The sequence below is a fragment of the Rhizobium sp. No.120 genome (assembly GCF_054558365.1).
In genome coordinates, this window is the sequence record NZ_BAAJNQ010000003.1 from 274,908 (window position 1) to 328,549 (window position 53,642).

At 59.4% G+C, this 53,642-nt stretch carries 62 protein-coding genes and 1 tRNA gene (2 of these 63 cut by a window edge); 23 read left to right on the forward strand and 40 right to left on the reverse strand.

The genetic code is table 11. The features are described from left to right. Positions 1-348 carry the beginning of an endonuclease/exonuclease/phosphatase family protein gene (locus tag ACYJRZ_RS12030; RefSeq protein ID WP_459459163.1) on the reverse strand. Its footprint begins 456 nt before the window's first position, so the window shows 348 of its 804 coding nt (coding positions 1-348); it begins with the start codon at positions 346-348; its stop codon lies beyond the left edge, outside the window. Positions 349-507: 159 nt separating this feature from the next. Between ACYJRZ_RS12030 and ACYJRZ_RS12035 the strand changes: the two genes are divergently transcribed. Further along, positions 508-867: a PilZ domain-containing protein gene (locus tag ACYJRZ_RS12035; protein WP_459459164.1), complete on the forward strand. Its 360-nt coding sequence runs from the start codon at positions 508-510 to the stop codon at positions 865-867. A 137-nt stretch (positions 868-1,004) separates the two neighbouring features. Further along, positions 1,005-2,993: a bifunctional 2',3'-cyclic-nucleotide 2'-phosphodiesterase/3'-nucleotidase gene (locus ACYJRZ_RS12040; RefSeq protein WP_459459165.1), complete on the forward strand. Its 1,989-nt coding sequence runs from the start codon at positions 1,005-1,007 to the stop codon at positions 2,991-2,993. Between the two features lie 46 nt (positions 2,994-3,039). On the opposite strand, the gene ACYJRZ_RS12045 is transcribed toward ACYJRZ_RS12040, so the two are convergent. Continuing rightward, the gene (locus ACYJRZ_RS12045; protein WP_459459166.1) at positions 3,040-4,008 is read right to left on the reverse strand and encodes a LysR family transcriptional regulator; all 969 of its coding nucleotides are present in this window, start codon (positions 4,006-4,008) and stop codon (positions 3,040-3,042) included. A 136-nt stretch (positions 4,009-4,144) separates the two neighbouring features. On the opposite strand from ACYJRZ_RS12045, the gene ACYJRZ_RS12050 reads away from it, so the two are divergent. Next, positions 4,145-4,759, forward strand: coding sequence for an FMN-dependent NADH-azoreductase (locus tag ACYJRZ_RS12050; RefSeq protein ID WP_459459167.1), 615 nt, complete (start codon positions 4,145-4,147; stop codon positions 4,757-4,759). A gap of 53 nt (positions 4,760-4,812) precedes the next feature. On the opposite strand, the gene ACYJRZ_RS12055 is transcribed toward ACYJRZ_RS12050, so the two are convergent. Beyond that, complete coding sequence (locus ACYJRZ_RS12055; protein WP_459459168.1) at positions 4,813-5,394, reverse strand: TetR/AcrR family transcriptional regulator; 582 nt, start codon at positions 5,392-5,394, stop codon at positions 4,813-4,815. A 105-nt stretch (positions 5,395-5,499) separates the two neighbouring features. On the opposite strand from ACYJRZ_RS12055, the gene ACYJRZ_RS12060 reads away from it, so the two are divergent. Together ACYJRZ_RS12060 and ACYJRZ_RS12065 are read left to right on the forward strand one after the other, a co-directional pair. Then, on the forward strand, positions 5,500-6,276 hold the full coding sequence (locus tag ACYJRZ_RS12060) for an SDR family NAD(P)-dependent oxidoreductase (protein WP_459459169.1): 777 nt from the start codon (positions 5,500-5,502) through the stop codon (positions 6,274-6,276). A 203-nt stretch (positions 6,277-6,479) separates the two neighbouring features. Further along, complete coding sequence (locus ACYJRZ_RS12065; protein WP_459459170.1) at positions 6,480-6,944, forward strand: hypothetical protein; 465 nt, start codon at positions 6,480-6,482, stop codon at positions 6,942-6,944. A 32-nt stretch (positions 6,945-6,976) separates the two neighbouring features. On the opposite strand, the gene ACYJRZ_RS12070 is transcribed toward ACYJRZ_RS12065, so the two are convergent. Both ACYJRZ_RS12070 and ilvA read right to left on the reverse strand, forming a co-directional pair. Further along, positions 6,977-7,315 (reverse strand): HlyU family transcriptional regulator, encoded by a 339-nt coding sequence (locus tag ACYJRZ_RS12070; RefSeq protein ID WP_459459171.1) that lies wholly within the window; start codon positions 7,313-7,315, stop codon positions 6,977-6,979. A gap of 37 nt (positions 7,316-7,352) precedes the next feature. Then, positions 7,353-8,603 carry a threonine ammonia-lyase gene (ilvA, locus tag ACYJRZ_RS12075; RefSeq protein WP_459459172.1) on the reverse strand — a complete coding sequence of 417 codons (1,251 nt, stop codon included), beginning with the start codon at positions 8,601-8,603 and terminating at the stop codon, positions 7,353-7,355. Between the two features lie 356 nt (positions 8,604-8,959). On the opposite strand from ilvA, the gene ACYJRZ_RS12080 reads away from it, so the two are divergent. Further along, positions 8,960-9,301, forward strand: coding sequence for a hypothetical protein (locus tag ACYJRZ_RS12080; RefSeq protein ID WP_459459173.1), 342 nt, complete (start codon positions 8,960-8,962; stop codon positions 9,299-9,301). 88 nt (positions 9,302-9,389) lie between these two features. Further along, positions 9,390-9,475, forward strand: a tRNA-Leu gene (locus tag ACYJRZ_RS12085). 79 nt (positions 9,476-9,554) lie between these two features. Here ACYJRZ_RS12085 and wrbA read toward each other — a convergent pair. Then, positions 9,555-10,154 (reverse strand): NAD(P)H:quinone oxidoreductase type IV, encoded by a 600-nt coding sequence (wrbA, locus tag ACYJRZ_RS12090; RefSeq protein ID WP_459459174.1) that lies wholly within the window; start codon positions 10,152-10,154, stop codon positions 9,555-9,557. A 242-nt stretch (positions 10,155-10,396) separates the two neighbouring features. Between wrbA and ACYJRZ_RS12095 the strand changes: the two genes are divergently transcribed. From ACYJRZ_RS12095 to ACYJRZ_RS12115, 5 genes are all read left to right on the forward strand, one after another. After that, positions 10,397-11,170, forward strand: a complete 774-nt coding sequence (locus ACYJRZ_RS12095; RefSeq protein ID WP_459459175.1) for a competence/damage-inducible protein A — start codon at positions 10,397-10,399, stop codon at positions 11,168-11,170. A gap of 115 nt (positions 11,171-11,285) precedes the next feature. Next, positions 11,286-12,131, forward strand: a complete 846-nt coding sequence (locus tag ACYJRZ_RS12100; protein ID WP_459459176.1) for a universal stress protein — start codon at positions 11,286-11,288, stop codon at positions 12,129-12,131. Positions 12,132-12,446: 315 nt separating this feature from the next. Next, positions 12,447-12,944 carry a xanthine phosphoribosyltransferase gene (gene gpt / locus ACYJRZ_RS12105; protein ID WP_015339639.1) on the forward strand — a complete coding sequence of 166 codons (498 nt, stop codon included), beginning with the start codon at positions 12,447-12,449 and terminating at the stop codon, positions 12,942-12,944. Positions 12,945-13,715: 771 nt separating this feature from the next. Continuing rightward, positions 13,716-17,513, forward strand: coding sequence for a vitamin B12-dependent ribonucleotide reductase (locus ACYJRZ_RS12110; RefSeq protein WP_459459177.1), 3,798 nt, complete (start codon positions 13,716-13,718; stop codon positions 17,511-17,513). Between the two features lie 217 nt (positions 17,514-17,730). After that, positions 17,731-18,465, forward strand: a complete 735-nt coding sequence (locus ACYJRZ_RS12115) for a phosphotransferase enzyme family protein (RefSeq protein WP_459459178.1) — start codon at positions 17,731-17,733, stop codon at positions 18,463-18,465. Positions 18,466-18,580: 115 nt separating this feature from the next. On the opposite strand, the gene ACYJRZ_RS12120 is transcribed toward ACYJRZ_RS12115, so the two are convergent. Next, entirely contained in the window at positions 18,581-18,805 is a 225-nt protein-coding gene (locus ACYJRZ_RS12120; protein WP_459459179.1) for a hypothetical protein, read from the reverse strand. Here ACYJRZ_RS12120 and ACYJRZ_RS12125 point away from each other — a divergent pair, their 5' ends adjacent. Continuing rightward, the gene (locus ACYJRZ_RS12125) at positions 18,806-19,735 is read left to right on the forward strand and encodes an acyltransferase family protein (protein ID WP_459459180.1); all 930 of its coding nucleotides are present in this window, start codon (positions 18,806-18,808) and stop codon (positions 19,733-19,735) included. It abuts the gene before it with no gap. Between the two features lie 113 nt (positions 19,736-19,848). Here ACYJRZ_RS12125 and ACYJRZ_RS12130 read toward each other — a convergent pair whose 3' ends face one another. Further along, the gene (locus ACYJRZ_RS12130) at positions 19,849-20,904 is read right to left on the reverse strand and encodes an alpha/beta hydrolase (protein ID WP_459459181.1); all 1,056 of its coding nucleotides are present in this window, start codon (positions 20,902-20,904) and stop codon (positions 19,849-19,851) included. 375 nt (positions 20,905-21,279) lie between these two features. Here ACYJRZ_RS12130 and ACYJRZ_RS12135 point away from each other — a divergent pair, with 375 nt between their 5' ends. Continuing rightward, positions 21,280-22,902 (forward strand): ABC-F family ATP-binding cassette domain-containing protein, encoded by a 1,623-nt coding sequence (locus tag ACYJRZ_RS12135; RefSeq protein ID WP_459459182.1) that lies wholly within the window; start codon positions 21,280-21,282, stop codon positions 22,900-22,902. A 17-nt stretch (positions 22,903-22,919) separates the two neighbouring features. Here ACYJRZ_RS12135 and ACYJRZ_RS12140 read toward each other — a convergent pair whose 3' ends face one another. From ACYJRZ_RS12140 to ACYJRZ_RS12155, 4 genes are read right to left on the reverse strand one after another with little or no spacing between them, the layout of a single operon-like run. Continuing rightward, the gene (locus ACYJRZ_RS12140; protein ID WP_459459595.1) at positions 22,920-23,933 is read right to left on the reverse strand and encodes an OmpA family protein; all 1,014 of its coding nucleotides are present in this window, start codon (positions 23,931-23,933) and stop codon (positions 22,920-22,922) included. Then, a complete protein-coding gene (locus ACYJRZ_RS12145; RefSeq protein ID WP_459459183.1) occupies positions 23,927-24,859 on the reverse strand; it encodes a hypothetical protein in 933 nt (310 codons plus the stop codon). The genes ACYJRZ_RS12140 and ACYJRZ_RS12145 overlap by 7 nt, the downstream gene beginning before the upstream one ends. Continuing rightward, positions 24,859-25,677 (reverse strand): hypothetical protein, encoded by an 819-nt coding sequence (locus ACYJRZ_RS12150; protein ID WP_459459184.1) that lies wholly within the window; start codon positions 25,675-25,677, stop codon positions 24,859-24,861. The genes ACYJRZ_RS12145 and ACYJRZ_RS12150 overlap by 1 nt, the downstream gene beginning before the upstream one ends. Next, positions 25,655-27,103, reverse strand: coding sequence for a hypothetical protein (locus ACYJRZ_RS12155; RefSeq protein WP_459459185.1), 1,449 nt, complete (start codon positions 27,101-27,103; stop codon positions 25,655-25,657). Before ACYJRZ_RS12155 ends, ACYJRZ_RS12150 begins: the two co-directional genes overlap by 23 nt. Positions 27,104-27,412: 309 nt before the next feature. Here ACYJRZ_RS12155 and ACYJRZ_RS12160 point away from each other — a divergent pair, with 309 nt between their 5' ends. The 6 genes from ACYJRZ_RS12160 to ACYJRZ_RS12185 all read left to right on the forward strand — a co-directional run bounded on the left by ACYJRZ_RS12160 (position 27,413) and on the right by ACYJRZ_RS12185 (position 30,834). After that, on the forward strand, positions 27,413-28,429 hold the full coding sequence (locus tag ACYJRZ_RS12160) for a ketopantoate reductase family protein (protein WP_459459186.1): 1,017 nt from the start codon (positions 27,413-27,415) through the stop codon (positions 28,427-28,429). 177 nt (positions 28,430-28,606) lie between these two features. After that, entirely contained in the window at positions 28,607-28,834 is a 228-nt protein-coding gene (locus ACYJRZ_RS12165) for a hypothetical protein (protein ID WP_459459187.1), read from the forward strand. 12 nt (positions 28,835-28,846) lie between these two features. Further along, the gene (gene dapA, locus ACYJRZ_RS12170) at positions 28,847-29,788 is read left to right on the forward strand and encodes a 4-hydroxy-tetrahydrodipicolinate synthase (RefSeq protein WP_459459188.1); all 942 of its coding nucleotides are present in this window, start codon (positions 28,847-28,849) and stop codon (positions 29,786-29,788) included. Positions 29,789-29,929: 141 nt separating this feature from the next. Next, on the forward strand, positions 29,930-30,127 hold the full coding sequence (locus ACYJRZ_RS12175) for a hypothetical protein (protein WP_459459189.1): 198 nt from the start codon (positions 29,930-29,932) through the stop codon (positions 30,125-30,127). Positions 30,128-30,159: 32 nt separating this feature from the next. Beyond that, the gene (locus ACYJRZ_RS12180) at positions 30,160-30,429 is read left to right on the forward strand and encodes a hypothetical protein (RefSeq protein WP_459459190.1); all 270 of its coding nucleotides are present in this window, start codon (positions 30,160-30,162) and stop codon (positions 30,427-30,429) included. Positions 30,430-30,525: 96 nt separating this feature from the next. After that, entirely contained in the window at positions 30,526-30,834 is a 309-nt protein-coding gene (locus tag ACYJRZ_RS12185; RefSeq protein WP_459459191.1) for a DUF1883 domain-containing protein, read from the forward strand. Positions 30,835-30,866: 32 nt separating this feature from the next. Here the strand turns inward: ACYJRZ_RS12185 and ACYJRZ_RS12190 are convergent, their stop codons facing one another. Continuing rightward, positions 30,867-32,183 (reverse strand): replication-associated recombination protein A, encoded by a 1,317-nt coding sequence (locus tag ACYJRZ_RS12190; RefSeq protein ID WP_459459192.1) that lies wholly within the window; start codon positions 32,181-32,183, stop codon positions 30,867-30,869. Continuing rightward, positions 32,180-33,583 carry a DegQ family serine endoprotease gene (locus ACYJRZ_RS12195; RefSeq protein WP_459459193.1) on the reverse strand — a complete coding sequence of 468 codons (1,404 nt, stop codon included), beginning with the start codon at positions 33,581-33,583 and terminating at the stop codon, positions 32,180-32,182. The genes ACYJRZ_RS12190 and ACYJRZ_RS12195 overlap by 4 nt, the downstream gene beginning before the upstream one ends. Before the next feature lie 173 nt (positions 33,584-33,756). On the opposite strand from ACYJRZ_RS12195, the gene ACYJRZ_RS12200 reads away from it, so the two are divergent. After that, positions 33,757-34,104 carry a lysozyme inhibitor LprI family protein gene (locus tag ACYJRZ_RS12200; RefSeq protein ID WP_459459194.1) on the forward strand — a complete coding sequence of 116 codons (348 nt, stop codon included), beginning with the start codon at positions 33,757-33,759 and terminating at the stop codon, positions 34,102-34,104. 213 nt (positions 34,105-34,317) lie between these two features. Here ACYJRZ_RS12200 and ilvD read toward each other — a convergent pair whose 3' ends face one another. Further along, on the reverse strand, positions 34,318-36,156 hold the full coding sequence (gene ilvD, locus ACYJRZ_RS12205; RefSeq protein WP_459459195.1) for a dihydroxy-acid dehydratase: 1,839 nt from the start codon (positions 36,154-36,156) through the stop codon (positions 34,318-34,320). Between the two features lie 338 nt (positions 36,157-36,494). Here ilvD and msrP point away from each other — a divergent pair, with 338 nt between their 5' ends. Further along, positions 36,495-37,445, forward strand: a complete 951-nt coding sequence (gene msrP, locus ACYJRZ_RS12210) for a protein-methionine-sulfoxide reductase catalytic subunit MsrP (protein WP_459459196.1) — start codon at positions 36,495-36,497, stop codon at positions 37,443-37,445. After that, on the forward strand, positions 37,442-38,098 hold the full coding sequence (gene msrQ / locus ACYJRZ_RS12215) for a protein-methionine-sulfoxide reductase heme-binding subunit MsrQ (protein WP_459459597.1): 657 nt from the start codon (positions 37,442-37,444) through the stop codon (positions 38,096-38,098). Before msrP ends, msrQ begins: the two co-directional genes overlap by 4 nt. A 29-nt stretch (positions 38,099-38,127) precedes the next feature. Here msrQ and ACYJRZ_RS12220 read toward each other — a convergent pair whose 3' ends face one another. The 25 genes from ACYJRZ_RS12220 to rpsC form a co-directional block, all read right to left on the reverse strand. Further along, a complete protein-coding gene (locus ACYJRZ_RS12220) occupies positions 38,128-39,018 on the reverse strand; it encodes an efflux RND transporter periplasmic adaptor subunit (RefSeq protein WP_459459197.1) in 891 nt (296 codons plus the stop codon). Continuing rightward, the gene (locus ACYJRZ_RS12225; RefSeq protein ID WP_015339618.1) at positions 39,015-39,224 is read right to left on the reverse strand and encodes a DUF1656 domain-containing protein; all 210 of its coding nucleotides are present in this window, start codon (positions 39,222-39,224) and stop codon (positions 39,015-39,017) included. Before ACYJRZ_RS12225 ends, ACYJRZ_RS12220 begins: the two co-directional genes overlap by 4 nt. Positions 39,225-39,228: 4 nt before the next feature. Then, positions 39,229-41,301, reverse strand: coding sequence for an FUSC family protein (locus tag ACYJRZ_RS12230; protein ID WP_459459198.1), 2,073 nt, complete (start codon positions 41,299-41,301; stop codon positions 39,229-39,231). Beyond that, the gene (locus ACYJRZ_RS12235) at positions 41,298-41,768 is read right to left on the reverse strand and encodes a MarR family winged helix-turn-helix transcriptional regulator (RefSeq protein ID WP_459459199.1); all 471 of its coding nucleotides are present in this window, start codon (positions 41,766-41,768) and stop codon (positions 41,298-41,300) included. The genes ACYJRZ_RS12230 and ACYJRZ_RS12235 overlap by 4 nt, the downstream gene beginning before the upstream one ends. 185 nt (positions 41,769-41,953) lie before the next feature. After that, a complete protein-coding gene (locus ACYJRZ_RS12240) occupies positions 41,954-42,364 on the reverse strand; it encodes a ribosomal maturation YjgA family protein (protein ID WP_459459200.1) in 411 nt (136 codons plus the stop codon). 170 nt (positions 42,365-42,534) lie between these two features. Next, the gene (rplQ, locus tag ACYJRZ_RS12245; protein WP_015339614.1) at positions 42,535-42,957 is read right to left on the reverse strand and encodes a 50S ribosomal protein L17; all 423 of its coding nucleotides are present in this window, start codon (positions 42,955-42,957) and stop codon (positions 42,535-42,537) included. Positions 42,958-43,004: 47 nt separating this feature from the next. After that, positions 43,005-44,015 (reverse strand): DNA-directed RNA polymerase subunit alpha, encoded by a 1,011-nt coding sequence (locus ACYJRZ_RS12250; RefSeq protein ID WP_047634789.1) that lies wholly within the window; start codon positions 44,013-44,015, stop codon positions 43,005-43,007. 103 nt (positions 44,016-44,118) lie between these two features. Beyond that, complete coding sequence (rpsK, locus tag ACYJRZ_RS12255; RefSeq protein ID WP_004118426.1) at positions 44,119-44,508, reverse strand: 30S ribosomal protein S11; 390 nt, start codon at positions 44,506-44,508, stop codon at positions 44,119-44,121. 131 nt (positions 44,509-44,639) lie between these two features. Then, positions 44,640-45,008, reverse strand: a complete 369-nt coding sequence (gene rpsM, locus ACYJRZ_RS12260; protein WP_004118424.1) for a 30S ribosomal protein S13 — start codon at positions 45,006-45,008, stop codon at positions 44,640-44,642. A 217-nt stretch (positions 45,009-45,225) separates the two neighbouring features. Beyond that, the gene (locus ACYJRZ_RS12265; protein WP_459459201.1) at positions 45,226-45,876 is read right to left on the reverse strand and encodes an adenylate kinase; all 651 of its coding nucleotides are present in this window, start codon (positions 45,874-45,876) and stop codon (positions 45,226-45,228) included. Further along, positions 45,873-47,213, reverse strand: coding sequence for a preprotein translocase subunit SecY (gene secY / locus ACYJRZ_RS12270; protein ID WP_459459202.1), 1,341 nt, complete (start codon positions 47,211-47,213; stop codon positions 45,873-45,875). The genes ACYJRZ_RS12265 and secY overlap by 4 nt, the downstream gene beginning before the upstream one ends. 226 nt (positions 47,214-47,439) lie before the next feature. Further along, complete coding sequence (rplO, locus tag ACYJRZ_RS12275) at positions 47,440-47,910, reverse strand: 50S ribosomal protein L15 (protein WP_459459203.1); 471 nt, start codon at positions 47,908-47,910, stop codon at positions 47,440-47,442. A gap of 17 nt (positions 47,911-47,927) precedes the next feature. Further along, positions 47,928-48,140, reverse strand: coding sequence for a 50S ribosomal protein L30 (gene rpmD / locus ACYJRZ_RS12280; protein ID WP_007690786.1), 213 nt, complete (start codon positions 48,138-48,140; stop codon positions 47,928-47,930). 13 nt (positions 48,141-48,153) lie between these two features. Then, positions 48,154-48,723, reverse strand: a complete 570-nt coding sequence (gene rpsE / locus ACYJRZ_RS12285) for a 30S ribosomal protein S5 (RefSeq protein WP_004118414.1) — start codon at positions 48,721-48,723, stop codon at positions 48,154-48,156. A 130-nt stretch (positions 48,724-48,853) separates the two neighbouring features. Further along, positions 48,854-49,216, reverse strand: coding sequence for a 50S ribosomal protein L18 (rplR, locus tag ACYJRZ_RS12290; protein ID WP_004118412.1), 363 nt, complete (start codon positions 49,214-49,216; stop codon positions 48,854-48,856). Between the two features lie 12 nt (positions 49,217-49,228). Then, positions 49,229-49,762 carry a 50S ribosomal protein L6 gene (rplF, locus tag ACYJRZ_RS12295; RefSeq protein ID WP_092715850.1) on the reverse strand — a complete coding sequence of 178 codons (534 nt, stop codon included), beginning with the start codon at positions 49,760-49,762 and terminating at the stop codon, positions 49,229-49,231. Positions 49,763-49,805: 43 nt separating this feature from the next. Then, positions 49,806-50,204: a 30S ribosomal protein S8 gene (gene rpsH / locus ACYJRZ_RS12300; protein ID WP_015339607.1), complete on the reverse strand. Its 399-nt coding sequence runs from the start codon at positions 50,202-50,204 to the stop codon at positions 49,806-49,808. Positions 50,205-50,216: 12 nt separating this feature from the next. Next, positions 50,217-50,522: a 30S ribosomal protein S14 gene (rpsN, locus tag ACYJRZ_RS12305; protein WP_004118406.1), complete on the reverse strand. Its 306-nt coding sequence runs from the start codon at positions 50,520-50,522 to the stop codon at positions 50,217-50,219. 33 nt (positions 50,523-50,555) lie between these two features. Beyond that, entirely contained in the window at positions 50,556-51,113 is a 558-nt protein-coding gene (gene rplE / locus ACYJRZ_RS12310; RefSeq protein ID WP_069611901.1) for a 50S ribosomal protein L5, read from the reverse strand. Then, positions 51,106-51,414, reverse strand: a complete 309-nt coding sequence (gene rplX / locus ACYJRZ_RS12315; protein ID WP_069611900.1) for a 50S ribosomal protein L24 — start codon at positions 51,412-51,414, stop codon at positions 51,106-51,108. The genes rplE and rplX overlap by 8 nt, the downstream gene beginning before the upstream one ends. 11 nt (positions 51,415-51,425) lie before the next feature. Continuing rightward, on the reverse strand, positions 51,426-51,794 hold the full coding sequence (gene rplN, locus ACYJRZ_RS12320) for a 50S ribosomal protein L14 (protein ID WP_003573790.1): 369 nt from the start codon (positions 51,792-51,794) through the stop codon (positions 51,426-51,428). Between the two features lie 227 nt (positions 51,795-52,021). After that, positions 52,022-52,261 carry a 30S ribosomal protein S17 gene (gene rpsQ, locus ACYJRZ_RS12325; RefSeq protein WP_069611899.1) on the reverse strand — a complete coding sequence of 80 codons (240 nt, stop codon included), beginning with the start codon at positions 52,259-52,261 and terminating at the stop codon, positions 52,022-52,024. Positions 52,262-52,273: 12 nt separating this feature from the next. After that, positions 52,274-52,474 carry a 50S ribosomal protein L29 gene (gene rpmC / locus ACYJRZ_RS12330; RefSeq protein WP_007690763.1) on the reverse strand — a complete coding sequence of 67 codons (201 nt, stop codon included), beginning with the start codon at positions 52,472-52,474 and terminating at the stop codon, positions 52,274-52,276. A gap of 11 nt (positions 52,475-52,485) precedes the next feature. Beyond that, positions 52,486-52,899, reverse strand: a complete 414-nt coding sequence (gene rplP / locus ACYJRZ_RS12335; protein WP_004118395.1) for a 50S ribosomal protein L16 — start codon at positions 52,897-52,899, stop codon at positions 52,486-52,488. A 36-nt stretch (positions 52,900-52,935) separates the two neighbouring features. Then, positions 52,936-53,642, reverse strand: partial view of a 30S ribosomal protein S3 gene (gene rpsC, locus ACYJRZ_RS12340; protein WP_004118393.1) — the 3' portion only. 19 nt of this gene lie beyond the right edge of the window; the window shows 707 of its 726 coding nt (coding positions 20-726); its start codon lies off the right edge, out of view; its stop codon occupies positions 52,936-52,938.

A 53,642-nucleotide genomic window follows, 5' to 3' on the forward strand; every position in this document is an offset into this window, starting at 1 on the left:
GCCGTGGACGAAGCCGGCTGCCTGGCCGATGATCGGATAGGTCCTGCGGACGAAAGTTGCCAGTCCGAACTCAGAGTCCAATCGCGTGTCACCGTCGAAGAGATCGCCTCGCGCGACGGGGAGGAAAAAAGCATCGTAAGCCGGCAAAGCAGCCTTCAGCTCCTCGAAGAGATTGGCGCGCTGCGGGAGCTCGATTCCGTGATCGCGATAAACCAGCCATTCGGATTGTGCGTTGTGCGTGCGGACCACTTCCTGCAGACACAGAACATCCGCCTCCACATCGACGAGATAGGGCATCAACGGCTCATGCAGCCGGCCGCCCCATGCATTCAAAGAAACGATACGCATATCCCGCACCTCTCATAGTCACATGGCCGATCGCAGCGGCCATCTCGATGCGGTACCGATTCGGGACGCCCGGCTACAATTTTAGCGATTATGCTAAACATCCCGCAAGGCACATCTGATATCCAAACCGAGAAAAGACGGATGAGCCGGGATAATATCATGCAGTTCTCTTCGAAATCTCCCATTCAGGGCAATCTGAAAATCAGGACGCGCGGCTCGCCGCGCCACCATGCCCGGCTCATGGGCCAGGTTCGATATTTCACCAAGCTCGTCTCCGGCCGTGTCGTCGATATTTCCACAAGCGGCATCGCGCTCGACCTGCAGGCGCCGCTTTATGCCGCCGCAGGTAGCAAGGTTCGCGTCGAATGCGACGATATCGGCCTGCTGGATGGTTTCGTACGCTGGGCTCACAACGGCCGCATCGGCATCGAATTCGACCGCTCGTCCAATGCCTCGGCAAAAGTCGCCTCCTATTTCCGCTTTTTCCACAAGGACATAAAGCCAGTTCTCAAGCGTTAATGGCATGCAGGCGAAAGCCGGCTACGATCCACAATAAGCCTGTCACATTCCTGGTGCACACCTTCAAAAATCGTCCTAATCTCCCTCGCCCGAGAGATGATCGACGGACCATAGCCCCATCGTTGAAGGAGTGCCTTATGTCTTCCATTCTGGATTTGCCCAGCATGTCGCGCCGTTCCCTGCTGCAAGGCCTCAGCGCCACAGCGGCGCTGATCGTGCTGCATCCTTTCGCAGCCCGCGCTGCGAGCAATCAGGCGCATCTGCGCCTCATGGAAACGACCGACATTCACGTCAATGTCTTCCCCTATGATTACTATGCCGACAAGCCGAACGACACGATGGGCCTGACGCGTACGGCAACGATCATCGATAATATCCGAGCGGAAGCTACCAACTCGCTCCTGATCGACAATGGCGACGTGCTGCAGGGTAACCCGATGGGCGATTACATGGCTTATCAGCACGGCATGAAGGACGGCGACGTCCATCCGGTCATCAAAGCGATGAACACGCTCGGCTACTCCGTGGGTACGCTCGGCAATCACGAATTCAACTATGGCCTCGATTTCATGTTCAAGGTGCTGGCCGGCGCGAACTTCCCCTTCGTCTGCGCCAACCTGACCAAGGGCCAGCTTGCTTCCGACCCGACAAAGGACGACCTGTTCTTCAAGCCCTATCTGATCCTCGAAAAGAAGATCAAGGACGGCGCCGGCAATGAAAGCCCGATCAAGATCGGCTTCATCGGCTTCGTGCCGCCGCAGATTATGCTCTGGGACATCAAGAACCTCGAGGGCAAGGCGCAGACCCGCGATATCGTGGAAGCCGCCAAGGCCTGGGTTCCGGTCATGAAGGCGGAAGGCGCCGATATCATCATCGCCCTCTCGCATTCCGGCATCGACGGCAGCGGCCAGAGCGAGAAGATGGAAAATGCTTCGCTCTACGTCGCTGCGGTCGATGGTATCGACGCTATCTTCACCGGCCACCAGCATCTTGTCTTCCCCGGCCCGAAGACCTGGGATGGCATCAAGGATGCCGATCCGGTCAAGGGCACGCTGCACGGCAAGCCTGCCGTCATGGCCGGCTTCTGGGGCTCGCATCTCGGCCTCATCGATCTGTTGCTCGAAAAGGATGGCAAGAGCTGGAAGATCGTCGACTTCACTTCCGAGGCACGCCCGATCTACCATCGCGACGACAAGAAGAAGGTCATCGCTGACGTCGCCGACAAGAAGGAAGTCGTCGAAGCCGCCAAGGCCGAGCATGAGGCGACGCTGACCTACGTCCGCACGCCCGTCGGCAAGACGTCTGCGCCGCTCTATTCCTACTTCGCGCTGGTCGCCGACGATCCCTCTGTGCAGGTCGTCAGCCAGGCGCAGATCTGGTACATCAAGAACATATTGAAGGAGACGCAGTACAAGGACCTGCCGGTTCTTTCGGCGGCGGCCCCCTTCAAATGCGGCGGGCGCAACGGCGCCGACTATTATACGGACGTTCCCGCCGGCAATGTCGCCATCAAGAACGTCGCCGACCTCTACCTTTATCCGAATACGGTTCAGGCGGTCGTCATCAATGGCGCGCAGGTCAAGAACTGGCTGGAAATGTCGGCCGCTATGTTCAACCAGGTTCAGCCGGGTGCCAAGGATGCGGACCTGATCAACAGCAGCTTCCCATCCTACAACTTCGACGTCATCGACGGCGTCACCTACCAGATCGATGTCTCGCAGCCACGCCGCTTCGGCGATGACGGCAAGGTTCTGAATGCCGATGCAAACCGCATCCAGAACCTACAGTTCAATGGCAAGCCGATCGACCCCGCGCAGAAGTTCCTGGTCGTCACTAACAACTATCGCGCCGGCGGCGGCGGCAATTTCCCGGAAATCGCAGCGGATAAGGTCGTCTATCAGGCACCGGACACCAACCGCGACGTCATCGTGCGCTATGTCCACGAGCAGGGCACGATCAACCCGACCGCCGACGGCAATTGGACCTTCAAGCCACTGGCGGACACGACCGTACGGTTCCAGAGCTCGCCGAAGGCCAAGGATTTCCTCGATCAGATCAAGAGCGTGAAGATCGAAGACGCTGGCGAAGGTGCTGACGGCTTCCGCAGCTATCGGCTGGTGCTGTAAGCACGAATGCCATCGTCCTCTCCTCTCATTTGGGGAGAGGACTTTCTCACTCCGCCGCCAGACGCTTGTCTCCCGGATGGAACATCTCGACGGCGGACTTGAAGTCCTCGTGATTCGGGCATCGCGACAGACGATCACGGAAAGCTTCGATCATCCAGGCAGCCGCAGGGCCAGGGGGATTGTCCACCTTGCGTATGGCATAGAGTGGATATTCGCTCTGGTCATAGGCATCGAGAGCCAAAGGCACCAGCCGTCCCTTCTGCAGATCCTCCATGATGAACGAAGCCGGAAGGCCACCCCATCCCAAACCACCGCGGATCAGCTGATGCTTGGTGGCGATATCGCTGAGATGCCAGATCTTGTAGGACAGGACGTTGAAATCCTTGCCATTGGTAAGGTTTGACGCGTCGGTGACGACCAGTTGCACCTCTTCGCGCACGTCGGCAAGCGTCAGCGGCCGTCCCAGCAGAGCGAGCGGATGCGTCGGAGCTGCGACCGGCATCATGAAGGAATGTCCGATGCGCTCGATGACCAGGGCATCATCCTGCTTCAACACCGAGCCGCCGATACCAATCGTCGACTTGCCGCTGGCAACCAGCTCCAGCATCGAACCAAGTTCACCGGTGTCGAGGCGCAGGGAAACATAAGGGAAGCGATCGCGGAATTCCCGCAGCACATCGACGGTCGCGTGCACCGGCACCATGACGCTGATGGCGACAGCCACCTCCGCCTCAAGGCCGCTCTTCAAGCCCTTCACGCGTGCGCGCATTACCTGCAGATCGGAAAGGATGCGGCGAGCATCCTCCAGCATCACCCTGCCCGCATCCGTCAGCCTCGGCTGGCGCGAGCCGGAGCGCTCGAACAGCGGCATTTCGAGCTGGGCCTCCAGATTGGCAATCGTGTAGCTGATCACCGACTGCGCGCGGTTGAGCGTGCGCGACGCAGCGGAAAAACTGCCCGACTCGGCTACGGTCAGAAAGACCTGCAATTGGTCAAGGGTGGGATTGGGGAGCATCTGCCATCCATTCTATCGATAATTCCAATCCATATTATCATAGTTTTTCTCGATAGCACTGACGACTTATTTATGGAGGCGAACGTGATCGGACTCTCCCAGCCGATTTAGCAACTCATTGAAAAGGAAAACGGATATGTCCTCCATTCTGCTTCTGACCTCCAGCCCGCGTCCGGACTCGCTCTCCACGAAGATCGCCACCGAACTGGCCGAGAAGATCAAGGCCAACAATCCGGGCAAGACGCTCGTCAAGCGCGACCTCGCTGCCGACAATCTGCCGCACATCGACGGCCCCTTCACGGTCGCCATCCGCACGCCGGCCGACGCCCGCACGCCCGAGCAGCAGGAACTGGTCAAGGTTTCCGACGCGCTGATCGACGAGCTGCTGGCAGCCGACACCCTGGTCATCGGCACCGGCCTCATCAACTTCAACATCTATTCCTCGCTGAAGACCTGGATCGACAACGTCGCCCGCGCCGGCCGCACCTTCACCTACACGGAAACCGGCCCGAAGGGCCTTGCCACCGGCAAGAAGGCCTATATCGTGCTTGCTTCCGGCGGCGTCTACTCCGAAGGCCCGGCTGCCCCGCTGAACCATGCCGTTCCTTACCTGAAGTCGGTTCTCGGCTTCATCGGCATCACCGATGTCGAGACCGTTTACATCGAAGGCGTTGCTTTTGGTCCGGAAGCTGCCGAAAAGGCCCTCGGCGCCGCCCAGGCCCGCGCGTCGGAGCTGGCTCTCGCCGCTTAAGCGACTGCATTTTTTTGATGATGACAGGCGGCCGGCTTCAACCGGCCGCTTTGCTATTCCGCCTGCGGCAGCGCCTTTACGAACCGCTTTACGGTCTCCAGAATTTCGGTCGAAAGAGCCTCGTCATCCGCCACGCGAGCGAGGCCGAGCGCACCGGTCATCAGGCAGGAGGCGATGATCGCCTTGCGTCTGGCTTCGGCTGTCTCCGGTTTCGGCATGCGCGCCGTCATCGCATCGAAATTTCGTCGCAGGCCTTCCGTCGCAACGGCCCGGACTGTATCGCTGCTGCGCGCCAAATCCGCCGTCAGCGCCGCATAGGCGCAGCCCTCGCCGCAACGATCCCGGTGACCTTCGCTGAGATAGGTATCCACATAATCGTTGAGTGAGACGCTTCCAGGATCGATCCCCTTTTCTTCCTGCTGTCGCCGCCATGACCCGATCGCCGATTCCACGGCTTCCGCCACCAGTTCGTCGCGAGAGGCGAAGTGCTTGTAGAAGCCGCCGACGGTAAGCCCCGCCTCCTTCATGAGGTCGGCAACGCCGATACCTTCCAATCCTTCCTCACGCAAACGCTTGGCGGCGAGCGTCACGATGCGCTCGTGCGTCTTCTGCTTTTCCAATTGCGAGCGGCCCATCGAAAATCCTTTCGTGCCCGGCTTGACAAAATGGATTACGATCATAATCCTTATAGATAACGATCATAATCCAGATCGTGGTAAAAGCCAACAGGAGCAACGAACATGCGTCTCAAGAACAAGGTCGCCGTCATCACCGGCGGAAACAGCGGCATCGGACTGGCCACCGCCCGCCTCTTCCTCGCCGAAGGCGCCAAGGTCGCCATAACAGGCCGCAATGCCAAGACACTGGCTGCGGCAGCGGAACAGCTCGGCGGCGGCGTGCTGGCCTTGCAGGCCGACACCACCGATATCCCGGCCATGGAGAGAGCCTTTACCGAGGCGGCGGAGAAGCTTGGGAAATTCGATGTGGTCTTTGCCAATGCCGGCATTGCCGGGGATACACCGCTCGGAAAAACGACGCTTGAGCAGTTCGAGACCATCGTCCGCATCAATTTCACCGGCGTCTTCTTCACCGTGCAGGCCGCGTTGCCGTATCTGAACGATGGCGGCTCCGTGATCCTGAACGGCTCCGTCCATGCTGTTCTCGGCATTCCCGGCGCTTCGGCCTATGCCGGCACGAAGGGCGCGGTTCGCGCCATGACCCGCAATCTTGCTTCCGAGCTTGCGCCCCGCGGCATCCGCGTCAATCAGGTGACGCCCGGCGCCACCAAGACGCCGATCTGGGAACCGCGCGCCAGCACGCCGGAGGCGCTGGATGCGCTGCAGGCCCGATTTGGCAGCCTCAGCCCGCTCGGCCGCATGAGTGAAGCCGACGAAATCGCGAAAGCTGCACTTTATTTCGCGTCAGACGATTCCGCCAACGTGACGGCGATCGAAATCACCGTCGACGGCGGCGCGATCAACGCTCCATCCGGCGCGAAGATATTCCGCGCGGCTTGAAGCCTGCGAATTATCGATCATTAAATGTCAGTGAGTGACAGGCCGCCAAAGCAGATGTAGAGGCGGCCTTGCCGAAACCCATTGCCGCAACGGACGACTTTTGCAATGCTCTGATCCCGAGCGGACAGGCCTCTTTTTAGCGCCGTTCTTCGCACAAAAATGCCAGCCAACTGGGCAGCGACGGCCCGAATAAAGAGAAAAAGATGGTGATTCCGTTGTATACGCCGCGACATTTCCGGCCCCTAAGTACCTGGCACATATCCGGCTGGCGCATCAAGGCTTACGGCATTTCTGCGCACGCCCCGGAGAAGGAACAGTTCCTTCAGCCGGAATTGATCACTGCAGCACGCTCTTTCATCGAAGCCAATCTTGGCCGTATGGACGTGACGCCCCATTATTCCGCCGGCTTCGTTGTCCTTCATCACGGTAGTAGCGCAAAGACCTTGTTGACCCAATGGTGGGTAAACGAGTGCGTTTGCATGCAATACGCTGCTCAATCGGACTATTCGGGACAACCAAACTTTTCATTCACCAAGAGCGATCTTATGGCCTGCGCTTACGAGCTGGTCGCTATTGATTTCGAACGACGCGCCTGGATTTCGACAGTCATGTCGGGAAAGCCGATGGAAGCCTATCTGGAAAGCTGGCTACCGGGCGGTCTCTACTGACACCGCTCGCCATCGTCTGCACCGTCCGACAATTAAACCTGGCGGACTTTTTCGCCGTCGCCAAAGAGACCGGCGCCGTTCTGATCGATGATCTGCTGGCCCTTGCGGAAGGTCGATTCCACGGCATCGTCGGACGAGCTGAAGACATCGGCGCGGATGAAATTGCGCACCAGGATCTCGCCGTTCACATCCTTCTCGATCCGGCCCATGAGACGGAACTGATTGCCCTCGCGCTGCGGCGTCGCATAGATCGTGCAGCCGGCATGCACTTGGGGCTCGACGTTAACTGTCGAGCCGCCGGACTTTTCAGTGCCAGCCTGCGATGCGCCACCGGTGAAGATCGAAAGGATATTTGAAAAGAACGAAGCCATGGATCGCCTTTAGCATGAAGGTTGCAGGGTCGCAAAGTCAAATGATCAGGTTTGCCAGGATCTCGTTTTCGGTGATGTCCTCGTAGCCCATGCCGGAACTTTCAAAATTGGCGATAAGCTGCTTGAAATTATCCGGATTCTTCGTCTCGATGCCGATCAGGATAGAGCCGAAATTGCGGGCGCTCTTCTTCAAGTATTCGAAGCGGGCGATATCGTCTTCCGGCCCGAGCATGTTGAGGAAATCGCGAAGCGCGCCGGGGCGCTGCGCCAGCCGCAGGATGAAGTATTTCTTCAAGCCCGCATAGCGCATGGCGCGCTCCTTGACGTCAGGCAGGCGCTCGAAGTCGAAATTGCCGCCGGAGACGACGGCAACGATGGTCTTGCCACGGATGGCGTCGCGATCGAGCTTTTCCAGCGCCGTGATCGCCAGCGCGCCGGCCGGCTCCAGCACCACGCCTTCCACATTCAGCATATCGGTGATGGTGACGCAGATGGCGTTTTCCTCGATGAGCTTGACCTGCTCGGCCGCAAAGCTCTTCAGCGCGGCGAAGTTCAGCTCGCCGATGCGGCCAACGGCGGCGCCATCGACGAAATTATCGACCTTGGCGAGCGTCACCACCTGCCCCGCCTCGATGCTGCGGCGCAGGCTCGGCGCGCCGGCAGGCTCGGCGAAGATGAAAGCCTCGCAGGGGAGCTTATCGGCAAAATAGCCGGTGATCCCTGCCGCAAGGCCGCCGCCGCCGACGGGAAGAAGGACGTGATCGGGGATAACGCCATCAGGCAGTTGCTCTGCGATTTCGGCCGCCACCGTCGCTTGCCCCTCGATGATATCGGTGTGATCGAAAGGCGGCACCATAACACCATCGATCTGTTCGACATACTCGCGGGCCGCCTGATAGCACTGATCGAAGAAATCGCCGAAGAGCCTGATGGTAATGAACTCGCCGCCGAAAATGCGGGTCTTGTCGATCTTCTGCTGCGGCGTCGTCACGGGCATATAGACGACGCCCGGCACCTTGAAATGCCGGCAGACGAAGGCAAAGCCCTGTGCATGATTGCCGGCGGAGGCGCAGACGAAAGTCTTTCCCGTACCGCCCTCGGCAATCACCTTACGGAAGAAATTGAAGGCGCCGCGGATCTTGTAGGAACGGACCGGCGTGAGATCCTCACGCTTCAGCCAGATATCGGCGCCATAGTGGGCGGAGAGATGCTCGTTCAGCTGCAGCGGCGTTACGGGAAAGAGGCCACGCATGGCCTCTGTGGCTTCGAGAACAGTCTGCTTGTCCACCGTCTATCCGTCCTTCTTCAATCAGCTTCCGCTATGGCACAGGAAAGATGAGCAAAGAAAGCCTGTTTATTGCGCTTTCGGACCTGTGACGGCGATATTCGCCGCACTGACGCGTCATTAACTATTTATGCCCCTGACTGCGGAAACTCCTAAATCTGCGAGTTGACAGCCAAGCTCCCCCCGCGTCCAATATGACACAGCCATCATGATGATGGTTAGAGGCCCGCCCTAAAACCGATCCGTCGGCTCCGGCGGGCTTCGCTTATCCATACAGGCATTAACTTATACTTGTGCATAGGATTGAGAATCGCGCGAAAGATGTTTATCCCAGTTTTGCTCAAGGGGAGAACATTGTCATGCGCCTTATGCGCCCAGCTATAATCGCTTTCACTCTTGCGATGCTTGCTTCCTGCGCCTCGCAGGAAAAAAGCTTCGAGAAGAACATCCCCATTATGAAGGAAAGCCCGACGGCACGAGCGCAGGTCATCGACAAGTGCATGTCGCAGCGCCTGCCACCGGAAACACTGGATGAAATCGCTTTCTACGTCAAATCTCAACGAAGCGACGCAAAGCGGCTCTTTTGTCAGCGACTGATGAACGGTGTGGTATCGGGAAAGATCAGCTACGCCGATTTTAAGGCCATGTTCCAACAGAAGAAGGTGACACCGGCACTTGTCAGCGTTCTCAAGGGTAACTGAGCCGAGCATGTCAGACTCACGCCGATCGGTCCCTTCCTGCAAAACAATCCTTGACTGAATCGCTCAAGTGCTTGATGGGGAAAGGGACGCGGACGTGGCGAAACTGGTAGACGCAAGGGACTTAAAATCCCTCGGCCTTTGGCTGTACGGGTTCGACCCCCGTCGTCCGCACCAAAATCAAACTTCATCAAAATCCCAATGAAAAAGGCGCAGCTTTCGCCGCGCCTCTCTTAATCAATATGTGGAATTCAAATCAAGCCGTGAGCTTGGCAGCGATCTTGGCGACATGCGCGCCCTGATACTTTGCGGCTTCCAGTTCGATTTCGGAGGGCTGGCGGGAGCCGTCTCCGTTGGTGATGGTGGAGGCGCCGTAGGGCGAGCCGCCCTTGACTTCTTCCGTGCCCATTTGGCCCTGGAAGGCGTAAGGGAGGCCGACGACGGCCATGCCGTGGTGCAAGAGCGTCGGGATGAAGCCAAGGATGGTGGATTCCTGGCCGCCGTGCTGGGTTGCGGACGAGGTGAAGACCGAGCCGACCTTGCCGACGAGCTTACCGCCGAACCAGAGGCCGCCGGTCTGATCCCAGAAATTGCGCATCTGCGAGGCAACCGTGCCGAAGCGCGTGCCGGCGCCGACGATGATGGCGTCATACTCTGCCAGTTCGTCCGGGGTTGCGATCGGCGCTTCCTGATCGAGTTTGAAATAAGAGGCCTTTGCGACCTCTTCCGGAACGAGTTCCGGCACGCGCTTGACGGTGACTTCGGCACCGGTGGACTTTGCACCTTCTGCGACGGCATAGGCCATCTTCTCGATGTGACCATAGGAAGAATAATAAAGAACCAGAACCTTAGCCATAAGAACGTCTCCCGTTTGTTGGACGCGTTGAATGTCGGGGAATGTTGTATCAGCGATGCGACAAGGGCGCAGCCCCCACGCTCAGAACGCACTGTTCATCCTGCGTAGACGGAATTTCATTTGCAATATCCCTGCCGGAACAGGAGATCGCGCGAAAACGAGCGTTTGCATTCGCCGCAAACAGCGTTACCTATCTCGGACCGTTTTGAACGCGCCGACTGCGCATTGTCCTGGATATCTTCATGTCGAACGAAATCATTGTCACAGCCGCCATGCTGGCCATCGGCGACGAACTGCTCTCCGGCCGAACCAAGGACAAGAATATCGGCCATCTTGCCGATGTGCTGTTGATGGCCGGCATCGACTTGAAGGAAGTTCGCATCGTGGCCGACGACGAGGATGCGATCGTTTCCGCGCTGAACGCCCTGCGCGGCCAGTATGATTACGTCTTTACCTCAGGCGGCATCGGCCCGACCCATGACGACATCACCGCCGATGCCGTCGCCAAGGCATTCGGCGTGCCCTGCGAGCACGATGCCGAAGCCATGCGGATCATGGGCGAAATGTATGCACGGCGCGAGATGGAATTCACCGAGGCTCGCCAGCGCATGGCCCGGATGCCCGTGGGATCGAAGCATATCGCCAATCCGGTCTCGACTGCGCCCGGCTTCAACATCGGCAACGTTTACGTCATGGCCGGCGTGCCGCAGGTTTTCCAGGCGATGCTCGACAATGTCATACCGACGCTAAGGACTGGCGCAAAGGTGCTATCAACAGCGATTTCCTGCCCTTACGGCGAAGGCGAGATCGGCACGCCGCTCGGCCTCATCCAGAAGGCGCATCCCGATACCAGCATCGGTTCCTATCCGCGCTATGTCGGCCAATTCTTCTCGACCGAGATCGTCGTCAGAGGCCGCTCGGCGGAACTAGTCGAAAGTGTCGCAGCGGAAGTACGCGCGATGATCGAGGTCATTCGGCAGTCGAAAGCCAAGGAAAATCAGTCGGCTGACGCCTGACATTCAACGAGCGTGTGTACTTTCGAGGGAACCCTGAGGCCATTCCGAACATTATTTTATGGCGGAATGCTGATATCATGATCCGATCCAACCCTTCCGCATGGGAGATCTCTTCATGTCCTACAAAACGATAGTGACCGTTCTCGACAATCCCGACAATACGCGCATCGCTGCCGCGTTTTCGGCCGCCCTCGCAAAGGAGCACGGCGCCCATGTCGTCGGGCTTCATGCGGAAATTGTCTCGACTGTGCCACTGGTGGCGCCAATGGAGATCCCGGACCCTGTTGCGGTCCAGGCGCTTCAGGATGTCGCCCATAATCAGGCGGTCGAAATCGAACGGGTGTTCCGCTCGAAGATGGAAGCCGCCGGCATCGATTACGAATGGCACAGCTTTGCCAGCTCGGTCGGTTACGGCACCGAGCCGTTGATCGAAAGCGCCCGCAGCGCCGATCTCCTCGTGGCCGTGCAGCCGGATCCGTCGAAATATGCCGACACGCAGGTCGATGTCGAAACCTTCCTGTTCGACAGCGGCCGGCCGGTTCTGCTAATCCCCTACATTCTCAAGGAACCGAAGCCGGTCCGCCGCGTGCTGATCGCCTGGAACGGCTCAAAGGAAGTGGCGCGGGCCACCTTCGATGCGCTGCCTTTTCTCAAGGCCGCGGATTCGGTCGAAATCCTTTCCGTCAGCACATCGGAAAAGGACCCGCATCCGTCCAAGGAAACGGGTGTCCGGATAGCCGCGGCGCTGACGCGCCATGGCGTGCGCGCCAAGTTCGAGACGGCAGCCTGCACCGGCAAGTCGACGCCGTCGCAGGTCATCGAAAACCGGTTGGCCGACGACAGCATCGACCTGCTTGTTATGGGTGCCTATACGCATTCCTGGCTGTGGCAGATGATCTTCGGCGGCACCACGCGCACCCTGCTGCAATCAATGACGGCAATGACGCTGCTGGCCCGCTGATCGGCTGAAAGCTCAATTCCTATGGCAATCGGTGTGAATGTGCACCGGTTGCGCCCCCTGCAGGTCTTGCCTTTTGCCCGCAAATCCAGCAGAAAGCAGCGACCGATGACAGAATTCCCGCCAGGGAACCGTTCGCGCGGTCGAAGGGGCATGATCCCGAAAAGCCGAGGCTTATTCCGGATGAGATCCTGTTCAAGCAGATAGCAAGCGAATCGCGTTCCGGATTTGGTTTTTGGTCCGCGCCCGGCGCGGGGTCTGCTCAGGGTCGCCGGCGCCGCCGGTGCGTCATTATTCCATGCCCCGGAGCTTTCTGCCATGTCCCTGCCCGATAAAGCCTTTCCCGTATCCTGGGATCAATTCCATCGCGATGCGCGCGCGCTTGCCTGGCGGCTTGCCGGCCTCAACCGTGAATTCAAGGCAATCGTCTGCATCACCCGCGGCGGCCTCGTGCCGGCCGCCATCATCTCTCGCGAGCTCAATATCCGGCTGATCGAAACGGTCTGTGTCGCCTCGTATCACGATTATTCCAGCCAGGGCGAAATGAACCTGCTCAAGGGCATCGCACCGGAACTGTCGGTCAATGGCGGCGAAGGCGTCCTTGTCATCGACGATCTCACCGATACTGGCAAGACGGCCCTCGAAGTTCGCGCCTTGCTGCCGAAGGCGCATTTTGCTTGCGTCTACGCCAAGCCGACCGGCGTTCCTACCATCGACACCTTCATCACCGAGGTGAGCCAGGATACCTGGATCTACTTCCCCTGGGACATGGGTTTCACCTATCAAGAGCCGATCGCCAAGGGTCACCGCGGCTGATCTGCCTGGTATCGGCGCGCGAATCAGACCCGACCTGATCGCGATGCCTAAATATGATTCGAATAGTGGTAATAGAAGTGGGCGCTACGGCGCCCACTAGATTTAGGGGCGTCACATTGGCAGGAATGCGTGGGATTCAAGGGTTTCCACGCGAATCATGATGCGCCACAGCATGAATTTGCAGCGCTGCCAATGGCATCGAGGTCACGGTCACAATTTTGTCGCTTTCGACACCGGCGGTGATAATAGTTATTGCGCCAACGGTCGCATGAAGGGCGAGCATCCCTCCTCAAGCTCTTGAATCTCTTAACCTACTGGCGTTTCCCCAGTTTCCACAGGTAAGCCCACAAGATATTGTGGTTAGTAATCCGTTACGAACCACCCCTTGACGGAATCGGGTCTTTCAAAGTTAATGGACGACGTTGCGGCGGCGACTGGACCAGACGGGGTTACGAGGGCTGGTTCTCAATTCGAAATCGGATTTGGATTCAAGGCGATTCACCTATGCAGGTGGCCCGCCGCGAGAATTTTTGTGCCGATCTTGATGCTGCCGAAAAAATAGATGCGGGGACTGGCGGCAATAAGCTGTTAATACTATATTTAGTGTTTGCAGCCACCATCACCACAAGATACAGGAAAGACATCTCCGGGTGACACCTCCTGTCAGAAAGCGGATCAGAGACTGGCTGCGCGTTGAATTCGCGATGCCGGAATGAGAATTTTTGCGCCCTATTTTCTTGCGGGCACACAAACGAATAAGGATACGGGACCATGCGCATCGAACGTCGTTTTACGAAGGCCGGCCAGTCACCCTATGCGGACATCGAATTCCGCAAGGCGACGAGTGAGATCAAGAATCCTGACGGTTCGATCGTGTTCCGCCTCGAAAACATCGATGTACCCGCGCAGTTCTCGCAGGTCGCCGCCGACATTCTGGCGCAGAAATATTTCCGCAAGGCCGGCGTGCCCGCCAAGCTGAAGAAGGTCGAGGAAAACGACGTTCCTTCCTTCCTGTGGCGTTCCGTGCCCGACGACGCCGCCATGAAGGATCTGCCGAAGGATCAGCAGAGCGGTTCCGAAACGGATGCGCGCCAGGTCTTCGACCGCCTCGCCGGCACATGGACCTATTGGGGCTGGAAGGGCGGCTATTTCTCCTCCGAGGAAGATGCGTCTGCCTTCCGCGACGAGCTCGCCTATATGCTCGCCACCCAGCGCGTGGCTCCGAACTCGCCGCAGTGGTTCAACACCGGCATGCATTGGGCCTATGGCATCGACGGCCCTGGCCAGGGTCACTATTACGTCGATCCCTTCACCGGCAAGCTCACCAAGTCCAAGTCGGCCTATGAGCATCCGCAGCCGCATGCCTGCTTCATCCAGTCGGTCGAGGACGATCTGGTCAACGAAGGCGGCATCATGGACCTTTGGGTTCGCGAAGCTCGCCTCTTCAAGTACGGCTCCGGCACCGGCTCGAACTTCTCGATGCTGCGCGCCGAAGGTGAAAAGCTTTCCGGCGGCGGTCGTTCCTCCGGTCTGATGAGCTTCCTGAAGATCGGCGACCGCGCTGCCGGCGCTATCAAGTCCGGTGGCACGACACGCCGCGCCGCCAAGATGGTGGTCGTGGACATCGACCATCCGGATATCGAGGAATATATCAACTGGAAGGTCAAGGAAGAGCAGAAGGTTGCCGCCCTCGTCACCGGCTCCAAGATCGTCGCCAAGCACCTGAAGGCGATCATGAAGGCGACGGTCAATTGCGAAGGCGACAATGACGATTGCTTCGACCCGGCCAAGAACCCTGCCCTGAAGCGCGAGATCCGCGCTGCCAAGAAGGATCAGGTTCCGGAAAACTACGTCCAGCGCGTCATCCAGTTCGCTCGCCAGGGCTACAAGGATCTTGAATTCAAGACCTACGACACGGACTGGGATTCGGAAGCCTATCTGACCGTATCCGGCCAGAACTCCAACAACTCGGTCTCGATCAAGGATGACTTCCTGCGCGCCGTCGAGAATGATGGTGACTGGAACCTGACCGCCCGCAAGGACGGCAAAGTCGTCAAGACGCTGAAGGCCCGCGACCTCTGGGAATCCATCTCCTACGCCGCCTGGGCATCGGCCGATCCGGGCCTGCACTTCAACACGACGATGAACGACTGGCACACCAGCCCGGCTGCCGGCCCAATCCGCGCATCCAACCCGTGCTCGGAATACATGTTCCTCGACGACACGGCCTGCAACCTCGCTTCACTGAACCTGATGACCTTCAAGGACGCGGCGACGAAGCGCATCAACATTGCCGATTACGAACACGCCGTCCGCCTCTGGACCGTCGTTCTCGAAGTTTCCGTGATGATGGCGCAGTTCCCCTCGCGCCGTATCGCTGAACTCTCCTATGAATACCGCACGCTCGGCCTCGGCTACGCCAATATCGGCGGCCTGCTGATGTCGTCTGGCATTCCCTATGACTCGGACGAAGCCCGCGCCATCGCCGGCTCGCTGACCGCGATCATGACCGGTGTCGCCTATGCGACCTCGGCCGAAATGGCCTCCGAACTCGGAACCTTCCCGATGTTCAAGCCGAACCGCGAAAACATGCTGCGCGTCATCCGCAACCATCGCCGCGCCGCCTATGGCGAGACCTCGGGCTATGAGAACCTGTCGGTCAATCCGGTGGCGCTCATCCATGCCGACAATCCGGACCAGGATCTTGTCGCCCATGCCAAAGCGGCCTGGGACAAGGCGCTGGAACTCGGCGAGAAGCACGGCTATCGCAACGCACAGGCAACCGTCATCGCGCCGACCGGCACGATCGGCCTCGTCATGGATTGCGACACGACCGGCATCGAGCCGGACTTCGCCCTGGTGAAATTCAAGAAGCTCGCCGGCGGCGGCTACTTCAAGATCATCAACCGCGCCGTTCCGGAAGCGCTGCGCACGCTCGGCTATTCCGAAAGCCAGATCGCCGAAATCGAGGCCTATGCCGTCGGCCACGGCAACCTGAACCAGGCTCCGGCCATCAACCCGTCGACGCTGAAGGTCAAGGGCTTTACCGCCGAGAAGGTTGATGCCGTCAACGCCGCTCTCAAGAGCGCCTTCGACATCAAGTTCGTCTTCAACCAGTGGACGCTCGGCGCCGACTTCCTGAAGGGCACGCTGAAGGTTTCCGACGAGCAGATGGCCGATATGAGCTTCAACCTGCTCGACCATCTCGGCTTCTCCAAGAAGGACATCGAAGCCGCCAACATCCATGTCTGCGGTGCAATGACGCTGGAAGGCGCTCCGTTCCTCAAGAACGAACACCTCGCCGTCTTCGATTGCGCCAACCCCTGCGGCAAGATCGGCAAGCGCTACCTCTCGGTCGAAAGCCACATCCGCATGATGGCGGCAGCCCAGCCCTTCATCTCGGGCGCTATCTCCAAGACGATCAACATGGCCAACGAAGCGACCGTCGAGGATTGCAAGAACGCCTACATGCTGTCCTGGAAGCTCGGCCTCAAGGCCAACGCGCTCTATCGCGATGGCTCCAAGCTCAGCCAGCCGCTGAACGCCTCGCTGATCGAGGATGACAGCGACGAGGATGCGCTGGAGGAATTCCTGCAGGCGCCGGCAGCCGCACAGGCCGTCACTATCACGGAAAAGATCGTCGAGCGCGTGATCGAAAAGGTCGTCCGCACGCAGGAAAAGCTGCCGAGCCGCCGCAAGGGTTACACCCAGAAGGCCAAGATCGGCGGACACACGATCTTCCTGCGCACCGGCGAATATGACGACGGCCGTCTCGGCGAAATCTTCCTTGATATGAACAAGGAAGGCTCAGCTCTGCGCGCCTTCATCAACAACTTCGCGATCTCCGTCTCGCTCGGCCTGCAGTATGGCGTGCCGCTCGAGGAATATGTCGACGCCTTCACCTTCACCAAGTTCGAGCCGGCCGGCATCGTGACTGGCAATGACGCCATCAAGAACGCGACGTCGATCCTCGACTACGTGTTCCGCGAACTGGCGATTTCCTATCTCGGCCGTCACGATCTTGCCCATGTCGACACCTCGGACTTCAACAACACGGCGCTCGGCCGCGGCGTTTCCGAAGGCAAGGCCGATGTCGTCTCCAAGGGCCTGACCCGCGGTTACAAGCCGACGCTGGTTCCGACATCGGGCGAGCGTTCGGCAGACGCCAAGGGTTCGACAACGGCTGCCCCTGCTCGCGCCGCATCGCTTTCAACCGTAACCGCCTTTGCCGGCAACACGGTTCGCAAGCTGGAGCCGGCAAGCTCCGTCTCGACCTCCGAAGTCGTCGCCTTCAAGCGCGATTATGAGGAGCGTGCGAAGGAACTGGCCGAAGAGATCGCAGAGGAAGTCATCTCAGAATCCGCGACAAGCCTCTTCAGCGACAACGCGGCAAGCGAAGCTGCCAATGCCAAGACGGAAGCCAAGAAGCTGGAATCCGAACGCCGCGCCCGCTCCATCATGCAGGGCTACACCGGCAACATGTGCACGGAGTGCCAGAACTTCACGATGGTCCGGAATGGAACTTGCGAGAAGTGCGACACCTGCGGCGCGACGAGCGGCTGCAGCTGAGTATTGGCTGATCGCATAGAATGATGTGAACTGCGTCGTATCGACGTTACGTTCGACGCAAAGTCGGTGTCATTACGCAAACAAACGTTCACCGGGTCCGCGATGACCCGGTGAACTCGTTTCGGCGCTATTATGGCAGCTCCTGACCATTGGCATTGCCCGCGCCGGCGGACAAATGAGTCAGGCAAAGCATTAATCACGCGCCAGGATATCGCCAATGGGATGGGAAGCACTCGCGCAATGGGGTGAAGACGCAGTTCGCCTCGAACCACTCACAGGTGGGGTTGCCAACGATGTGTGGAGCGTTCGCATCCATGGGCGAATTGCCGTCGCTCGTCTCGGTGCCAGAACCGACGCCGATCTTGGCTGGGAAACCGCCCTGCTCCAGCACCTCGATCATGAAGGCATGACCGTTCCTGTGCCGATTCCGACGACGGACGGCCGGCTGTTCGTAGACGGCCTGACGGTAATGAAATACTTAGAAGGCGGACCGCCCGAGACAGGGGCCGATTGGCGTCGGGTTGCCGACACCCTGCGCGAGCTGCACCGGCTGACGCAGGGCTGGCCTCAACGGCCCGGCTGGAAATCGTCGACCGACCTCCTGCATGCCGAAGCCGGAACGAGGATCAATCTTGCCGCGATGCCGCCCGAAGGTGTTGCTCGATGTCGAGCAGCGTGGGCGCGTCTCGTCGGGCGTCAGACATGCGTCGTCCATGGAAATCCCAACAACCCTGGCAATATACGCATGACGGCAGATCGCGTCGCGTTGATCGACTGGGACGAGTCACATGTCGACGTTCCGGACCTTGATCTCGTATTGCCCGACAACGCTGCCGATCTCACCGATGGTGCTTATTATATCGCCGCGCAGGCATTTGCGGCATGGGAAGCCGCCGCCTGCTGGCAGGACGAATATGCGGTCAAGCGGCTTGCCGAAGTTCGAGCGGTCTGATGGGCTTCGACGGAATTGCCGGTGCCTTGCCCGTGGGGAGACGCTTTTTAGCTGAATCGCCGTTCATGCCACATCACCTCGGATGTCCCGATTTCGGGCACGAAATGGCGGAAAATCATCCATTTTGATTGAAATTGTCGTTGTCAGCTATATCTGCCGTACTTCCGCGCCGTGCCGCATAGGTGTCCGGCCTTTCGACGCATTCTATTGCTAGATCGGCCATCAGCGCATCGGCGATAGTGGTCCAGTCGCAGGAGGCACCATCCTGAAAACCGGCAGCGATATCAAGAGCATCCAGTATCTGCGCGCCATCGCGGCGATCTCCGTTCTTTGCTTTCATGTGAGCGAAACATACGGCCTGAACTTCAAGATCGGGGCGGCGGGGGTCGATATATTCTTCGTCATCAGCGGCTTCATCATGTGGGTTACGACGGTTGGAAAACCGATCGGCCCGCAGGAATTCATGTGGCGCCGGATTATCAGGATCGTGCCGCTTTACTGGATTGCGACATTGACAACATTCACCGTGGCCGTTTTGAAACCGCAATTCTTCTTCGACACGAATTCGAGCATCGGCAACCTGCTGGGTTCGCTGCTTTTCGTGCCTATCGTCAAAGATGAAGCACTCCATCCCGTCGTCGAGCAGGGCTGGACCCTGTCCTACGAGATGTTCTTCTATCTTATCTTTTCAGTTTCATTGCTCCTGCCGGAGTTCCGCCGGCTATGGTTCCTGATCGCGGCCTTGAGCGCCATCGTCGTTGCGCATTTCCTGCTGCCCACCGGATATGCCGCCATCTTTACGCAGCCGATCATTCTGGAATTTGCCGCCGGAATCGTCATCGGGCATCTGTGGAAGCAGGGATATCGGCTGCCTTTTCCCGCCGCAGTGGGCTTATTGATCGCAGGATTCGTGCTGCTTGTGGCAAGCGATCCGCTACCCCATTTGGAACGGGCGATCCGTTGGGGTTTGCCGGCGGTGCTGCTGTTGTCCGGCGCCGTTTTCGCGGAGCGGGAGCGAGGCGTGCCGCAGCTGGCATTCCTGCATTTCCTGGGGGACGCCTCCTATTCCATCTACCTTTGGCATGTGTTGACCGGCATCATGGTTACTGCCCTGCTTTTACGCATCGGAATCCCGCATGGCATGCAACCTGCCTTGATCGCACTGGGATCGCTTGCCTTCGCTATCGTTTGCTATTGGTGTATCGAACGCCCAATCCAGCGCAAAATGCGATCGTCGCGCCCACGTCCGGCAATTGCCGCTGACGGATGAGAACGGATTGGGTGGTGGCGTAGACTGCATTGCGGTCTTTGAGATTCGCCTTTAGCACGAAGCCGCCGCACATTTTTGAGACGCCAGGGCCGGGATTGGTCGCTCAACGATGCTTACGGCGTCCCTCCGGATATTTTCGCTGTGCTTTCGATGATAGGGCAAGCTTGCGGGATCGGCCGATCGAACAGAACTGCAATGCCGCAATCCGAAGTGAACATCTTTTCATCGTTATGTCCCACACCCGGCACCTCGACCACCTTCTGATTCAAACCGGATGGATGCCGCTTTGTCATATAGTCGAAATAAGTCAACCCGCGCGCAAGCCGATAGGGTCCCTGCGCCATTGCTCCGCAGGAACGGTCAATGAAGTGGGTATAGGGATTGGTGTCCGCCTGCCCCAGCAGATAGACGACATTGCGCGAGGCATATCTGGTTTCGAGGAGTTTTGGATCCTGCGTGGACACGTAAGGCGGTGCGCCTATCAGACCATAGCGCCATTGCGTCGCCTTCGGACAAGCGACCAATCCGGCTTGCTGATCCGGCAAGGCCGGCCGTTCATTGTCGAAATAAAGATAGCTTGAAGGATTGGCGACGAGATAGCGGACGGAGATGCCGGCGCTCGTCAAATCTTCGACCTCTCTTCCGACCACGGCATAGCGCTGGACCAATTGCGCTCCCGCCGAATGCCCCATCACGACGATGGTCTTCAGCGATGGATACAGGCGGCGATCGGCGAAGTGCTTGAGCAGGGCATCGAGCGCGGCAAACGAACCAATCGGCGCCGGCTGGCGCGCGGGTTCTCCGCCTTTCCAGCCATTCTGCGTCCAGGCGAGTGTCTGCGCATTCAGCGAAAACGCATCCACGTCAGGCCTTATCAGGAATTGCGGCGCGACCACCATCGTTCCATCGGCAAGATCGCCTGCCTTCGCAAGCAGTTCCTCTCCGGCCGCGTAGTAGGCATCGGCGTTTCGGAGCGTGCCGTGAATTATGATCAGCACCTTCGTCACGTCGGGCGACGCCGCCTCGATCGCGTGATCGGCGTAAACGGGCAACTCCCCTTTGCCATCAGGCGTGTCGATGAGCAGGCGTTGATCCGCGACCTGCTTGACCGGCTCGTAGAGCCGCGCGTGCTGGGAGGCGGCATTGGCTAATTGAGCTTCGCTTGACATACCGATTGCGACCAATGCTGCAATTGACAGTCGGAAGAAAACCCGGCCCTGAATGCTTCGCAGAATCTTCATCTGTAAAAACTCGGCTGAGATGGATGACAATGAATACAGCAGCTTCCAACCGAGCTGAAGACGGCCGGCGATCCAAGGTGCGCCGGTCCTGCCGGAAGCCATGGTGATTGAACGGGCACGTGGGCCAGAATCCGTCGTCCCGGCAAAGAATTCTTTTCCGCATGGCAAATAGGCTTGCCGGAAATTGTCGCCCTTGAACGTCAGTTCGCTGTTGATCTCACATCTCCGCTCGAAAACCTGCGACAGAGCGCCCGACCCGTGGCATAAGGCCCCCGAAAAACTTTCTTCGGGCCTCGCGTAACCATGATTCGTATCGAAAATATCAGCAAGCAGAACAGCCATCGTATCCTCTTCATCGAGGCATCCGCTGCGCTCAACAGGGGCGAGAGCGTCGGGCTTGTCGGCCCGAACGGCGCCGGCAAGACGACGCTGTTTCGGATGATTACCGGCCAGGAGCAGCCCGATGAAGGGCAGGTTTCCGTCGATAAGGGCGTCAGCATCGGCTACTTCAATCAGGATGTCGGTGAGATGGAGGGGCGCAGTGCCGTCGCGGAAGTCATGGAGGGCGCCGGCCCCGTGAGCACGGTGGCTGCCGAGTTGCGCGAGCTGGAAGCTGCGATGAGCGATCCGGATCAGGCTGACAGGATGGATGAGATCATCGAGCGCTATGGCGAGGTGCAGGCACGCTATGAGGAACTCGACGGCTATGCGCTTGAAGGCCGCGCCCGTGAAGTGCTCGCGGGTCTGAGCTTCAGCCAGGAGATGATGGACGGCGATGTCGGCGCGCTCTCTGGCGGCTGGAAGATGCGTGTGGCACTTGCCCGCATCCTGTTGATGCGCCCCGACGTCATGCTGCTTGACGAGCCGAGCAACCATCTGGATCTCGAAAGCCTGATCTGGCTCGAATCCTTCCTGAAGGGCTACGAAGGCGCGTTGCTGATGACCTCGCACGACCGCGAGTTCATGAACCGCATCGTCACCAAGATCATCGAAATCGATGCCGGCAATCTCACCAGCTATTCCGGCGATTATGAATTCTACGAGCAGCAGCGCGCGCAGAACGAGAAGCAGCAGCAGGCGCAGTTCGAGCGCCAGCAGGCCATGCTCGCCAAGGAAATCAAGTTTATCGAACGCTTCAAGGCGCGCGCCTCGCATGCCTCGCAGGTGCAAAGCCGCGTGAAGAAGCTGGAAAAGATCGATCGCGTCGAGCCGCCGAAGCGTCGACAGACCGTCGCCTTCGAATTCCAGCCGGCGCCGCGCTCCGGCGAAGACGTGGCCGTGCTGAAGAACGTCCATAAGAAGTATGGCAGCCGCAGCATCTATGAAGGGCTGGATTTCATGGTACGCCGCCGCGAGCGTTGGTGCATCATGGGCATCAATGGCGCCGGCAAATCCACCCTGCTCAAGCTGGTGGCAGGCGCAGCAGAGCCGGATGAAGGCAGTGTCAATCTCGGCGCCAGCGTCAAGATGGGCTATTTCGCCCAGCACGCCATGGATCTGCTGGATGGAGAGCGCACCGTATTTCAGCAACTAGAACATGACTTTCCGCAGGCAGGCCAAGGCTCGCTGCGGGCGCTGGCTGGTTGCTTCGGCTTTTCCGGCGACGATATCGAAAAGAAATGCCGGGTGCTATCGGGCGGCGAGAAGGCGCGGCTCGTGATGGCGATCATGCTCTTCGATCCGCCGAACCTCCTGGTGCTCGACGAGCCGACCAACCACCTCGATCTCGACACGAAGGAGATGCTCATCCAGGCGCTGTCGCAATATGAGGGCACGATGCTGTTCGTCTCGCACGATCGGCATTTCCTGGCCGCACTCTCCAATCGCGTCCTGGAACTGACGCCCGACGGCATCCATCAATATCCCGGCGGCTACACTGAGTATGTCGAGCGCACCGGCTATGAGGCGCCTGGCCTCAGCAGCTGATGCTTACCAAATTGGCGCTATTGCGTATTCACTGACGGTGCGGCACCGGCATTGATGACGGCGACGGGTGCCGTCCTGCCGCGCACACGGATTTCAATGCGGCGTCGCGCCTCGACGGCGCCGCGCTGGCCCGAGGTGACGGTATCGCCGGGCAAGATGAGCTGCGCGGCGGACATCGGCAGGATGGTGGCATCCTTCAGCTTCGGATTGGCCTTGAGCACATTGGCAACGGCAATGGCGCGGGCAAGGCCAAGCCCGGCATTGTCGGCCGGCAGCAGGGCGGAGACCGGCAGCTTGCCGTCCATTGCGCCGATGATCGTATCGTCGAGATTGGATTTTTCGCGCGCCACCGGTTGCTCGTCGGTGTGGCCGATCACTTCGACGATATTGGCGCCATAGAGGCTCAGATTGCTGGCGATTTCATCGGTGATGGTCGTGCTCAGAAGCTGGGCGAAGGTGCCTGTCAGTTCAGCGCTGCCCGATTGGAAATAGTTCTTCTTGGCATCGTCGAGATTGATGATGGGCGGCCAGTCGTGTGCGCCCTTCCCGCCCGCGTTGCCGGCCAAGAGCTTGTTGACCTCATCGGGTGCTGCCGCCAGCGAAACACCATGCTCCTTCAGAACGGCGGCAACCTTGGAAAGCGATTGCAGATCGGCCGTTGTCGCGCCCTGATCCGCCATGCTGTCAAGTGTCTCCTTCGCCAGCACCAGCTCCCGCCATTGCTTGTCCACCACGGCCTTGTCGGCAGCGGAGAGATCGCCGGAGACGACCTTGGACTGGAGAAGCACGATCTCAGCCGCCTGCTCCGCTCGCTTCTTTTCCAGCACCGCGACTTGCTGCTCGGCCTTCTCAAGCTTCCGCTCGACTTCATAGCGCTTATTTCTCTCAGCGGAAATCATGGCGGCGGCCACGAGCAGCAGGCAGAAAACCAGAAGCAGCATGGATTCGGCCATCGTCAGGCCAAGGATGAGGCCACGATTATAGCCCTTGTGCTCCAGTTTCGGCTTGTTGTCCGAGCCTCCTGCTACCATAGATGCCACCAGCGTTTTCGCGCCAGAGCCGTAGGCTCGGCAGCGATATCACCGTCGGCCTTCGGCAGCGGCGTCTGCCCCATCGCTTCGGCCATCCGGCCGAGCGCCAGCTCGATATTGCGCAATGGCTGTAGTTGCGCCTCCGACATCTCCTTGATGGCGGCGATCGCCGGTGCCAGCTCGGCCCGCACCACATCTTCCGGCGCACGGATCTCCTCGAGCTTTTTGCCGACATTCTCGACAGCGGTACCGAACGTGCCGATGATCTCGGACAGCTGCGAGGTCGTCGCCGTCAGCTGCGCGGCGGCGTCATTGATTGGGGTCACTGCTTGCTTCGCCAGCAATTCCAGGATCTTGTTGATCTCCTGACCATTGCGCTCGGCCTGCCGTGCGATCTCCTCGAATCCTTCCGACAGCATCTGGTTGCTGACGCGCCGGTAATGCGAGAATTCGCGCGACGACGAGTCGAGTTCGGTGCGCACGCGCCGCGTCATCTCGGCAAGCTCGTGGCGGACGCTGCGCTCGATGTCGATCGGGTCGCGCCGCATCTGGTTGAAGAGGATGCGCAGCGTCACGCCGGCAATGGTCGAAGTGACGGCGATGCCGAAATTGCGGACGATGGTCTCGATCGATGTTTCGCCGGCAAAGAGATAGAGCGATACGCCGAGGCTCGACAGGGTGAAGAGGAAACCCATGTAATAGAGGTTATCGCCCGCCTGCTCATTGTGCAGCCGGAACCCGGCAACGGCCAGCGATACGATGAAGTAGATCCCCATCAACACCAGCGGCACACCGGTCACGATGGGCAGTGACCACCCCATGAGCTTCGACGACCAGATGAAGATCATGCCGCCCACGGTGATGAAGGCGAAAAGCACCAGCGGCCCGTAATCGCGGATGAGATATCTGGCGTCGGTATCGGCCATCAGCGTATCCCCTCCAGCCGCACGAAGCCGCCAAAATCACCGTTGCTGTTCTTGATCCATTGCGCCCAGAAATTCGCAAGATCCTCCATGCTGAACTTCATGTTGGGCCTTTGAAAGGCAAGGATCTTGACCGTGACGCCATTCAATGAGGTGCGGAAACGTTCGTTTGCCGGGCTTTGCAGGTATTTTTGATAGGAGACGCCATCCCGGTAGTTGGAGAAGGCGGTCGTATGCTCGATCATGTCGGAAGCGATGTAGAGGCGCTTCGAGATGCCGCCCGGCGCATTGGCGAAGACTTCCAGGTTGATCTTCTGGATGGCGGCCATGATCGGCGAAAGCCGGCCGGACTCGCCCGCGGTCAGCTTGCCGGCGATATCGGCGAGCGGCTTCTGGAAACCCTTCTCCCAGCGCGCCTGCGCCAAGCGCGGATTGCTGGTCCATTCATCGACGCTCGCGCCGCTTCCCGGGTTGCAGCCGTGGAAGGTCTGGATCAGCTCCCCTTCCTTCTCGGTAAGCGCATAGATATCGATGGCGCCGCCGATCGGCACGTCCGCGACGATCTTCTGGAACTCGTTGCGCAGATCGAGTGCCGTCGTATCTGATATCGGATCGGTGACATCGAGCAGAATGGCCGTTTCCGCCTTCGCGCCGTCCAACGGGCAGAGAGACGCCTGATCGACGGCGACATTGCCGCTTGCCTTGTAGCGCAGCCAGCCATAGGCGCCGACGATCCCGAGGGACAGGACGGCGAGACAAACCGTTGCGATGATGAGACCGGCGGATCCGCCGCGCCGGCTACGCCGCTTGCGTCGCGCCAAGGATGCTCTCCGGGAAAAGATTGTCGAGCTGATGGTATTTCTCGATGGCGCGCTCGAATTCGTCACCAATCCGCTTGATCTGCTCCGAAAGCTCCGCCTGGGCACTCTGGATGCGCGAGCCCAATACCTTGTCGTCCCATTCCTCTTCCGTGCGAATAACGGGCGTCAGGCGCTCCATCTTGTAAGCGGCTTTGAAGTATGACGGCTCCGGCTCGGTGCGCGCGGCCCGGTTCGCATCGCGATAAGAGGTGAGCAGCACATTGGCGGCACGCTCGAGATGGTTCTGGTGTTCGGCAAAGAGACCCGCGGTCCTGGCGCGATGCGCGATGATGGCAGCCGTTTCCTGACGGCGCAGCGAGAGGTCGCGGATGATCTCCTCGATCTTGCTATTGTGGTCGTCGCGGATCTCGCGGAGATCTTCGATCAAATCAAACTTGCGGTCGATGTAACTGTCCCTCGCCGCATCAAGGCGCTTCTGCACGCCGGCAAAGCCGGGATAGGGATCGGTCAGATAGCAGCCGTCGATGAAGGCGACGAGCGAGAACATCAGACCGATGGCAAAGAGCATCCAGGAGTTCAGCTCCTGCAGCCCGAGCGGCGCGGTCTTGAGCCGCTGGATCACCTCGGCACCGGCTCCGCTCAGGATCGTCGCGGAGACCTCGCGATAATGTGCCAGCGCAATATTGATGCCCAAAGCCACGGCGACATAGGCGATAAGCCCCAGCAGGCCGAGCAGCTTCAATGCAAAGGAGCGATGCACCAGAAAGCGAACGCAGAAGAAAGAGAATATCAACGCCATGCCGATATTCAGGAAGGCGAAGGCGGCAGCCTCGGTTACACCACCGACGAGACCCTGCTCGCTTCCCTTAGCAAGAAAGCTGCCGTTCATCACCATTTCGATGAGCACGAGGAAGACGATCAGCGAGACCTTGAAGCCCCAGGCTGCCCTGCTTGAAACCTTGGCGGCCCGCTGCAGCTTGTGCCTGGCCTTGAAGCTCACCATTTCATCCTCGGCGGTTTTCAGATTGCGGCGCAGGCCATGCAGCTCGTCGACGCCGCTTGCCACTTCCGCCTTGAAATCCGAAACGCTTGACGCGTTCGCCTGGCGGATCAGCCCGAACTGGCCCTCGAAATCGAGGTTGCGCAAGCGGCTGTCGAAGGTCTGGAACTGGTCTTCAAGGATCTGGTAGGAGCTTTTCTTCTCCGCCTCGACCCAGGCGACGATGCGCTGTTCGGTCTCGTCATACGACTGAGCATCAGCCGGCGGCCGGTTCTGACGCCCGGCAGCCGCACCCTTCTCCTTCAGGTCGAGGGTCGTGCCTAGTTTTTCGATATCGACGACGGGAAACACATCCGTCGAGGCGCGGAAATCATGGCTGGTCTCCCGAACACTATCCCAGAGACGGTTGAGGGCTTCGAAACGCAACGATCTTCCCCGGCGAATTCATCAACTTAGAAAGGACAATTGAGAAATCGATATCGCACCGGTTGTCCACGGTCCAGAGCGATCTAGCCGAAGTTAGGATGCGATTGTGGTAAAGACTAGCCCAAGCCCATGTCGGACGAAAAACCTCTTACTCAAACCGGACAAGCGTGGTGAATTGCGAGAGACCTGTGGTGCCGAAAGGCCCGGTGATTTTTCCGTATCAATTGCCAGCAATCTGATAAACCACTCACCAAATCATGGTCTCGCCTTATCTTGGCAGGCATGCGGTCTCGTTCGGAGCATCAAATCATGACGCCCTCCCCCTTCAAGAACATCTGTGTCTACGGCGCCGGCGCGCTCGGCGGTGCGATTGCCGCCAAGCTCGCCTCCTCCGAAGAGAGCCAGACCAAGGTTTCCGTCGTGGCGCGCGGAGCCCATCTGGAGGCCATTCGCGCGGGCGGCATAAGCCTCTGGGAGGCGGATGCGGACAGTCCCCTCGTTGCGCAGATGACCGCAACCTCCGATGCGGGAGAATTGCCGCCACAGGATCTCGTCATCACCGGCCTCAAAGGTCATCAGCTTGCCGCAGCCGCTCCGGGTATTGCGAAACTGCTGCATTCCGGCACCCGTGTCGTCATGGTACTCAACGGCATTCCGTGGTGGTATTTCCACCGGGACCGTCAGAGCGGCCATGCTGAATACCAGATGGAAGAGCTCGATCCGAACGGCGATCTCTGGCGCTTGATCGGGCCGGAGCGAGTCATAGGTTGCGTTGCTTATCAGGGAGCGGAGGTCGTCGCACCCGGCGAGGTCAAACTCGCCAACAACGGACATTTCATTCTTGGCGAGCCTTCCGGCGAGACGACGGGCGATATCGAAGCCATCGCAGCACTGCTGCAGCGGGCCGGCGTCAATGTCTCCATTTCCTCGCGCATACGCGACGATATCTGGAGCAAGCTCATGGGCAACGCCGCCTTCAATCCGATCAGCGCGCTCACCCGCGGTTTGATGTCCGATATCATGGAGGATCCCGCGCTTGCGACCATGGTTGGCCAGGTGATGAGCGAGGTGAAAGCGGTTGCCGAAGCATTGGGATCGCACATCGCCATGTCCGTGGAGGAACGTCTTGAGCGTTCCCGTCAGATCGGCCCTGTACGCACCTCGATGCTGCAGGATCTGCTTGCCGGCAAGGCGCTGGAAATCACGCCCCTCGTCGGTGTCGTCGTTTCCCTCGGCAAGCTCGCAAATGTGCCGACGCCGGTCTCGGCGACCATCCTGGCGCTGGTGACGCAGCTCGACTGCAAGAACCAGCAAAGCGCCGAATAAGCGACGCGATCTCAAGCGGATTTTCCGCCGCCCGGCAGCGATTTCACAAATCTGCTCCCGAAGGAAATCCGTGCAGGGCGGCTCTTTATATCTCACTTACTTCTTCGTCTTTGGCCCCGAATGGATTTCCTATGAGGGCCGGCGTTACGCTTGCGGTGGAATATGGAGACAGATCCCATGCTCGACACGCACGCACCCAATCTCACGGAATCCATCCGCGTCCTCGTTCATAACAGCGACGAGAAGCACCATCGCATTCCGGTGTCAGCTGAAACAACGAAACGACCGCGCAAGAACCAACCTCGCTCGCGCCAGGTCCAGGAAAAGCGCACCTTTCAGGCTATGCTCGCCTTCGGCTTGCTGCTCGGCGCTCTTGAGCTGTTCATCGTGCTGCATTACCTCTGAGATTTCACGGACATGAGTAGACCGACTTTTCGAAGGCGTGTCGGCGGTGCGATCACCGCCCTTGTCACACCTTTTCGCGACGGCGTTTTCGATGGCATCGACATGATGGCCCATATCGAGTGGCAGCTGCTGAGCGGCATCGACGGGTTTCTCGTCTGTTCGCTGACCGGCGAAGGCCCGGCGCTAACGGAGGCTGAGCGCATTCGCGCCATCGAAATCTGCATCGAGCTTTCGGAAGACAAGGTGCCTATCATCGTCGCGACCGGAACCAACGACACGGCGACGACCATAAAGGAAACGATACAAGCGCAGCGCCTTGGTGCCGATGCTGCCTTGGTAACGGTGCCCTATTACTCAAAGCCGACGCAAAAAGGGATCGTCCACCATTTCGAGCAGCTGGCGGCGCAGACCGAGCTGCCGATTATCGTGCATAATCAGCCCGCGCATACCGCAATCGATCTCGCTCCGGCAACAGTCGCGCGGCTTGCTGAAATTCGAGGGATTATCGGGATCGCGGACGGCGGCTGCGATGTCTCGCGCGTCGATCTCTGGCGACCTCTTTTGCCGGAGCGGTTCGGCCTGTTTACCTCGAATGACGCCAGTGCACTCGGCTTTACGGCTGCGGGCGGTCATGGCTGCTTCTCAGGAGCGGCCAATATCGTTCCGCGGCTCTTTCAATCGATGCAGCATTCGGCTGCCTGCGGCAATGTCGGCGCGGCACAATCCATCGACGAGCGGTTGCAGCCATTGTTCAGCGCGCTTGCCCGCGAAAGCGAGCCGGCGACGGTCAAGCACGCCCTGTCGCTGGTGAGAGACATCGAGGCGGAGGTTCGCCTGCCATTGGTCGGTGTCGGCACCGAGACGGCTGCGGCTATCCAGGCGGCAATCACACCGTTTCAGCTCGACGGAAGCGGCCGGTTTGCCTCGCGCCATGCCTATCGCCCAGGATTGTGAAATCGCTCCATCCCTATGAGATTTTTACATTTTTGCCGTTTCAGGCAAATGGAAAACCTAGCAACTCCCTTATAGATTTAGCAGCGTAGCACCGGAAATGGTCTTATCGGACCAGCGGTGCCGGTGACACTGAAAGGAACCATGATGTCACGCCATACGCATGCCGGCCTATCCGCCGATCCCCTCCAACGCCCTCGCATGGCCACCCTCGCAAGAAGCGAGCGGCCCATCTCCTCGGACGCATTGCTGAACGGGCTTCGTTCTGTCGCTCCGCGCCTCGGGCTTGTCCTCCTGATCGCCGGCGCCCTGCAGATGGCCCTGCACCTGACCGGACACTGAGCGAAATCGAAGAGATCCAAGAGGAAATAACAATGGCAAACGCACAGCATATTCAGCGCCACTCGGCGCACAGCGCGATTTCCCCGGCCTCGGCGCGCTTCATCATCGGCCGTGACCGACGCGGCAGCTGGATCGTTCAGGACCGGCAAGGCCTCGTTGGCGGCCTGTTCCGCAATGAAGCAGCCGCCCTGCACTTCGCAGCTGAAGAATGCAACCACAATCCGGCCGATATCTGCCTGGCGCCGGAAGGCGCTGTCCTCGATCTGGACGGCTTCGTCCAAGCCGCGTCCAATCTGCACTGAATTGATCCTTTGGCGGGCTTCGACAGCATCTCGCCGAACGCTTCCTTAACCGCCCTTAGGTAAGCTTTCAGCCAGATATCCAAAGAACAGAAAGCCATGTCGAAGCCTGCCTTCCGCTACAGCCACTACGACCTCAAAGAGCAGCGCGCCGGAACGGTGATCGAAATCACCCTGTCGGCCATTGCCAATGTCAGGCTGATGAACAGTTCGAATTTCGAGCGCTTCACGGAGACGCTCAAGCATCAGTTTCTCGGCGGCGTCGCAAAGAAATCGCCGATACGGCTGGTCATTCCGGAGGCCGGCCATTGGCATCTGGTGGTCGATATGGAAGGTCATAAGAGCCTGCCGGAATCGAGCGTCAAAATGGTAGACAGGATAACCGTTCCACGCATGCAAAAAGCATAGCGGCAAGCCGTCACCGTCAGGTGATATATGGACTAGCGTTCGCCGCGTTCCTTGCGCAGCTTCGACCACCAGTCCAGCCGCTTGCGGATCTCACGTTCGAAACCACGCTCCGGCGGATCGTAGAATGTCTGGCGACCCATCTTCTCCGGAAAGTAATTCTGCCCTGAAAAGGCATCTGGCTCGTCGTGATCGTAGCGATAGCCGTCGCCATAGCCTTCCGTGCGCATCAGCTTGGTCGGTGCATTGAGGATATGCTTGGGCGGCAGAAGCGAGCCGTTCTGCTTGGCGGCCTGGGTCGCGGCCTTAAAAGCCGTGTAGACGGCATTGGATTTTGGCGCTGTGGCGAGATAGACGCAGGCCTGCGCCAGCGCCAGCTCGCCTTCCGGCGATCCGAGATAATCATAGGCGTCCTTGGCAGCATTGCAGATGACAAGCGCCTGAGGATCGGCAAGACCGATATCCTCCACCGCCATGCGCACCAGCCGGCGTCCGAGATAGAGCGGATCCTCGCCGGCATCGAACATGCGGGCGAGATAGTAGAGTGCCGCATCCGGATCGGAACCGCGTACCGACTTATGCAGCGCCGATATCAGATTGTAGTGACCATCCTGCGCCTTGTCATATACGGGCGCGCGGCGCTGGACGATCTTGACCAGCATGTCGGGATCGAAAAGCTCGTCCTTGCGCGCAGCGCGCCAGACCTCTTCGGCCAGCGTCAGCACCGAACGGCCATCGCCGTCGGCCATGCGGATCAGACTGGCGCGGGCATCCTCCGTCAACGGCAGCGACTTGCCTTCCACCGTTTCGGCGCGGCGCAACAGCTCTTCCAGGCTTTCCTCGTCATGCGAACGGAACGTCAGCACACGAGCGCGGGAGAGAAGAGCGGCGTTGAGCTCGAAAGAGGGGTTCTCCGTCGTCGCCCCGACAAGAATGACGGTGCCATCTTCCATGACTGGCAGGAAGCTATCCTGCTGGGCGCGATTGAAACGATGGATCTCGTCGACGAACAGCAGGGTCTGGCGGCCATCCATGCGGCGCAGCCTTGCCGCCTCGAAGACCTTCTTCAGATCGGCAACACCGGAGAAAATCGCCGAAATCTGCTCGAAGGCGAGACCGGCTTCTCCCGACAGCAGGCGAGCAACCGTCGTCTTGCCCGTGCCCGGTGGCCCCCAGAATATCATCGATCCCAACGAGCCCGCCTCGATCATCCGGCGCAGCACGCCGTCCTCGCCGGTCAGATGTTCCTGACCGGTGACTTCGGCAAGTGTTTGCGGCCGCAGGCGATCGGCCAGAGGCCGCTTGTTGGCGACCTCCTCCGGTATCCGCGGTGCAAACAGGTCATCGCTCATCGGAAGAACTGCCTGATACGCTGGCCGTCACGCTCGATCTCGACGCGCCAGAAGCTTGGGTTTGACGTGAGGGTCTTCTGAAGGATTTCCGTCGTGTTGATCGCGACTCCGTTGATGGAAATGACGATATCGCGGGCGGCAAATCCAAGCCGGTCGGCGGGCGAATTCGGCTTCAGGCTTTCGATGACGACACCTGTGGAATCCGGCGGCATATGCAGATCATCGGCAACCCGCGGCGAAAGATTGGCAACGGTCGCGCCGGAGAAGGGATTGTTACCCTCGATCACCCGCTCGTCACGCGGCGTGGATTCGGGCGCTGCGGCGAGCGTCATCGTGGCCTGATGCTCCTTCCCATTGTCGAGCACCGTCAATGCCACCGTCGCACCAAGGCCAGCCGTCGTAAGGCGATAACCGAGCGCATCGGGATGCTCGATGGAAATGTTGTTCAGGGCTGTAATCACCTCGCCAGGCTTGAGGCCGGCCTTGGCCGCAGGCCCGCCATCGACCACCTTGGTGACAAGCGCACCACGTACCTTGTCAAGACCGAGCGCTTCGGCGACGTCCGATGTCACCGGCTCGAAAGTAGCGCCGATATAGGGGCGCTCGAAGGCCTTGTCGCCACGATCGGCAGCAGCGAGGAAAACCTTGACCAGATTGGCAGGAATGGCAAAGCCGATACCGTTGGAGCCGCCGCCCTGGGAGAAGATCGCCGTATTCAGCCCAATCAGCTCGCCGGTCATGTTGACGAGCGCGCCGCCGGAATTGCCGGGATTGATCGAGGCATCGGTCTGAATGAAGAAGCCGACCTCGTTCTTGACCTGATTGCGGGCGAGCGCCGAGACGATACCGCTCGTCACCGTCTGTCCCACGCCGAAGGGATTGCCGATCGCGAGCACGAGATCGCCGACCTCGATGCCATCGGAATTGCCGAGCGGCAGAATCGGGAAAGTCTCGTTCTTCGACTGGATTTTCAGGACGGCGAGGTCCACACGATCGTCCTTCAGCACGACCTTACAGGGAAATTCGCGGCCGTCCGAAAGCGCGATCTTGATATCGTCAGCGCCGTCGACGACGTGGTTATTGGTGATGACAGTGCCATTCGCCTCCACGATCACGCCCGAACCCAGCGACGACTGCTTCTCGGTGCGATTCGGCATGCGTTGACCGAAAAACTGCTCGAAGAAGGGATCGCCGGCAAACGGCGACTGACGCTGAACCACGCGCTCGGCATAGACATTCACCACGGCGCCAGAGGTCTGCTTGACCAGCGGGGCGAAGGAGAGCTGCATCTGCATCTTGCTTTCCGGCAGCGTCTTCGCCGTCTGAGCCTCAGCGGAAAGCGGCATCGCCATGACGAGGGCAATCATCGAAACGGCAGTGCGCTTCAGGAGGAGGTTCATGAAATTTCCCTTTTTAATTCTCTTTAAACAACGTTGTAGCGCCCGACGCTAGAAAGAAAAGAGGGCGGAACCATGAAGCATAAATGGAAGTTGGCGACGATAAAAAACAGGCTCGCCGAACAAAAACATGCTGTCATGCATTTCGCGTTGGGAATCGTCAAAGGGAGCCACATATGCGATTGATCCATCTTGCCGCCGCCACGTTCCTCGTCTCGCTAGGCATGGCCGGCGCCTCTCATGCTGCCAGCTTCGATTGCGAGGCGCAGAACCTGAAGCCGGACGAGAAGACGATCTGCGACGTTCGCGCCCTTAACGATGCGGACGTGAAAATGGTGACGACCTTCGACCTGCTCTCAGGGCTGCTTGCCATGGGTGCGCGGGGCACGATGCAGGACCAGCAGACGGAATGGCTGAAGAAGCGGCAGGCTTGCGAGGCGGATATCGCCTGCTTGAAGACGTCCTATGAGGAGCGCCTGAAGGTGCTGAACGACACCTACAAGCAGATCAATCGGCCGCTGTAAGAGCTTGGTTTGCTGTGATTTAGAGGCTTGCCTCAACAAGTCCCCTCGCCCCGCCAGCGGGGAGAGGGCTAGGGTGAGTGGCAAGCGCAGGAACAGGCAAACGCCGCCGTTGCGATGAAGCTCGAAAAGCCGCTCAACCGTCCTCTCGCAGCCGAGCTATGCTCGACCGCTCGAGTCCACCTTCTCCCCGCTGCGCGGGGTGAAGGGGTCTAGTTACTTCCCGCCCAGATCACGGACGGCGCCGCGGTCAGCACTGGTTGCGAAAGCTGCATAGGCCTTCAACGCTGTGGTGACGTTGCGCTTGCGCACTTCGGCCGGATGCCAACCCTTGGCGTTCTGGGCTTCGCGGCGAGCGGCAAGTTCCTTTTCGTCGACTCGCAGGCTGATGATGCGGTTCGGGATGTCGATGTCGATCATGTCGCCTTCGCGGACCAGGCCGATCGTTCCACCATTGGCAGCCTCAGGCGAAACGTGGCCGATCGAGAGGCCCGAGGTGCCGCCGGAGAAGCGGCCGTCGGTGATCAGCGCGCAGGCCTTGCCGAGGCCCTTCGACTTCAGGTAGCTCGTCGGATAGAGCATCTCCTGCATGCCGGGGCCGCCCTTCGGGCCTTCGTAGCGGATGACGACGACGTCGCCGGCCTTGATCTCGTTGCTGAGGATCGCCTTGACGGATGCGTCCTGGCTTTCGAAGACCCTAGCGGGGCCGGAGAACTTCAGGATCGATTCATCGACGCCGGCCGTCTTCACGATGCAGCCATCGAGCGCGAGATTGCCCTTGAGGACGGCAAGACCGCCATCCTTGGAAAAGGGATGCTCGACGGAACGGATGACGCCCTTCTCGCGATCGGTATCGAGTTCTTCCCAGCGGGCGTTCTGGCTGAAGGCAACCTGGGTCGGAATGCCGCCGGGAGCCGCGCGGAAGAATTCGCGCACGCTTTCGCTATTGGTGCGGGTGATGTCCCAGCGATCGATGGCGTCACCGAGCGTTTCGGCGTGAACCGTCGGGCAATCGCGGTTGATCAGGCCGCCCTTATCGAGCTCACCGAGGATCGACATGATGCCGCCGGCGCGGTGTACGTCTTCCATGTGGACGTCGCTCTTGGCCGGCGCGACCTTGGAGAGGCATGGTACGCGGCGCGAGAGCGCATCAATGTCGGCCATGGTGAAATCGACTTCGCCCTCATGCGCGGCGGCTAGGATGTGCAGAACCGTGTTCGTCGAGCCACCCATGGCGATATCCAGCGCCATGGCATTCTCGAAGGCCTTCTTCGATGCAACGGAGCGCGGCAGGATGGACGCATCGTCCTGCTCATAATAACGGCGGGCGAGATCGACGATCAGGTGGCCGGCTTCGACGAAGAGGCGCTTGCGATCGGCGTGAGTGGCGAGCGTCGAGCCGTTGCCCGGCAGCGACAGGCCAAGCGCTTCGGTCAGGCAGTTCATGGAATTGGCCGTGAACATGCCCGAGCACGAGCCGCAGGTCGGACAGGCGGAGCGCTCGATGACCTGGACATCCTCATCGCTGATCTTGTCGTCGGCAGCGGCAACCATGGCGTCGACCAGATCGAGCGCATGCTTCTTGCCATGCAGGACGACCTTGCCGGCCTCCATCGGGCCGCCGGACACGAAGACCGTTGGAATATTCAGGCGCAACGAAGCCATCAGCATGCCGGGGGTGATCTTGTCGCAGTTGGAGATGCAGACCATGGCGTCGGCGCAATGGGCGTTGACCATGTATTCGACGCTGTCGGCGATCAGCTCGCGCGACGGCAACGAATAGAGCATGCCATCATGGCCCATGGCGATACCGTCATCGACGGCGATGGTGTTGAATTCCTTGGCAACGCCGCCGGCCGCCTCGATTTCACGTGCGACGAGCTGGCCGAGATCCTTGAGGTGGACGTGGCCAGGCACGAACTGGGTGAAGGAGTTGACCACCGCAATGATAGGCTTGCCGAAATCGCCGTCCTTCATACCCGTCGCACGCCAAAGGCCGCGCGCACCGGCCATATTGCGGCCGTGGGTGGTTGTTCTGGAACGATAAGCTGGCATGATGTCTTCCTCGTCATCCTGGAATTTGCGCGGTGTCGGTCATCCGCCAAGGGTTTCAGGCCAAAGAGCGCCGGCAACTCCGCTTTTTGGAATTGTCCTAATCCAATCGGGCAATACTGTCACTATCAACTCTAGCGAATCCGGTACGCTGCCAGGCAAGGGCCGCGTTCGGGCAAGCAGGGCCTACGACCACAATTGGGAATGAAGCAGCCCGATCACAAGCGCACACAAAAAGTTGCTTTCACTTCCAAAGAAATGCCGGCCTAAGAGTGTAACAAAACCCGTGTCCGTTGCGTATCGCTCATATCGAAGCTGCTATCGCATAGAGGAATTGCTCCATGACCGCCTATCGCCCGCCGAAAATCGCATCCTCCGAGATTACACCCCGCTCGATCTATCTGAAGCGGCGCGAGTTCCTGACGGCCGCAGCGGCCGGCGTCGGCATGGCGGCTATCGGCGGCAAGACGGCGCTGGCCGAGGCGCTGACGGCGACCAAGAGCAATTATGCGGTCGATGAGAAACTGACGCCGCTCAAGGACGTCACCACCTATAACAATTTCTACGAATTCGGCCTCGACAAGTCCGATCCGGCCAGCCTCTCGGGCAAGTTCAAGCCGCGTCCCTGGACAGTCAAGGTCGATGGCATGGTCAATAAGCCAGGCACATTCGATATCGATGCGCTGATCAAGGAATTTCCGCCGGAGGAGCGCGTCTATCGCATGCGCTGCGTGGAAGCCTGGTCGATGGTCATTCCCTGGGACGGCTTCCAGCTTTCCGCCCTGCTCGACAAGGTAGAACCACAGGGCAGCGCCAAATATGTTGCCTTCGAGACCGTGGTGCGGCCGGAAGAAATGCCCGGGCAATCGGGCCTCCTGCAATCCCTGAACTGGCCCTATGTCGAGGGCCTGCGCCTGGACGAGGCACGCAACCCGCTGACGCTGCTTGCCGTCGGCCTCTATGGCGAGACCCTGCCGAACCAGAATGGCGCACCAATACGGCTCGTCGTGCCGTGGAAATATGGCTTCAAAGGGATCAAGTCGATCGTCCGCATCACGCTCACCGACAAACAGCCGCTGAACACATGGCAGGCAACCAACAGCCAGGAATATGGCTTCTACGCCAACGTCAATCCGGCCGTCGATCATCCGCGCTGGAGCCAGGCGACGGAACGGCGCATCGGCGAAGGCGGCTTCTTCGGCTCCAACCGCCACCCCACCCTGCCCTTCAACGGCTATGCCGATCAGGTCGCCAGCCTCTATAGCGGCATGGATCTCAGGGTGAACTTCTGATGGCCCTCTCCTTCGCTCTTCCCAGGCGCTGGCAGCCCGCCTCCGTCTGGGCGCTCTACTGTGTCGGGCTTTTACCGGCGGCTTGGGAATTCTATCTCGGCGCGACGGATCAGCTCGGCGCCGACGCGGTGAAGACATTCGAGCTCTTCCTGGGACTGTGGGCGATCCGCTTCCTGCTGCTGACGCTTGCTGTCACGCCGCTTCGCGATCTCTTCAGCTGGAACTATCTGCGCTATCGCCGCGCGCTCGGCCTGCTCTGTTTCTATTACGCATTGATGCATCTGACCGTCTATATGGTCCTCGACCAGGCGCTGGATGTACAGGCCGTCATCGACGACGTGCTGAAGCGGCCCTTCATCATGTTCGGCATGGCGGGGCTTGTCATGCTGCTGGCCTTGGCTGTGACCTCGAACAATTTCTCGATCAAGCGTCTCGGCAAGAAATGGATCTGGCTGCATCGCCTCGTCTATATCATCGCTGCCTGCGGTGCTCTGCACTTTGCGCTATCGACTAAGGTGCTGTCCGTGGAGCAGTTCGTCTATATCGGCCTGCTGATCGCGATGATTCTCTACAGATCCTACCGGCCGATCATGATGGAAAGGCGACGGGCAGCACGCAAGCCGGCTGCGGCCTCCAGTTCCAGAGCGGCCTGAGAACGGCCGCTCTATCTTTCAAGCGAGAGTTATTCGGCAGCGCTGGCGATCTTCGCTTGGCCCTGCTCCTGCACATCAACGGTCGCCGTCAGGCCGGCGATCAGCTTCGTGCCTTCGGGAACCTTGTCGAGCGCGATGCGCACCGGTACGCGCTGTGCCAGACGCACCCAGCTGAAGGTCGGCGTGATGTTGGCAAGCAGGCTGCCGGAGGTACGCTCGCGGTCCTCGATGCCATAGGCGATGCTCTCGACATGGCCGGTCAGCTTCTCGGTCTGCCCCATCAGGTGGATATGGACCTCGTCGCCGACATGGATACGCGGCAGCTTGGTTTCCTCGAAATAGCCTTCGACACGCAGGGAATCGCTGTCGATCAGAGCCACCTTGGCAGTGCCGGCGGAAACATAGTCACCCGGACGCAGGCTGAGGTTCGAGATCGTGCCGTTGACGGTGGCGCGAACCTCGGAGCGGTCGAGATTGAGCTGGGCGAGTTCGCGATTGGCGGTTGCCTGACGAACGGCGGCTTCATCCTGCTGCACGGTGGTCAGTGCCTGCTCCTTCTGCTGCAGGGAAGCGGCATCACCAAGGCGCGCCTGACGCGCGCTTTCGCGCTGAGCCTGCTCGAGAGCCGCCTTGCTGCTGACAAGGGCAGCATCCGCCTGTTCGAGAGCGATGGCGAAACGATCGCGATCGACGCGGAAGAGGATATCGCCCTTCTTGACCGTCTGATTATCCTTGACGAGGACCTCGCTCACCAAGCCGGAGACGTCAGGCGCGATACCGACGACATCGGCCCTCAGGCGCGCATCGCGCGTCCACGGTTCATCCATGTAATGGCCCCAGAGGTGACGGCCGACATAGACAGCGGCGGCGACGAAGATGAGAGTGACGGCCACGCGGCCGATGAGTTTTAACGCGTTCATGTGAAGTACCAACGAGAGACTGAGGAGACGGCGCCAAGCAGCAGGACGTAAAGCGCAAGATCGAAGAGACCGCGATGCCAGACCAGAGTATAGACTCCGATCCATGCGAGCAGGCGTCGAAGGATGATGACGACAAACAGCGTCAGGAGCATAAGAACGAGAAGGCGCGGGATATAAACGCCATAGAGATCGAATTCTGCGGGCATGATATTACTCGGCGGCAATGGAATGAGGTTGGGCTGTATCCGCTACAGGTGGCCGCCAGCTCGCCGGCGGCTCGGCATGCGGAAAGAGTGCGCGGCGAAGACCGACGAGCGCATCAAGGCTCGCCCGACCGGATTGCCGTTTTTCCTGTGCAACGGCTTCAAGGCTGTGGTCGATCGACACACGCAGGTCGTCGGCCGGATCCACGGCCCGTTTTGCCTTCAGGCGCGAACGATAGAAATCCGATACGCCGATCAGGACTTCGCTGACGGATGCAGCGGCAGCCGGCTTCAGCTGGCCACGCTCCTTCTGAAGCATCAGCACGTTGAAGCCGAGACGGACATCGGCGTAACCGTCGACCTTTTTCAGTTCGCGGTCCTCGATGCCTGCAAGCCGGGGCACGAGTTGGCCCAGGCGATCGAGGATGCGGGCGGAGAGGCGTTCATGATCGGCGCGGCGGATGCCGGCGGCAGTTTCGGCCAGATCTCTCCAGCCGGCCCGCACCAGCCGCCAGGCGGCAAGCTCGGAGCCGAATGGGCGGGTAAGCAAAGTCCAGACCAAGGCGAAGCCGACACCGGCCAGAGCGGCGATCGCACTGTTGGTGAAGCTGGCGAAATCGGCGGCGTAACGATCCTGCAGCGCGATGAAACTTGCGCCGTTTACAGCTAGCAGCATACCGAGCATGTTGGTCTGCGGGCGGGTAATCAGCAGCCCCATCACCAGGAAGGGCGGCGCAAAGACCAGCACCAGCATCTCGAAGCCGGAAATAGACGGCAATACGCCGAAGATATAGACACAGGCGATGACCAGGCTCACCGCAGTCCAGATGAACATGGTGGTGATGAAGGGCGCGGGACGATCGAGCGCGGCGAAAAACGAGCAGGCAACCGCCACCATGGCTATGAAGCCGGCACCATCCGCCCAGCCGGAATAGATCCAGAAGAAGCAGGCAACGGCAATTCCGGCGATAACGCTACCGGCTGAGAAGGCCAGAAGGGCGTAATCGTAATGCCTGCTGCGACCGACGACATTGCGATAGCGAAAGGCGGGGCGCCAGGTGCCGACCTGCTGTCCCGAGACGATCTGGGCGCGCAGCGCCAAGCAATCCTGCCACAAATCGACGATTTCTTTGAGGCGAGCGAGAGCGCTCGACCGGACGAGATCATCCCAGCCGATATCGAGGTCGTTCTCCTGCAACTCCTCGATCTTCCGCGACAAGGTCTCAGCGGTCTCGTCGGCCTTGCCGCGACCACCCTGCCCCAGCCAATCGGCCACCTCGTTCAAAACAACGACCAGCTCCTGCGGTAGCGGCTTGCCACCGGCCTTCAAGGCGTGCAGGCGATCGGCAAGGGAGGAGAAGAGCGGCAGCAGCATCAGCAGGCGGCCACGCAGCTCGCGCGAATGCCTGACGATATCGCGGCTGCCGGCATCATAGCGCAACTGGCTGATGACCAGATCCAGGCCGGAAACGTCAGCAGCAAGCTTCTGTCGCTTCAAAGGCGTTGCGGGTGAAGCGCCCTCGCCGCGCAGGATCTCGTCGGCCCAGGTGCCGGCGTCGTCCAGCCAGGAACCTATGCGCTGTCCGAGAACAGTGCCGACGCTGCTCGGAAAGACGACGGCGCTGACCACGCTCGCACAGACGATGCCGATAATAATCTCCTCAGAGCGAGCAAGCGCGACATCGAAAATGGTTTCGGGCGAGCCGACGGTCGGCAGCGCGATCAGCGGCAACGTATAGCCAGCCAGCATGAAGACATAGCTGCGCGACGTGCGATCGAGCATCGAGATGAACAGCAAGGTGCCGGTCCACAGCGCAACAACGATCGAAAGCAGCTCCGGCGCGTTGACGAAGAGCGGGATGAGGATCACCGATGCGGTGGCACCGATAAGCGTGCCGAGCGCGCGGTAAAGCCCCTTGGAGCTGGTTGCGCCGGCAAGAGGATTGGCGACCACATAAACAGCGGCCATCGCCCAATAGGGACGCGGCAGATCGAGCGACAAGGCGAGGAACAACGCCATGATCGCAGCCATGAAGGCTTTGATGGAAAATAGCCACTCGCGCCAGGATGGAATGCTCATGAGACCTTCTCCGGCTCCGGTTCGACGGCCTTGGATGCCTCAAACTCCTCGAAAGCCTTCAGGACGCGAACCGCAGCTTCGATATCCGCGGGGTCAATATTGGCGAGGATCCTGCTACGCAGCTCATCAAGTACGTCTTCCATGCGGGAAGCCAGCTTTTCGCCTTCCGGCGTCAGCCACAGACCTTTCGCGCGCCGATCCGTCGGATCATCCTTGCGGATGACAAGATCCATGCTTTCGAGTTGATCGATCAGCCGAACCAGAGACGGGCCTTCGATACCGACATATGTGGCGAGCACCACCTGCCGCACGCCTCCCCCCAGGCGGCCGATCCAAAGCAGCGGCGCGGCCACGGCCTCAGATATGCCATGGGAGCTCAGCGCGAGATCGACGGCCCGGCGCCATTGGCGGCCGGTGGTCAGCAGATTGGCGGTGAATATGCGTTGTAGGGCGTTTGACGAGTTCATGAGAACCTATTAGCACTAAACTAATTAGGATTCAAATTATTATTGTCGAAAGTGCTATATGAAATGCGAAATGCAGCTATGCGAGTATCGGAAGGCGCAGCTGTAACCGGCAGGGATCGCAAGCGAGCGATGTCCTAGTGAGTCACTCGGTGACGATCGACGCCGAGATAGGAGTTGGGCAAACATCAAACTGAGCGCTTCGCCCCGGACAGGACGCGATGAAGCGCCAGCGCCAGCGCAATGCCGGCGGCATAGGCGGCGATGTTCCAGAGCGAGAATACCCTGCCCAGCAACAGGGCTCCGGCGGCCGTCAATCGAAAGGCATCGAGATCAGGCGTGTGCCAAAGCCTGAAAAGTTCTACGGCGACCGCGATAAACAGCGCCGCCACGGCAATCCTGAAACGCCCCTGCGACACGAATATTGCAGCCAGGAGCCAATAGACCATCGCTCCCCACAATAACGAGCCGCCATATTTGACGATCGCGAAAGGCAGGTTGAGCGCATAGCCATAGCGCCGCAACGCAAGACCGGCGGCGATGGTCACCATCAGCGCCACGAACAGAAGCAGTCTGTCACGCGTCAATTTTCGCTGCATGTCCCACGACGCTCCCTGCCCTGATGCACCTGAGCCGCCTGCGACTCAGCAAGGCTGATTGTGATACTCCAAAGCAATCAGGGAGATTGAAAGGCCGCTCCCGTAGCAGAAACGGCAAAAGGCCGGATGATCGCTCATCCGGCCTTTGATATTTTATCCAAAGCCTAGCCTTAAGCGGCTGCGGCTTCTTCTTCAGCGGCAACGCGGGCCTTGTCGGCTGCGCCCTTGGCATTGACGTCGCGATCGACAAACTCGACAACTGCGAGAGCGGCATTGTCGCCCTGGCGGAAGCCAGCCTTCATGATACGCAGGTAGCCGCCGTTGCGGGTAGCGTAGCGGGTTGCAATCGCATCGAACAGCTTCGAAACGACAGCAGCGTCGCGGATCTGCGAGATGGCCTGACGACGAGCGTGCAGGTCGCCGCGCTTGCCGAGGGTTACCAGCTTCTCAACGATCGGGCGAATTTCCTTCGCCTTCGGGAGCGTGGTGACGATCTGCTCATGGGTGATGAGCGAAGCCGCCATGTTGGCGAACATCGCCTTACGGTGGCTAGCGGTTCTATTCAGCTTGCGGCCGGCTTTACCGTGGCGCATGGCTATTCTCCTTCACTTGCAGGCATCGTTCGCCTGCAGTTTGTTGGTTAGTATTGGTCTTCGTAACGCTTGGCGAGATCTTCGATGTTCTCGGGCGGCCATGCCGGCACTTCCATGCCGAGGTGCAGGCCCATGGAAGCGAGAACTTCCTTGATTTCGTTCAGCGACTTGCGACCAAAATTCGGCGTGCGGAGCATTTCTGCTTCGGTCTTCTGAATGAGGTCGCCGATGTAGACGATGTTGTCGTTCTTCAGGCAATTTGCCGAGCGAACGGACAGTTCCAGCTCGTCCACCTTCTTGAGGAGCGCCGGGTTGAAAGCGAGTTCGGTGACTGCTTCTTCTTCGGCTTCCTTCTGCGGCTCGTCGAAGTTGACGAACACGCCAAGCTGATCCTGAAGGATGCGAGCCGCAAAAGCGACGGCATCTTCACCGCTGATCGAACCGTCGGTTTCGATCGACATGCTCAGCTTGTCGTAGTCGAGAACCTGTCCTTCACGGGTATTTTCAACCTTGTAGGACACCTTCTTGACCGGCGAATAGAGGCTGTCGACCGGGATAAGGCCGATCGGAGCATCTTCCGCACGATTGCGCTCGGCGGGCACATAGCCCTTGCCGTTGTTGACGGTGAATTCCATGCGGATTTCGGCACCCTCGTCGAGCGTGCAGATGACATGCTCGGGGTTGAGGATCTCGATATCGCCGACCGTCTGGATGTCGCCAGCCGTTACAACGCCTGGGCCCTGCTTGCGGACGACCATGCGCTTGCTGTCATCGCCGTCCATCTTGATGGCGATTTCCTTGATGTTCAGCACGATGTCCGTCACGTCTTCCCGGACGCCCGGGATAGAGGAGAACTCATGCAATACGCCGTCGATCTGCACGGCCGTTACAGCGGCGCCACGCAGAGAGGACAGCAGAACGCGACGCAGCGCGTTGCCGAGGGTGAGACCAAAGCCACGCTCCAGCGGTTCGGCCACGAGCGTTGCCTTGGTGCGGCCGCTCGAGGTGAACTCGACCTTGTTGGGCTTGATCAGTTCCTGCCAGTTTTTCTGAATCATGTTTTTGCCTTCCGTTCGTTGCCACCATCCAATCGTGGCAACCGAGCTTGAGTAACACCAAGCCGGGCGCATCTACCCCGGCCGGTGTCGTGAGTGGCGATGATCAGACGCGACGCTTCTTGCGCGGGCGGCAACCATTGTGCGGGATCGGGGTCACGTCACGGATGGACGTGATCATGAAACCAGCAGCCTGGAGCGCGCGCAGAGCGGATTCACGACCGGAGCCCGGACCGCAAACTTCAACTTCGAGCGACTTCATGCCGTGTTCCTGAGCCTTCTTGGCGCAGTCTTCGGCAGCAATCTGAGCGGCGAACGGCGTCGACTTGCGCGAGCCCTTGAAGCCCTTGGCACCAGCGGACGACCAGGCAATTGCGTTGCCCTGTGCATCGGTGATGGTGATCATCGTGTTGTTGAAGGTCGAGTTGACGTGTGCGACGCCCGACGTGATATTTTTACGCTCGCGACGACGAACGCGTACGGCTTCCTTGGCCATGTTAGTCCTTTCTTGGATCTCTGCACCGCCGTAATGCCAGCGGCTACACCGAAGCGCCACCCATGGAGCATCGCTTCAAACTCAAAAGAGGCCGGCGGACCGCCAGCCTCCCAAATCCGGTTGCCCGGAAATTACTTCTTCTTACCGGCGATCGCCTTTGCCGGACCCTTGCGGGTGCGGGCATTGGTGTGCGTGCGCTGACCACGAACCGGCAGGCCGCGGCGATGACGCAGACCACGGTAGGAACCCAGGTCCATAAGACGCTTGATGTTCATCGCGGTTTCGCGACGCAGATCACCTTCGACCTGATAGTCACGGTCGATGGTTTCGCGGATCTGCAAAACTTCAGCATCCGTCAACTGGTTGACGCGACGCTCGGCCGGAATACCAACCTTCTCGCAGATTTCCTGTGCAAACTTCGGTCCGATCCCGTGAATGTAACGAAGCGCAATAACTACGCGCTTTGCAGTCGGGATGTTGACGCCAGCGATACGAGCCACGCCTGTTCTCCTTGCATTCCTTTTGCCTTGGCAAAGGGTCTTGTTATGCAGCCCGGGAGCTGCTTGTTCAATGTGTGTCCGCCACATGTCAAAACGACCGTACCCGGACTTCCCGTTGGAAATCCGCGCCGATCGCTTAGCATGTCGCGAGTTGGCGCGGTGTTTAGCGGAATCAGCGCAAAAAAGCAACCGCTCCGGCAAGTTTATTTTAGGCTATCTAAAGCTTAGCCAGGATAGCCTCTATGCTTTCGGTCACATGCTCGATATCGGCCATGCCGTCGATGCTCTGCAACTTGCCCTTGGCATAGTAGTAACCGATCAGCGGCGAGGTCTCCTTGTAGTAGACCTGAAGACGGGTCGCCATGGTCTCGGCATTGTCGTCCGGGCGGCGCTTGAAATGCGTCGAGCCGCATTTGTCGCAGACGCCCGCATTTGTAGGAACCTTGTCAGTGTCGTGATAGACACTTCCGCAGTTCGAGCAGGAATAGCGGCCGGAGACGCGGCGAATCAGTTCGGCGTCGTCCACTTTGAGCTCAATCACGACGGAGAGCTCGAGGCCCTTCGCGCTAAGCATCTTCTCCGTGGCATCGGCCTGTACGAGAGTGCGCGGGAAACCATCGAGAATGAAACCCTTGGCACAATCCGGCTGATCGATGCGTTCGGAAACGATCGCGTTGACGATCTCATCCGAAACAAGCTTGCCGGCGTCCATGACGGCCTTGGCGCGCTTGCCGACTTCCGTGCCGGCCTGAACGGCCGCGCGCAACATATCACCTGTGGAAAGCTGCGGAATGCCATGCTTTTCCACGATGCGCTGGGCCTGGGTCCCCTTACCTGCTCCCGGCGGCCCTAAAAGTATGAGTCTCATCGCCCCCTCTTTCCTCCACGCAACTTCGATTTCTTGATCAGGCCTTCATATTGCTGTGCGATCAGGTGACCCTGAATCTGCGCCACCGTATCCAGCGTTACGCTAACCACGATCAGAAGCGAAGTGCCACCCAGAGACAAGGGAATACCTGTCTGGGATACGAGAATTTCGGGCAGGATGCAGACGAAGACAAGATAGATCGCGCCGATGACCGTAATGCGGGTCAGCACGTAATCGATATATTCGGCAGTGCGCTCACCCGGACGGATACCCGGAATAAAGCCGCCGTGCTTCTTCAGATTATCGGCCGTGTCCTTCGGATTGAAGACAAGAGCCGTGTAGAAGAAGGCGAAGAAGGCAATCAGAGCACCGTAAAGCACCATGTAGACCGGCTGGCCGTGACCAAGCGCTGCAACGATCGAGGTGACCCAAGTCGGAAGCGCGGTGTTGTTGCCGAGGCCTGCAATGGTTGCCGGCAGCAGCAGCAGGGACGACGCGAAGATCGCTGGAATGACGCCCGAGGTGTTGAGCTTCAGCGGCAGGTGCGACGTATCGCCCTGGAACATTCGCGTGCCGACCTGGCGCTTCGGATACTGGATCAGCAGGCGACGCTGCGCACGCTCGACGAACACGATGAGCGCGATGACCAGAATGGCGACGACCAGCACGGCAAGAATAAGAGGCGTGGAAAGCGCGCCCGTGCGGCCAAGCTCAAGGGTACCGGCAAGCGCGGTCGGAAGACCGGCGGCGATACCCGCGAAGATGATCAGCGAAATGCCGTTGCCGATACCGCGCGACGTCACCTGCTCGCCAAGCCACATCAGGAACATCGTGCCGCCGAGCAGCGTGATGACGGTGGAAATTCGGAAGAACCAGCCGGGATCGACGACGACGCCGTTGCCATGCTCCAGGCCAATCGCAATGCCATAGGCCTGCAATGCGCCGAGCAGCACCGTGCCGTAGCGGGTGTACTGGTTGATGATCTTACGGCCCTGCTCGCCTTCCTTCTTAAGGTTTTCGAGCGACGGGACGACCGAAGTCATCAGCTGAACGATGATCGAGGCCGAGATATACGGCATAATGCCGAGCGCGAAGATCGCCATGCGCTGCACGGCGCCGCCCGAGAACATGTTGAAGAGACCGAGAATGCCGCCCGACTGATTCTGGAAAGCCTGGGCATAAGCGGCAGGATTGAGGCCAGGAAGCGGAATGTGGGTGCCGAGCCGGTAGACGAGGAGAGCGCCGAGCGTAAACCACAGGCGCTTCTTGAGATCCTCGGCTTTGGCAAAGGTCGAAAAATTGAGGTTGGACGCCAATTGTTCCGCTGCAGAAGCCATGCAAATCTCCGCATCACCAATTCCGGCATAGTCGGCCGAGTCCGGAATCGGTCTGTAAATTGTTCAAAAGCCGGGCTTCGGACGGATTGCGCTGCAATCGGGCGCCTCACCCTTGGTTCCCGTTATCGATCGGAAAGACACTTGCCGCATCGATCAGATTCGTGAGGCTCACATATGGGAGCAAAATCGCCCGAAGTGAAGTCACTTCGGGCGATTGTTGATAATATTATTCTGCGGCAGCAGCGAGCAGCTTGACGGAACCGCCAGCCTTTTCGATCTTCTCGACTGCAGACTTGGAAGCGCCTGCAACTTCGAGGGTAAGCTTCGCCTTCAGTTCGCCGTCCGAGAGAACCCGAACGCCGTCCTTGACGCGGCGAATAACGCCGGCAGCCTTGAGAGCTGCTGCATCAACAGTGCTCTTGGCATCGAGCTTGCCAGCATCGACAGCCGCCTGGATGCGGGCCAGCGATACGACAACGTAGTCGGATGCGAAGATGTTGTTGAAGCCGCGCTTCGGCAGACGACGGTAGATGGGCATCTGACCGCCTTCGAAGCCGTTGATCGCAACACCCGAACGGGACTTCTGACCCTTCACACCACGGCCACCGGTCTTGCCGGAGCCGGAGCCGATGCCGCGGCCGAGGCGCTTGCGGCTGTGGGTCGAGCCTTCGTTATCCTTGATTTCATTCAGTTTCATAGCGAATTACCTCCGGCTCACTTCTCGTCGACAACGCGAACGAGATGCTGGACAGCACGGATCATGCCACGAACAGCCGGAGTATCTTCCAGCGTGCGGCGACGGTGCATCTTGTTCAGTCCGAGACCGATCAGCGTCTTCTGCTGAACATCCGGACGGCGGATCGGGCTGCCAATCTGCTCGACCGTAACGGTCGCCTTAGCTTCAGCCTTCTTGGTCGTCTTGGCCATAGGTCAAACTCCCTTATTCTTCGGAGGCGTTGCCCGAAGCGGCGCGGCGAGCCTGCAGGGTGGCATACTTGATGCCGCGCTGAGCTGCGATGTCCTTCGGGTGAACCTGGTGCTTCAGGGCGTCGAACGTGGCGCGAACCATGTTGTACGGGTTCGACGAACCGGTCGACTTTGCAACGACGTCATGAACGCCGAGCGTTTCGAAAACGGCGCGCATCGGGCCGCCGGCGATGATACCGGTACCGACCTTGGCCGAGCGCAGCAGAACCTTGCCGGCGCCATGACGGCCATGAACGTCGTGATGCAGCGTACGGCCGTCGCGCAGCGGTACGAAGATCATGTCGCGCTTGGCGCTTTCGGTTGCCTTGCGGATGGCTTCCGGCACTTCGCGTGCCTTGCCATGACCGAAGCCTACGCGGCCCTTCTGGTCGCCGACGACGACGAGAGCGGCGAAGCCGAAGCGACGGCCACCCTTAACAACCTTGGCGACGCGGTTGATCGCGACCAGCTTGTCGACGAATTCGCTATCGCGCTCTTCACGGCTCTGACGGTCTTCCCGCGGAGCCCTCTTTTCCTGTGCCATTGTCCTCTTCCTTTTTCTTTTCCGGGTGCAACGGGCAAACAAAACGAAGACCGCATGTCTTCCCTCTCGGGAAACCTGCGGTCCGGTGAATATCCGGCCGAGATCCTGGGATCTTCGGCCGGAAATCTGATTAGAAGGTCAGGCCGCCTTCGCGGGCTGCTTCAGCCAGGGCCTTAATACGGCCGTGGTAGATGAAAGCGCCGCGATCGAACACGACTTCCTTCACGCCGGCCTTGGAGGCGCGCTCAGCAACGAGCTTGCCAACGAGGGCTGCGGCTGCGGTATCGGCACCGGTCTTCAGAGAACCGCGCAGATCCTTGTCGAGGGTGGAGGCAGCCGCGAGGGTCTTGCCAGCCACGTCATCAATGACCTGGGCGTAGATGTTCTTCGACGAGCGATGAACCGACAGGCGCGGACGGCCATTGGCCACCGACTTGATTTGGCGGCGCACGCGGTTGGCGCGACGCGCAAGTGCTTCTTTCCTGCTAGCCATTTCGCGTGTTCCTTACTTCTTCTTGCCTTCTTTGCGGACAATCCGCTCTTCGGCATACTTCACACCCTTGCCCTTGTAAGGCTCGGGGCCGCGATATTCGCGGATTTCAGCCGCAACCTGACCGACCTGCTGCTTGTTGATGCCGGTGACGACGATTTCCGTCGGCTTCGGCACAGCGATCGAGATGCCCTGCGGCGGCTCATAAACCACGTCGTGGCTAAAGCCGAGAGCCAGCTGCAGGTTCTTGCCCTGCATGGAGGCACGGTAGCCGACGCCGTTGATTTCGAGCTTGCGCTCGTAGCCGTCCTTAACACCCTTGAAGATGTTCTCGATCATCGTGCGGGACATGCCCCACTTTGCGCGAGCATCCTTGGAGTCGTTGAGCGGCGTCACGACGATTGCATTGTTTTCCAGCTTGAGACCGATTTCGTCGTTAGCGACGAAAAACAGCTCGCCCTTGGGGCCCTTGGCAGTCACTTTTTGGCCATCAACCGTGGCCGTGATCCCTGCAGGTACCTGAACGGGCTTCTTACCGATACGAGACATTTTTCAAACCTGTCTGTTTCGAAGGAGATATCTCTGTTCGATCTTAGAAGACCGAGCAGAGAACCTCGCCACCAACATTCTGTTCGCGAGCCTGGTGATCGGCCATCACACCCTTCGGAGTCGAAAGGATGGTGATGCCGAGACCGTTCGCGACCTGCGGAATGGACTTGACCGAGACATAAACCCGGCGGCCCGGCTTGGACACACGGCCGATCTCGCGGATCACCGATGCGCCTTCGTAGTACTTGAGTTCGATGTTGAGCTCAGACTTGCCGTTGCCGAAATCGACGACGGAATAGCCACGGATGTAGCCTTCTGCCTGGAGTACATCGAGAACGCGTGCACGGAGCTTGGACGCAGGCGTCGAAACCGACGACTTGCGGCGCGAAGCGCCATTGCGGATGCGGGTGAGCATATCGCCCAAAGGATCAGTCATAGACATCTAATCTGCTCCTTACCAGCTGGACTTGACGATGCCCGGCACCTTGCCGAGATTGCCGAGTTCACGCAGCGCGATACGCGACATGCGCAGTTTGCGGTAGTAGGCGCGCGGACGGCCAGACACTTCGCAACGGTTGCGAATACGGGTCTTCGATCCATCGCGCGGCAGCGATGCCAGCTTCAGGGTGGCCTTGAACCGGTCTTCGATCGAGAGAGACTGGTTCATGATGATTGCCTTGAGAGCAGCCCGCTTCGCGGCCTGGTTGGCAACCGTATTGCGGCGGCGCTTGTTCTTTTCAACTGCGCTTGTCTTCGCCATATCAGGGTTCCTTTTCTACGCTCGTCGTTACGGTTATTGACGGAACGGGAAGTTGAACTCTTTCAGAAGAGCCCGTGCTTCGTCGTCGGTCGTCGCCGTCGTGCAAACGATGATGTCCATGCCCCACATCTGATCAACCTTGTCGTAGTTGATCTCAGGGAACACAATGTGCTCCTTGATGCCCATGGCAAAATTGCCACGACCGTCAAAGCTCTTCGGGTTCAGGCCGCGGAAGTCGCGAACGCGCGGAAGCGCGATGTTGACCAGACGATCCAGGAACTCATACATGCGGGCGCCGCGCAGGGTAACCTTCGCGCCGATCGGCATATTTTCGCGGACCTTGAAGCCAGCGATGGAGTTGCGTGCGCGGGTGATGACCGGCTTCTGACCAGCGATGGCCGCCAGGTCGGCAGCAGCAACGGTCGGCTTCTTCGAATCAGCCGTCGCTTCACCAACGCCCATGTTGATCACGATCTTGTCCAGCTTCGGGATCTGCATCTCGTTAGCGTAGGAGAACTGCTCCTGCATGGCTGCACGGATGCGAGCAACATATTCCTTCTTGAGCCGCGGCTCGTACTTTGCCTCAGCCATCGATCACTTCTCCCGAGGTCTTGGCCACACGGACCTTCTTGCCATCCACAACCTTGAAACCGACGCGGGTCGGCTTGCCGTCCTTGTCGACGATCGCAATGTTGGACAGGTGAAGCGGGGCTTCCTTGCTGATGATGCCGGCTTCCTGGTTCTGCGTCTGGCGCTGATGGCGCTTGATGACGTTGACGCCACGAACGACCGCACGGTCTTCCTTCGGCAGCACTTGAATGACTTCGCCGGTACGGCCCTTGTCCTTACCGGTCAATACGACAACCTTGTCGCCTTTACGGATCTTCTGCATCGCTCCGCTCCTTACAGTACTTCTGGAGCCAGCGAGATGATCTTCATGTGGTTCTTGGCGCGAAGTTCGCGCGGAACCGGTCCGAAGATACGGGTGCCGATCGGCTCTTTCTTGTTGTCGATGAGGACTGCTGCGTTGGTATCGAAGCGGATGACGCTGCCATCCGGACGACGGATGTCCTTGGCGGTACGAACAACAACCGCCTTCATCACGTCACCCTTCTTCACACGGCCGCGCGGGATAGCTTCCTTGATCGAAACGACGATAACGTCGCCGATCGAGGCATACTTGCGCTTCGAGCCGCCCAGCACCTTGATGCACATGACACGACGTGCGCCGGAATTATCCGCCACGTCGAGGTTTGTTTGCATCTGAATCATGTCAGGTCGCCTTCTTGTTGTTACCGGAATGGTTGGGTCAGTCGACCCCCTACCCCGGCTTATGGACTAGTGTCTTGTCTGATTATGCCTAGGCTTCGGAACCACAACGGGTCGCCTCTACCGGCCATCAATAAAGCAAAAGAACGCCCGTTCGCGAGCGTCCTGCTTCCAAGCTCGTGCTTCATACAGATATTTCGCCCAAGCGCAAGGGCCTGAGCGAAATTCTGTTACTTGGACTGGGCGGAAACGACCGTCCAGGTCTTGTCTTTGGAGATCGGCGCGCATTCCTCGATGGAAACGACGTCGCCGGTCTTGTACTGATTGTTTTCGTCGTGAGCCTTATACTTCTTGGAACGACGAACGGTCTTCTGGAGCAGCGGGTGAGCGAAACGACGCTCAACGCGGACAACTACCGTCTTCTCGTTCTTGTCGCTGACCACGACGCCCTGCAGAATGCGCTTCGGCATGTTATTTTTCCTTTAGGCCTTTGCTTCTGCCGCCTTCTGGCGGGCAATGGTTTTTACGCGAGCGATGTCCTTGCGGACTTCGTTGATGCGCGAGGACTTCTCGAGCTGGCCGGTCGCCTTCTGAAAGCGCAGGTTGAACTGCTCCTTCTTCAGCTTGGCAAGCTCGTCCTTGAGTTGGTCGGCGCTCAGGGCGCGAACATCTGCGGCTTTCATGAGCTTCTTCCTTACTCTGCAATGCGCTGAACGAAGCGCGTCTTGACCGAGAGCTTGGCAGCGCCGAGGCGCAGAGCCTCACGAGCGATTTCTTCGCTCACACCGTCGATCTCGAACATCATACGGCCGGGCTTGACCTTGCATGCCCAGTATTCGACAGAGCCCTTACCTTTACCCATACGGACTTCGGTCGGCTTCGCGGTTACCGGAACATCCGGGAACACGCGGATCCATACACGGCCGGCGCGCTTCATATAGCGCGTGATCGCGCGGCGAGCCGCTTCGATCTCGCGAGCGTTGACGCGGTTAGGCTCTTGCGACTTCAGGCCGAATTCGCCGAACGCCAGATCAGAACCACCCTTGGCAACGCCCTTGATGCGGCCCTTGAATTGCTTGCGGTACTTCGTACGCTTTGGCTGCAACATTTTCTTATTCTCCGAACTTATCTGCCACGTACGCTATCAAGCGTTGTCGCGGCGACGGTCTCTATCGCGATCGCGGCTAGCCGGACCCTGGGCGTCGCCTTCGAGCGCGCGGCGTTCGGAGGCCATCGGATCGTGCTCAAGGATTTCGCCCTTGAAGATCCAGACCTTGATGCCGCAGATACCGAAAGCGGTTTCTGCTTCAGCCGTACCGTAGTCGATGTCGGCTCGCAGCGTGTGCAGCGGCACGCGACCTTCACGGTACCATTCCGTACGAGCGATTTCTGCACCGCCGAGACGGCCGGCGCAGGTGATCTTGATGCCTTCGGCGCCAAGACGCATCGCGGACTGAACGGCGCGCTTCATGGCGCGACGGAAAGCAACACGGCGTTCCAGCTGCTGCGCGATCGACTGGGCAACCAGCGTCGCGTCGATTTCCGGCTTGCGAACTTCAACGATGTTGAGGTGCGTTTCGGAATTCGTCATGTCCGACAGCTTCTTGCGGAGCTTGTCGATGTCAGCGCCCTTCTTGCCGATGATCAGGCCCGGACGAGCCGAGTGGATCGTGACGCGGCACTTCTTGTGCGGACGCTCGATGACCACCTTGGAGATACCAGCCTGCTTCAGTTCGTTCATGACGAACTTGCGCATCTTCAGGTCTTCATGGAGGAGCTGGCCGTACTCGGCATTGTCCGCGAACCAGCGGCTATCCCAGGTACGGTTGATGCCAAGACGAAAGCCGATCG

Excerpts from the sequence above, each read along its gene's own strand:
- ACYJRZ_RS12035 (WP_459459164.1), top strand. The coding sequence starts at position 508 with ATGCAGTTCTCTTCGAAATCTCCCATTCAGGGCAATCTGAAAATCAGG.
- ACYJRZ_RS12040 (WP_459459165.1), top strand. The coding sequence starts at position 1,005 with ATGTCTTCCATTCTGGATTTGCCCAGCATGTCGCGCCGTTCCCTGCTG.
- ACYJRZ_RS12045 (WP_459459166.1), bottom strand. The coding sequence starts at position 4,008 with ATGCTCCCCAATCCCACCCTTGACCAATTGCAGGTCTTTCTGACCGTA.
- ACYJRZ_RS12050 (WP_459459167.1), top strand. The coding sequence starts at position 4,145 with ATGTCCTCCATTCTGCTTCTGACCTCCAGCCCGCGTCCGGACTCGCTC.
- ACYJRZ_RS12055 (WP_459459168.1), bottom strand. The coding sequence starts at position 5,394 with ATGGGCCGCTCGCAATTGGAAAAGCAGAAGACGCACGAGCGCATCGTG.
- ACYJRZ_RS12060 (WP_459459169.1), top strand. The coding sequence starts at position 5,500 with ATGCGTCTCAAGAACAAGGTCGCCGTCATCACCGGCGGAAACAGCGGC.
- ACYJRZ_RS12065 (WP_459459170.1), top strand. The coding sequence starts at position 6,480 with ATGGTGATTCCGTTGTATACGCCGCGACATTTCCGGCCCCTAAGTACC.
- ACYJRZ_RS12070 (WP_459459171.1), bottom strand. The coding sequence starts at position 7,315 with ATGGCTTCGTTCTTTTCAAATATCCTTTCGATCTTCACCGGTGGCGCA.
- ACYJRZ_RS12080 (WP_459459173.1), top strand. The coding sequence starts at position 8,960 with ATGCGCCTTATGCGCCCAGCTATAATCGCTTTCACTCTTGCGATGCTT.
- wrbA (WP_459459174.1), bottom strand. The coding sequence starts at position 10,154 with ATGGCTAAGGTTCTGGTTCTTTATTATTCTTCCTATGGTCACATCGAG.
- ACYJRZ_RS12095 (WP_459459175.1), top strand. The coding sequence starts at position 10,397 with ATGTCGAACGAAATCATTGTCACAGCCGCCATGCTGGCCATCGGCGAC.
- ACYJRZ_RS12100 (WP_459459176.1), top strand. The coding sequence starts at position 11,286 with ATGTCCTACAAAACGATAGTGACCGTTCTCGACAATCCCGACAATACG.
- gpt (WP_015339639.1), top strand. The coding sequence starts at position 12,447 with ATGTCCCTGCCCGATAAAGCCTTTCCCGTATCCTGGGATCAATTCCAT.
- ACYJRZ_RS12110 (WP_459459177.1), top strand. The coding sequence starts at position 13,716 with ATGCGCATCGAACGTCGTTTTACGAAGGCCGGCCAGTCACCCTATGCG.
- ACYJRZ_RS12115 (WP_459459178.1), top strand. The coding sequence starts at position 17,731 with ATGGGATGGGAAGCACTCGCGCAATGGGGTGAAGACGCAGTTCGCCTC.
- ACYJRZ_RS12120 (WP_459459179.1), bottom strand. The coding sequence starts at position 18,805 with ATGAAAGCAAAGAACGGAGATCGCCGCGATGGCGCGCAGATACTGGAT.
- ACYJRZ_RS12130 (WP_459459181.1), bottom strand. The coding sequence starts at position 20,904 with ATGTCAAGCGAAGCTCAATTAGCCAATGCCGCCTCCCAGCACGCGCGG.
- ACYJRZ_RS12135 (WP_459459182.1), top strand. The coding sequence starts at position 21,280 with ATGATTCGTATCGAAAATATCAGCAAGCAGAACAGCCATCGTATCCTC.
- ACYJRZ_RS12140 (WP_459459595.1), bottom strand. The coding sequence starts at position 23,933 with ATGGTAGCAGGAGGCTCGGACAACAAGCCGAAACTGGAGCACAAGGGC.
- ACYJRZ_RS12145 (WP_459459183.1), bottom strand. The coding sequence starts at position 24,859 with ATGGCCGATACCGACGCCAGATATCTCATCCGCGATTACGGGCCGCTG.
- ACYJRZ_RS12160 (WP_459459186.1), top strand. The coding sequence starts at position 27,413 with ATGACGCCCTCCCCCTTCAAGAACATCTGTGTCTACGGCGCCGGCGCG.
- ACYJRZ_RS12165 (WP_459459187.1), top strand. The coding sequence starts at position 28,607 with ATGCTCGACACGCACGCACCCAATCTCACGGAATCCATCCGCGTCCTC.
- dapA (WP_459459188.1), top strand. The coding sequence starts at position 28,847 with ATGAGTAGACCGACTTTTCGAAGGCGTGTCGGCGGTGCGATCACCGCC.
- ACYJRZ_RS12175 (WP_459459189.1), top strand. The coding sequence starts at position 29,930 with ATGATGTCACGCCATACGCATGCCGGCCTATCCGCCGATCCCCTCCAA.
- ACYJRZ_RS12180 (WP_459459190.1), top strand. The coding sequence starts at position 30,160 with ATGGCAAACGCACAGCATATTCAGCGCCACTCGGCGCACAGCGCGATT.
- ACYJRZ_RS12185 (WP_459459191.1), top strand. The coding sequence starts at position 30,526 with ATGTCGAAGCCTGCCTTCCGCTACAGCCACTACGACCTCAAAGAGCAG.
- ACYJRZ_RS12190 (WP_459459192.1), bottom strand. The coding sequence starts at position 32,183 with ATGAGCGATGACCTGTTTGCACCGCGGATACCGGAGGAGGTCGCCAAC.
- ACYJRZ_RS12195 (WP_459459193.1), bottom strand. The coding sequence starts at position 33,583 with ATGAACCTCCTCCTGAAGCGCACTGCCGTTTCGATGATTGCCCTCGTC.
- ACYJRZ_RS12200 (WP_459459194.1), top strand. The coding sequence starts at position 33,757 with ATGCGATTGATCCATCTTGCCGCCGCCACGTTCCTCGTCTCGCTAGGC.
- ilvD (WP_459459195.1), bottom strand. The coding sequence starts at position 36,156 with ATGCCAGCTTATCGTTCCAGAACAACCACCCACGGCCGCAATATGGCC.
- msrP (WP_459459196.1), top strand. The coding sequence starts at position 36,495 with ATGACCGCCTATCGCCCGCCGAAAATCGCATCCTCCGAGATTACACCC.
- ACYJRZ_RS12220 (WP_459459197.1), bottom strand. The coding sequence starts at position 39,018 with ATGAACGCGTTAAAACTCATCGGCCGCGTGGCCGTCACTCTCATCTTC.
- ACYJRZ_RS12225 (WP_015339618.1), bottom strand. The coding sequence starts at position 39,224 with ATGCCCGCAGAATTCGATCTCTATGGCGTTTATATCCCGCGCCTTCTC.
- ACYJRZ_RS12230 (WP_459459198.1), bottom strand. The coding sequence starts at position 41,301 with ATGAGCATTCCATCCTGGCGCGAGTGGCTATTTTCCATCAAAGCCTTC.
- ACYJRZ_RS12235 (WP_459459199.1), bottom strand. The coding sequence starts at position 41,768 with ATGAACTCGTCAAACGCCCTACAACGCATATTCACCGCCAATCTGCTG.
- ACYJRZ_RS12240 (WP_459459200.1), bottom strand. The coding sequence starts at position 42,364 with ATGCAGCGAAAATTGACGCGTGACAGACTGCTTCTGTTCGTGGCGCTG.
- rplQ (WP_015339614.1), bottom strand. The coding sequence starts at position 42,957 with ATGCGCCACGGTAAAGCCGGCCGCAAGCTGAATAGAACCGCTAGCCAC.
- ACYJRZ_RS12250 (WP_047634789.1), bottom strand. The coding sequence starts at position 44,015 with ATGATTCAGAAAAACTGGCAGGAACTGATCAAGCCCAACAAGGTCGAG.
- rpsK (WP_004118426.1), bottom strand. The coding sequence starts at position 44,508 with ATGGCCAAGGAAGCCGTACGCGTTCGTCGTCGCGAGCGTAAAAATATC.
- ACYJRZ_RS12265 (WP_459459201.1), bottom strand. The coding sequence starts at position 45,876 with ATGAGACTCATACTTTTAGGGCCGCCGGGAGCAGGTAAGGGGACCCAG.
- secY (WP_459459202.1), bottom strand. The coding sequence starts at position 47,213 with ATGGCTTCTGCAGCGGAACAATTGGCGTCCAACCTCAATTTTTCGACC.
- rplO (WP_459459203.1), bottom strand. The coding sequence starts at position 47,910 with ATGAAACTGAATGAAATCAAGGATAACGAAGGCTCGACCCACAGCCGC.
- rpmD (WP_007690786.1), bottom strand. The coding sequence starts at position 48,140 with ATGGCCAAGACGACCAAGAAGGCTGAAGCTAAGGCGACCGTTACGGTC.
- rpsE (WP_004118414.1), bottom strand. The coding sequence starts at position 48,723 with ATGGCACAGGAAAAGAGGGCTCCGCGGGAAGACCGTCAGAGCCGTGAA.
- rplR (WP_004118412.1), bottom strand. The coding sequence starts at position 49,216 with ATGGCTAGCAGGAAAGAAGCACTTGCGCGTCGCGCCAACCGCGTGCGC.
- rplF (WP_092715850.1), bottom strand. The coding sequence starts at position 49,762 with ATGTCTCGTATCGGTAAGAAGCCCGTTCAGGTACCTGCAGGGATCACG.
- rpsH (WP_015339607.1), bottom strand. The coding sequence starts at position 50,204 with ATGTCTATGACTGATCCTTTGGGCGATATGCTCACCCGCATCCGCAAT.
- rpsN (WP_004118406.1), bottom strand. The coding sequence starts at position 50,522 with ATGGCGAAGACAAGCGCAGTTGAAAAGAACAAGCGCCGCCGCAATACG.
- rplE (WP_069611901.1), bottom strand. The coding sequence starts at position 51,113 with ATGGCTGAGGCAAAGTACGAGCCGCGGCTCAAGAAGGAATATGTTGCT.
- rplX (WP_069611900.1), bottom strand. The coding sequence starts at position 51,414 with ATGCAGAAGATCCGTAAAGGCGACAAGGTTGTCGTATTGACCGGTAAG.
- rplN (WP_003573790.1), bottom strand. The coding sequence starts at position 51,794 with ATGATTCAGATGCAAACAAACCTCGACGTGGCGGATAATTCCGGCGCA.
- rpsQ (WP_069611899.1), bottom strand. The coding sequence starts at position 52,261 with ATGCCGAAGCGCATTCTGCAGGGCGTCGTGGTCAGCGACAAGAACGAG.
- rpmC (WP_007690763.1), bottom strand. The coding sequence starts at position 52,474 with ATGAAAGCCGCAGATGTTCGCGCCCTGAGCGCCGACCAACTCAAGGAC.
- rplP (WP_004118395.1), bottom strand. The coding sequence starts at position 52,899 with ATGTTGCAGCCAAAGCGTACGAAGTACCGCAAGCAATTCAAGGGCCGC.